Source organism: Pseudoxanthomonas sp. LjRoot206 (assembly GCF_056175725.1).
Map to the genome: position 1 here is coordinate 1 of NZ_JBGFFI010000007.1, position 56,944 is coordinate 56,944.

Genomic DNA, 56,944 nt, shown 5'->3' on the forward strand with positions numbered 1-56,944 from the left:
GAAGGCCATCTGCGCGCCACCGCACGCGCGGTGCTCGGTGAATTCGCCGGTGCGCCGGCGGAGGAGAGCACGGCCGGCGGTACGTCCGATGCGCGCTTCATCGCACCGCTGGGTGCGGAATGCATCGAGGTTGGACCGGTCAACGCCAGCATCCACAAGGTCGACGAAAATATCCGCGTGACGGATCTCGAGGCGCTGCCTGGCCTGTATCAGAAGCTGCTTGAGCGGCTGATGCTGCCGGTCCGCGCTGCTTTGTAGGAGCGCCCTCGGGCGCGATGCCTTTCACGCCCGTTCCTGAAAAGCATCGCGCCCGAGGGCGCTCCTACAGGAAAGCGGGTGGTTGCAGACGCAACTTTTACGGAGCTTGCCAAGCGCCGGTCTAAGCGGTTACGGTCGCCCCATGCCCCGCCGCATCGCCACCGACAACAACCGCAATAACCTGCGTCCGAACAACGGGACGCGGGCGATGCGGCTCTGCGACTAGGCAACGAAAGACCTGCCGGATACCAGAAACCCGCATCGCGAGATGCGGGTTTTTTCGTTCCGGGCGCCCGCCATCGAACCCCACCAGGAGTGTTTCCATGTGTTCCATCTTCGGCATCTTCGGGCTGCAGCCCGGTGACGACGTCCAGGCGCTGCGACGGCAGTCGCTGGAGCTTTCGCAGAAGCAGCGCCATCGCGGTCCCGACTGGAGCGGCGTGTACCACGACGACGGCGCCATCCTCGTGCACGAGCGCCTGGCCATCGTCGATCCGGCCGGCGGCTCGCAGCCGCTGCGGTCGGCCGACGGCGAGCTGGTGCTGGCGGTCAACGGCGAGATCTACAACCACCGCGAGCTGAAGGCGGAACTGGCGCAGGACTACGCCTTCCAGACCGGCTCGGACTGTGAGGTCATCAATGCGCTGTACCGGGAAGACACGCCGGCGTCCTTCCTCAACCGGCTCAACGGCATCTTCGCCTTCGCCCTGTGGGACAAGGCGAAAGAAACTGTGCTGATCGCGCGCGATCCCATCGGCGTCTGCCCGCTGTACTGGGGCCATGATCGCGAAGGTCGCCTGTGCGTAGCGTCGGAGATGAAGGCACTGGCCCCGATCTGTGCGGACGTCGCGCAGTTCCCGCCCGGCCACTACTACGATTCCGCCACGCGCGAACTGGTGAAGTACTACCACACCGCGTGGCGCGACTACCCAGCGGTGGAAGGCGTGGAACTGGCGAAGGGCGAATTGCGCGAGGCGTTCGAACGCGCCGTGCACCGCCAGCTGATGACCGACGTGCCTTACGGCGTGCTGCTGTCGGGTGGGCTGGATTCGTCGCTGGTAGCGGCGGTCGCGGCGCGTTACGCGCGCCACCGCATCGAGGACAACGACACGACCGAAGCCTGGTGGCCGCGCCTGCATTCGTTCGCCATCGGCCTGGAAGGCTCCCCCGACCTGGCGGCCGCCGAGGTCGCGGCGAAGGCGCTGGGGACGGTGCACCACGGCTTCACCTACACCTTCCAGGAAGGCCTGGATGCGATCCCGGAAGTAATCCGCCATATCGAGACCTACGACGTCACCACTATCCGCGCGTCCACGCCGATGTACCTGCTGGCACGCCGCATCAAGGCGATGGGCGTGAAGATGGTGCTGTCGGGCGAGGGCAGCGACGAGATCTTCGGCGGTTACCTGTATTTCCACAAGGCGCCCAACGCGCGCGAGTTCCACGAGGAGCTGGTGCGCAAGCTGGATGCGCTGCACAACTACGATTGCCTGCGCGCCAACAAGTCGATGATGGCCTGGGGCGTGGAGCCGCGCGTGCCCTTCCTCGATGTCGAGTTCCTGGACGTGGCGATGAAGATGGACGCCCTGCACAAGATGATCGACAGGGGCAGCGCCGGTGCGCAGCGGATGGAGAAGGGCGTGCTGCGCGAAGCGTTCGACGGCTACCTGCCGGAGTCGATCCTGTGGCGGCAGAAGGAGCAGTTCAGCGACGGCGTCGGCTACGGCTGGATCGACGGATTGAAGGCGCACGCGGAAGCGCAGGTCAGCGATCGCGAACTGGCGGCGGCTGACAAGCGCTTCCCGGTCAATCCGCCGCAGACCAAGGAAGCCTACTTCTACCGCACGCTGTTCGAGCAGCACTATCCGGGCCAGGCCTGCGCCGAGACGGTGCCGGGCGGCAAATCCATCGCGTGCTCGTCGCCGGCCGCCCTTGCCTGGGATGCCAGCTTCGCGAAGATGGCCGATCCCTCCGGTCGCGCCGTCGCCGGCGTGCATGCGTCTGCCTTGCAGGCGTCGTCGACATGAAACCGTCCGACGTGGTCCGCGAATGGGTCCGCCGTTTCAATGCGGCGGACATCGACGGGCTGGCGGCGCTGTATGCGGAGGACGCGACCAACCACCAGGTGGTGACCGAGCCGCTGCACGGGCGCGAAGCGATCGCGGCGATGTTCCGCACCGAATTCGGCCGCGCCACGATGGTGTGCATCGTGGACAACCTGTTCGAGGACGGCGAATGGGCCATCCTCGAATGGCGCGATCCGCTCGGCCTTCGCGGCTGCGGTTTCTTCCACGTGCGCGAGGGGCGCATCGTGTTCCAGCGCGGCTACTTCGACCAGCTCAGCTTCTTCCGGCAGCAGGGGCTGCCGGTGCCATCGCATTACCTCGCCTGAGCGTTGGTCGGTCGCAGCGTCAGCGTGTGCGTCGCGGCGCCGGGCAGGAACGGCGTCGGTCGGCCATGGACCCAGTCGTCGTGACCCGCGCCCCAGAACGGCGACATCGGGTGGCCGCTCTGGCCGCCCGGCATGTGGATGATCCCGTCGTCTTCGTGGCCCGGTGACACCACCATGCGCTCCGACGCGCCGAACGCCGGGCCCTGCACGCGCGGCATGGCGCCGTCGCCGGCGAGCGGCTCGCCCGGCATGCACAGCTTCGGCTTGAGGAAGGCGGGCAGGGCGGTGGCCAGCGGATGGCAGATCTTCGCGGTGTTGCGTTCGCCCCAGCGACGCTCGGCCAGCGGTCCCTGGCCGGCCAGGTCGTCGCGCACTTCTTTTGCGGCGTCTTCCAGCAAGGCACCCCAGCTCGTGTAGCGGCGCGACAGCAGGTGCGCCGGGCGCTGCTCCAGCAGCGGCCACACCGCGCCTTCCAGTTGCGGCAGGTCGGGCATGACGAAATCGTCGCCGAGCGCGGCCTGCGCGGGCGCGGTCAGGCCGTCGGCGATGCGCGCATGCACAGCGAGGCGCCATGCGCGTACCAGCCGGTAGCTCACCGAGTCGACGCTGGCCACGCCTTCCCAGGTCTTGCCGGCGTTGGCTAAGGCCTTGATCGATGCGTTCGCCGGCTGCCGTTTCGCTTCGTCCTGCAGCAACGTCCACCAGCGTTCGAGGAACAGGGCACGATCGTCGAGCTGGATCGCCAGCAGATCCTGCTCGGTGAAGCGCTCCTTCGCCTGCAGGCCGTCGCGGATCTGTTTCGCGCGCGCGCCCAGGGCATAGCCGCCATCACCGACGCGCGCGAGCGCGGCGCCATCCAGCACGCGCGCGTTCGCCGTCCACACGCGGTGGCTGGTCTGTGACGTCAGCACCGGCGACAGCTGGCTGGAAATGACCCAGGGCCGGCAACTTCCGGGCAGCTGGGGCGCCACGTCGTCCGCGGGCGCGGCCGGTGCGAGTTCCAGCGTATGCGGGCACGAGGCCGCGCGCGAGGGTAGCGGGCCGAGGATGCGCCAGGCGATGCGGCCGTTGTGGTCGGCGATCACCAGGTTCTGCGCCGGGGTGGCGGTACGCTGCGCCACCGACAGCGCGGCGGAAAGGTCGCCCGCTCCCGCGAAATCCGCCAGGCCGAAGTTGAGTGCGCCGGGCTGGTGCGCCACCCAGCGCAGCGCGAGGGCGGGTTGCGTGCCCTTGGCCGAGTGGACGATCGGTCCGTAGCGCGTTTCCTGCACGTCCAGCATCACCGGGTCGGCCCCCGCGACGCGGATCGTCTCGGCATGGTGTTCGACCGCATCGCAGGTGTCGGGCACGTCGCCATTGCCGCAGGGCTTCACCGGGTACCAGTCCGCCGTATCCGCGTAGCTGTTGGTGAAGCCCCAGGCCACGTGGCCGTTGCTGCCGACGATGATCGCGGGCAGGCCAGGCAGGCTGAAGCCGGAGACGTCGACCTTGCCGCCCGGCGCGCGCGGATCCGGGTAGCGCAGGCGCACGCGGAACCAGATGTTGGGCGCGCGCAGGCCCAGGTGCATGTCGTCGGCGACGATGGCACGGCCGTCGGCCGTCAGCGCACCGGCCACGGCCCAGTTGTTGCTGCCCGGCGTGCCCTTGTCGGCGAGGCGCTGGTGCGTGCCGGTCTTCGGCATCGGCAGCGTGCGCAGGTCGACCTCGTCCGCCGTCGGCAACGTGGCGTTGCCGCGCGGCTCGCCCTGCAGCGGCGCATCCCATTCGGTGCCGTCGTGCGTCAGCAGGGCGTAGAGCGCGGGCGGCAGCTGGCGACGGATCTTCCACAGTCCGAGCTCGCGCACGTTGTCCGCGTCCTGCAGGTCGAAGTACATGGCATAACCGGCCAGCGCCGAGTCGGCGACCTCCCACGCCCGCGGCGACTGCCGCAGCAACAGGTACGGCCAGGGACGCGACTTCAATGCCCCCAGGCCATCGTTGACGCCGTTGGCATAGGCCTGCAGCTGCGGCATGCGCTCGCCGCCGAATCCGTCGAGGGCCGCCGTCACGCGCGCACGGATGCGGTGCGTGCGGCGCGCCTTGTCCATGTCCACCGCGATCGGCCCGAACAGTTCGGCCAGCTCGCCGGCGGAGCTGCGCCGCATCAGGTCCATCTCGAAGTAGCGCTCCTGCGCATGCACAAAGCCGAGCGCCCGTGCCGCATCGGTCTCGCTGGCCGCCTCGATGGTCACCACGCCCAGCGCGTCGCGCTGCAGGGTGACGGGTGCGGACAACCCGGGCAGCGCCTGCTCGCCGTCCAGCCGGGGCAGGCTGCCCCGCAACGACCACCACGCCAGCAGCACTGCCACGACAACCAGGGCCAACAGCAGCAGCGCGATGCGCCGGGTCCACTTCAGCATTGCGAAGTCCTTGCGGTGAGGGCGTGGCGGAGTGGCCGGATTATTCCACGGAAGCCATGGCCGTCGTCGCCGCGCTGCAGCGCCCAACGAGACTGATTCCGATTCGGTCATCGCCCGGAGGGATGGGGCATCATGCGCGCCTCGCCCCAGGAGCCGCCCCCATGAAAGGCCATCCCGACGTCGTCGACTACCTCAAGTTCCTGCTGCGTGGCGAACTGGCCGCGCGCGACCAGTACTTCATCCATTCGCGCCGCTACGAGGACCAGGGGCTGATGGCCCTGTCCCACCGCATCGATCACGAGATGCAGGAAGAGACCGAGCATGCCGACGCCCTGCTGCGCCGCATCCTGTTCCTGGAAGGCGACCCGGACATGCGTCCGGAGACGTTCACGGCCGGCAAGACGGTCGAGGAAATGCTGCAGCGCGACCTCGAAGTGGAGTACGCGGTACGCGCTCACCTGGCCAAGGGCGTGGCGCTGTGCGAGCAGCATGGCGACTACGTCAGCCGCGAAATCCTGCTGACCCAGCTGAAGGACACCGAGGAAGACCACGCGCACTGGCTGGAACAGCAACTGGGCCTGATCAAGCGCCTCGGCATCGAGCTGTACTTGACCTCCAAGCTCGACGGCCACCCCGCCGCCGAGTGATCAGCCACGACGGAGACGGTAGACCGCCGTCTCCAGCGCGCTCAGGCCTTCCTCGCGGAAGCGCGGCTCCTGGTCGAGGATGTCGCGCCGTTCCAGCAGCGTGTGCCGCCACGGCGCAGCGAACAGGCTTTCGACTTCGGCCTGCGCCACCGAGAACGGCGGCCCGGCCTTTTCCTCCTGCGGATACTCCAGCGTGATCAGCAGCCCCTGGCAGCCCGCCGGCAGGGCGGCATAGACCGTATCGCGGTAACGCAGGCGCAGGTCCGGCGGCAGGGCGATCAGCGCGGCGCGGTCGTAGACGCCGGTGATGTCCGCCAGCAACCCTGGATCCAGGCCGAAGGCGTCGCCCAGGATGATTTCGATGGGACCGGCGCTGACGTGCTCGCCGTAAGGGCTGGTGGTCCGCTCGGGCTGCAGCCCGGCCTCTTCGAAGAACTGCCTCACCGCCAGCGGCGACAGTTCCACACCCAGCACGCGGTGGCCCTGCGCTGCCAGCCAGTGCATGTCCAGCGACTTGCCGCAGAGCGGCACCAGCACGCGCGATCCTTCCGGCAGCTGCAGCGACGGCCAGTGCTTCTGCAGTAGCGGCATCACGTCATGGCGATGGAAGCCGATCTGTCCTTCCTGCCACTTCTGCAACCAGAAATCGGCGTCCATCGTGTGGTCCTCGTGGTAGATCCGTGAAAGGGAACTTACCCGGCCGCTGTAGGAGGGGCTTCAGCCCCGACCGCTTCAAATGCGGAAAGCGTCGGGGCTGAAGCCCCTCCTACAACCGCGATGCTGTCACGCGTGCGCCGCAGCGCGCCCGTATGGCGAACTACTGGACGTCCAGTCCATCGACCTTCTGCCGCGCCACCTGGAAGGCAGGCCGTGGCGATGACGAACGCGCCGCAGCGCGCCCGGCTGATGAACTATTGGACATCCAGTCCATCGACTTTCTGCCAACCTCTGGGCAACAACCCGCCCCGCGTCGCGCGCGCACCGACATACTCGTCCAGGTCCTTGAACGACAGGCTCATCGTGCGCTGGCCGCTCTTGACCAGCAGCGTCGTGCCCGGCGACACCGCGGCGATCGCGACCACACGCTCGGTGCCCAGCTTGGCCTTCGGGATCTCGATGATCTTGTTGCCTTTGCCCTTGTCCAGTTCCGGCAGTTCGCTGACCGGGAACGCCAGCAGATGGCCGGCACTGGTGACCGCAACGATGCGGTCGGTCTCGGTGTTGGGCACCTGCGCAGGCTGCAGCACGGTCGCGCCCACGGTCAGGTTGAGCATCGCCTTGCCGGCCTTCTGGCGGCCGGTGAGGTTCTCGAAGCGGGTGACGAAGCCGTAGCCGTGCGAGGACGCCAGCACGAAGCGGTGGTCGTTGTCGCCGGTGGCCAGCGCCTGGAACGAGGCGCCCGCAGCCGGCGAGAAGCGGCCGGTCAGGGGTTCGCCGTTGCCGCGCGCCGACGGCAGCGTGTGCACGGCGGTGGAATAGCTGCGGCCTTCCGAATCGAGGAACGCGACCTGCTGTGTACTGCGCGAGCGCACGGCGCCGAGCAAGCCGTCGCCATCGCGGTAGGACAGCGTGGACGCATCCACGTCGTGGCCCTTCGCCGCACGGATCCAGCCCTTCTCCGACAGCACCACGGTCATCGGCTCGCTGGCGACCAGTTCGGTTTCGTCCAGCGCCTGTGCGGCGTCGCGCTGCACCAGCGGCGACATCCGGGCATCGCCGAACTTCTTGGCGTCGGCGGTCAGCTCGTCCTTGATCAGCTTCTTCAGCTTGGTCTTGGAGTCCAGGATGCCGGCGATCTTCTCGCGCTCGGCGAGCAGTTCGTCCTGCTCGCCGCGGATCTTCATTTCCTCCAGGCGGGCCAGCTGCTTCAGGCGGGTGTCGAGGATGTAGTCGGCCTGTTCTTCGCTCAATGCGAAGCGCGCGATCAGCGCGGCCTTCGGCTCGTCCTCGGTGCGGATGATGCGGATGACTTCATCCAGGTTGAGGAACGCGACCAGCAAGCCTTCCAACAGGTGCAGGCGACGCTCGACCTTCTCCAGCCGGTGCTTGAGGCGGCGGGTGACGGTGTCGCTGCGGAACGCCAGCCATTCCGTCAGCAGCATCTTCAGGTTCTTGACCTGCGGCCTGCCGTCCAACCCGATGATGTTGAGGTTGACCCGGTAGCTCTTCTCCAGATCGGTGGTGGCGAACAGATGGCCCATCAGCTGTTCGGCGTCGACGCGGTTGGAGCGCGGGATCAGCACCACGCGCACCGGGTTGGCGTGGTCGGACTCGTCGCGGATGTCCTCCAGCCAGGGCAGCTTCTTGGCGCGCATCTGCGCCGCGATCTGCTCGATCACCTTGGACGGCGACACCTGGTAGGGCAGGGCGTCGATGACGATGTTGGCATTGTCCTTGCGCCACACGGCACGCGCGCGGACGCTGCCGGTGCCGTTCTCGTACATCGCACGCAGGTCGGAGGCAGCGGTGATGATCTCCGCCTTCGTCGGATAGTCCGGGCCGCGCACGTGTTCGCACAGGTCGGCGACCGTCGCGTCGGGATCGTCGATCAGGCGGATGCAGGCGCTGACGATCTCGTTGAGGTTGTGCGGCGGCACGTCGGTCGCCATGCCGACCGCGATGCCGGTGGTGCCGTTGAGCAGCAGGTGCGGCAGGCGTGCCGGTAGCCAGGTCGGCTCTTCCAGCGTGCCGTCGAAGTTCGGCGTCCAGTCGACCGTGCCCTGGCCGAGTTCGCCCAGCAGCACTTCGGCGATGGGGGTGAGCTTGGACTCGGTGTAGCGCATCGCGGCGAACGACTTCGGGTCGTCCGGCGAACCGAAGTTGCCCTGGCCCTCGATCAGCGGATAGCGGTACGAGAACGGCTGCGCCATCAGCACCAGGGCTTCGTAGCAGGCGCTGTCGCCGTGCGGGTGGTACTTGCCGATGACGTCGCCGACGGTGCGGGCGGACTTCTTCGGCTTGGCGCCGGCGTTCAGGCCCAGCTCGCTCATCGAATAGACGATGCGCCGCTGCACCGGCTTCAGGCCGTCGCCGATGAAGGGCAGGGCGCGGTCCAGCACCACGTACATCGAGTAGTCGAGGTAGGCGCGCTCGGCGTACTCGCGCAGCGGGATCTGTTCGAAACCGTGGAAGGTCGGGCGGATCGTTTCGGTCATTGCGGGCGTGCGGTCTGCGGAGCGGAAATCCCGGCCATTCTACCCGTCGCGCCGTCTCACCCGCCGATACTCGGCAGCAGCGGACCGTCCAGCCACAGCCAGCGCGCCAGCCAGGCCGTGGTGAGGGCGATGGCGGCCGTCAGCGGGATGCCGACGCGCAGGAAGTCGCCGAAGGTGTAGCGGCCGGGATTGAGGATCAGCAGGTTGCCGTGGTGGCCGATGGGGGTCAGGAACGAGGCCACCGCGCCCATCGCCGTGCAGACCACGAACGGCACCGGGTTCAGCTCCAGTCCCGCGGCCAGCGCCAGCGCGATCGGCGCCAGCAGCACCGTGGTGGCGGCATCGGACAGGACCTGCGTCAGCAGCGCGGCGGTGCCGAACATCACCAGCAGCAGCACCAGCGGCGACCAGTGTGCGGCGTGGTTGAGCAGCAGGTCGGCCACCAGGGCGGCGGTCCCGGTCTTCTCCATCGCGATGCCGAGCGGGATCACGCCGCCGATCATCACGAAGATCCGCACGTCGATTTCCTGGTAGGCGCGCTCGATGTCGACGCAGCGGGTCAGCACCATCGCCACGGCACCGGCGAGGAACGCGATGTGCGGCGCCAGCGTCTCGGTGGCCGCCGCGGCGACGGCCGCGACCATGATCGCCAGTGCGACCGGCGCGCGGCGGCGCGGCTTCTTCTGGCCGCCGAACGGCACCAGCATCAGGAAACCGTGATGCGCCGCCAGCGGCTCGAAGTGCTGCTGCTGGCCCCACAGCACCAGCAGGTCGCCTTCCTGCAGCACCATCTCCGACAGTTCGCCGTGCAGCCAGCCTTCGCGGCGCCACAGGCCCACGACGACCACGCCGAGGTTCCGCAGGAAGTCGATGTCGGCCACGCTGCGGCCGATGAACTCGGAATGCGGCGCGACGACGGCCTGCACCAGCTGTTCCTCGCCCAGCGCCTCGCTCTTGCCTTCCTCGCGCTTTTCGCCGTACTTGGCCACGGCGTGCAGCGCCAGCCCGGGCTCGTCGCGGATGGAGGCGATCTCGTCCGGCGAGGCGCGCACCAGCAGCACGTCGCCCGCGGCCAGCGTGCTGTCCAGGCGCTGGTTGCGGCGGCGCATGCCGTGGCGCAGCCAGTCCACCACCTGCAGGCGGTCCTCGAAGGTCTTCGCAAAGTCGCCGCGCGGCTTGCCGATCCACGGCGAGTCCTCTTCCACCAGCAGCTCGGTGTAGTAGCGGTCCAGCTTCAGGTAGTCGCCCTGCGGCGATTCGCCCTCGCGCTTGGGTACCAGCCAGCGCCCCAGCAGCATGTACACCGTGCCCAGCACGACCAGGGCGATGCCGATCGGCGTGATGGCGAAGATGTCCAGCGCCGGCAGGCCGGCACGCTTGATCAGGTCGTTCGACAACAGGAAGGCGGGCGCACTGAAGAGCGTCAGCGTGGTGCCCAGCGAGGCGGCCAGCGACATCGGCATCAGCAGGCGCGAGGCGGCCAGCTTCTGCTCGCGGGCGATGCGCATCAGGATGGGCAGCATCATTGCCGTGACCATCACGTGGTGCGAGAACGCCGCGAGTGCCGCCGTAGCGGGCATCACCACCGCGATGGTGCGCCACTCGCTGCCGCCGGCCGCGCGGCCGATGCCCGCGCCGATGCGTTCGGTGATGCCGGTGGCCGACAGGCCGGCGGAGAGTACGAACACGGCGGCGACGATGATCGCCGGCTCGCTGGCGAAGCCGGACATCGCTTCCTTGGGGCCGAGGATGCCGGTCAGCGTCAGCGCGAGCAGCGCCAACAGGGCGACCAGGTCGACGCGCAGTTTCTCGCTCACGAACAGAACCAGGGTGATCGCCAGGATGGCGAGGAACAGGATCTGCTGGAACTCCATGCGCGCCCCCTGGCGATAGAACGTGGTACGTGTGCCGCGAGCCTAGCGTGGACCCGTGTGAGGGCGCGTGATCCGGCGGGCGTCCCGCGGTCGCCGGAAACGAAAAACCCCCGCTTTCGCGAGGGTCTTCGTTATGCGTGGTGCCCAGGAGAGGACTCGAACCTCCACGGTTTTACCCGCTAGTACCTGAAACTAGTGCGTCTACCAATTCCGCCACCTGGGCAGGTAAGCGAGGCGCGCATTTTGAGGATCGGGCGGGGGAATGTCAACGGTTCGTTCGCATGATGTTGTTCAGGCGAGGTGTACCATCCCGCCATGACCAAGAAACCAACGAAAAGCGGCGGCAAGACGTCCGCCGGGAAAGGAAGCAAGCCGGGCGGCGCAGCCGCCTCCCGTAGCACCGGCAAGCCGGCCGGGAAAGGCAAACCCACCAAAAAGAGCCTGCCGCCGTGGATGCCCGACGTGTCCGCGCGCGGACCATCCCGACCATCGGCAGGCGCGCCGCAGCCCCGGCGTCCGGCTGCTGCCCATGCACCACGCGCGGCCGGACGCTTCGTCGATCCGCACGCGCAGCGCGAAGCCGAGCGCTACGACCAGCCCATCGCCAGTCGCGAGGCGATCCTCGGCTTCCTCGAGGCCGCCGACGGCCCGCAGACGGCGGAGGAGATCGCGGGCCCGCTCGGCCTGGAAGCATCCGATCGGTTCGACGCCTTGTCCAAGCGCCTCGGTGCGATGGTCCGCGACGGGCAGCTGGTGCAGAACCGCCGCGGCGGCTTCGCGCCGGTGCAGCAGACCGACCTGATCGCCGGCACGGTGATCGCCAACCCGGACGGCTTCGGCTTCCTGCGGCCGGACACCGGCGGTGGCGACGACCTGTTCCTGCCGCCGTATGAAATGCGCAAGGTCATGCACGGCGACCGCGCGCTGGCCAACGTCACCGGCATCGATCGCCGCGGCCGCCGCGAGGGCAGCATCGCGCGCGTGCTCGAGCGCGGCGTCACCCGCCTGATCGGCCGTTTCGGGTTCGAAGTCGGCATCGCCTACGTGGCGCCCGACGACAAGCGCATCCAGCGCAACGTGCAGATCCCGCAGGACGCCACCGGCGGCGCGCGCGACGGCCAGCTCGTCGTGGTCGAACTGACCCAGGCGCCCGATGCGCGCCGTCCGCCCATCGGCAAGGTCATCGCCGTGCTCGGCGACAGCCTGACGCCGTCGCTGGTGGTCGAGGCCGCGATCCACGGACACAACCTGCCGCACGAATTTCCGCAAGAAGTGCTGGACGAAGCCACCGCAGTGCCGCTGGTGGTGGAGCCGGCGATGGTCGGCGACCGCGTCGACCTGCGGTCCACGCCGCTGGTGACCATCGACGGCGAGGACGCCAAGGATTTCGACGACGCCGTCTACTGCGAACCGACGCGCGACGGCTTCCGCCTGGTCGTCGCCATCGCCGACGTCTCGCACTACGTGCGCCCGGGCACGCCACTGGACGACGAGGCGCAGAAGCGTGCGACCTCGGTGTACTTCCCCGGCTTCGTGGTGCCGATGCTGCCGGAGACGCTGTCCAACGGCATCTGCTCGCTGAACCCGAAGGTCGACCGCATGACCTTCGTCTGCGACATGCAGGTCAACCGCGACGGTGAGGTCACCCGCTCGACGTTCTACGAGGCGGTGATGAACTCGCACGCACGCCTGACCTACACGCAGGTGTGGAAGGCGGTCGGCGAACAAGACGAGGAAACACGCGCGGAGATCGCCGCGGTGCTGCCGCACGTCGAGCGGCTGTACCAGCTGTACCACGTACTATCGAAGGCGCGCGCGACCCGGGGCGCGATCGAATTCGAAAGCTCGGAAGTCCGCTTCGTGCTGGACAACCGTGGCGAGGTCACCCAGGCCGGCATGCTGGTGCGCAACGACGCGCACAAGCTGATCGAGGAATGCATGATCGCGGCCAACGTGGAGGCGGCGAAGTACCTGCTTGCCGCGCACATCCCCGCGCCGTACCGCATCCACGACAAGCCGCCGGAAACCAAGTACGCGGACCTGCTGGAATTCCTCAAGGAGTTCAAGCTGTCGATGCCGTCGTGGGGCAAGGTGCAGCCGAAGGATTTCACCAATCTGCTGAAGAAGGTGCGCGAGCGCCCCGATGCGGCGTTGCTGGAATCGGTGCTGCTGCGCAGCCAGAGCCTGGCGGTGTACGCGCCGGAGAACGTCGGCCACTTCGGCCTGGCGCTGGCGGCATACGCCCACTTCACCTCGCCGATCCGGCGCTATCCCGACCTGCTGGTGCACCGTGCGATCAAGCACGGCCTGTCGGGGAAACGGCCGGACGCCTTCCAGTATTCGCCGCGCGACATGGCGGCGCTGGCGCTGCAGTGTTCCGAGCGCGAGCGCCGCGCCGACGAGGCAGAGCGCGAAGTCGATGAGCGTTACCGCGCCGCGTGGATGGAGAAGCATGTCGGCGGCGAGTTCGATGGCGTCATCAGCGGCGTGACCAGCTTCGGCCTGTTCGTGGAGCTGGACCAGTCCAAGGTCAACGGCCTGGTGCACGTGACCCAGCTGCCGCACGATTACTACCACTTCGACCCGGTACGGAAGACCTTGTCCGGTGAACGTCGTGGATTGTCGTTCCGCCTCGGCGACCGCGTGCGCATCATCGTGCTGAAGGCCAGCCTGGAAGAGCGCAAGATCGACTTCCGCCTGGTCGAGGACAAGACGAAGGACAGCGGCCTGCCGCCGCCTCCGCCGCGTGGCCAGCCGGCGAAGCGGACGAAGAAGAAGTATTGATGCAAACCCGTCGTCCCAGCGCACGCTGGGACCCATCTTGATCTTGCTTTTCTTTGTGCTAGACCGCGCGCAAGCGGCGGAAGATCAAGATGGAACCCGGCTTGACCCGCCGTTCGGCTGTTTAGAGCCGACGAGATGACGATCGGATTTTCTATGTTCTTCCTTGTCCGGAACCTCAATGCCTAGCCAGATCCACACCGGCGGTTGCCAATGCGGCGCGGTCCGCTTCCGCGTCGCCGGCGAGCTCAAGGACGCGTCGATCTGCCATTGCCGCATGTGCCAGAAGGCGTTCGGTGCGTACTACGCGCCGCTGGTGTCCACCCGCGGCGCCTCGCTCGAATGGACGCGCGGCGAGCCGAAGCGGTTCCAGTCGTCGAATGTGGTCCGGCGCGGCTTCTGCGCCGACTGCGGCACACCGCTGACCTACGAGGCGCCGGACGGCGTGGCGCTGGCGGCCGGCGCCTTCGACGATCCGGCCGGGCTGGCGCCGTGGGTGCAGTACGGCGTGGAAGGTAAGCTGCCATACGTGGATGGGCTGCCGGCATTGCCGCAGCGGCGCACCGAGGAGGACGAAGCGGCCGCGGCGTTCCTGGCCGGCGTGGTGTCCTTCCAGCACCCCGACCATGACACGGGTGCGTGGCCACCGCGCTGAGCGGCCGCCCGGTGCGATAATGCCGGCCTTTCCAGGGCGGCCGTAGAGCGCATGAGCAAGCAGAACCAGTGGATCGTCGGCGTCAACGCGGTGGCCTCGGCCGTCGAGAACGATGCCGACAACGTGCGCGAGATCCTGGTCGAGGGCGGCAGCAAGAATGCGCGCCTGACCGAGATCGAAGAGAACGCGCGCCGCAAGGGCATCGACGTGCGCCGCGTCACCGGCCAGGCGCTGGACGGCGTGGCCGGCTCGCTGCGCCACCAGGGCGTGGCCGCGCGCTATGCCGCCGCCAGGACCTGGGACGAGAACGAACTGCAGGGACTGGTGGAAGCCGCCGAAGGCAAGGCGTTGCTGCTGGTGCTGGACGGCGTGCAGGATCCGCACAACCTGGGCGCCTGCCTGCGCAGCGCGGCCGCCGCCGGCGTCACCGCGGTCATCATCCCCAAGGACAAGTCGGTGGGCGTCAACGCCACCGTGCGCAAGACCTCGGCCGGTGCCGCCGACCGCATCCCGGTGGTGCAGGTCACCAACCTGTCGCGCTGCCTGCGCGACCTGCAGCAGTTGGGCGTGTGGATCTACGGCCTGGCCGGTGAAGCCACGGCATCGCTCTACGCGACTGACCTGCGCGGCAACGTCGCGCTGGCGCTGGGCGGCGAAGCCGACGGCCTGCGCCGCCTGACCCGCGAGCACTGCGACGGGCTGGTGAAAATCCCCATGCCCGGCGACATCGAAAGCCTCAACGTCTCGGTCGCGGCCGGCATCACGCTGTTCGAGGCCGTCCGCCAGCGCCAGTAACCAGGAACGCCGCATGAGCCGCGAACGCCGCATGATCGTCCGTCGTCTGATCGCGCTGTCGCTGCTGGCGTGTTCGATGTCCGCCTTCGCGAAGGATGAAGTGCGCGTGCGTGCTCGCGACCTCGGCGTGGCGCCGGGCATCTTCGCCCCCGGCACGCACAACGCCATCACCGACGTCGCCGGCGTACGCGTCGGCCAGGTGACGCTGAAGGAGGGCGACATCGTGCGCACCGGCGTCACCGCGATCCTGCCGCATGCCGGCAACGTCTACCGCTCGCGCGTGCCGGCAGCCATACATGTCGGCAACGGCTTCGGCAAGTTCGTCGGCAGCACCCAGGTCAACGAACTGGGCGAACTGGAAACGCCGATCCTGCTGACCTGCACGCTGTGCGTGTGGAAGGCCGCCGATGCGATGGCGGAGTGGATGCTGGCCAAACCCGACATGGGGAAGGTGCAGTCGCTCAACGTGGTGGTCGGCGAAACCAACGACGGCGGGCTCAACGATATCCGTGCGCGCCCTATCACCGCGGATGCCGTGCGTCGTGCCCTGGAATCCGCCACCGACGGTGCCGTGCAGGAAGGCAGCGTCGGCGCCGGCACGGGCACGGTGGCGTTCGGCTGGAAGGGCGGTATCGGCACGTCGTCGCGCAAACTGCCCGCGTCGCTGGGCGGCTGGACCGTCGGCGTGCTGGTGCAGAGCAATTTCGGTGGCGTGCTGCAGGTCTCGGGCGCGCCGGTCGGGCGCGAACTGGACCGCTACGCCTTCCAGAAGGCGGTCGCCATGCAGGCCGGCGACCGCCGCGGCCTGGCCGACGATCGCGGCGACGGGTCGATCATCATCGTCATCGCCACCGATGCGCCACTGGGCGACCGCAACCTGCGTCGCGTCGCGTCGCGCGCGATGATGGGCCTGGGCCGCACGGGCAGTTCGGCGTCGAACGGCAGCGGCGACTACATCCTCGCGTTCTCCACCGCGGAGTCGGTGCGGCGTGCCTTCGATGCGCCGCAGCTGGAGACGTCGGAACTGGCCAACGAACAGATGAGCGCCGTGTTCCAGGCCAGCGTGGAAGCGGTCGAGGAAGCGATCTACAACTCGATCTTCATGGCGACCACGGTGAGCGGTAACGGCGAGACCGTCGAGGCGATCCCGCTGGATCGCGTGCGCCGGATCCTGGAACGTCACGGCATCGCAGCGCCGACGAAATGACCCTGCGGGATCAGTGCACGACGTTGCGGATGAAGCGCAGCGGCGCGTCGCCGTCGTTGCGGTAGGCGTAGTCGCGGTCACTGGGGAACACGAAGAAGTCGCCGGCCTCGACGACGTGTTCACGGTCCGGGAGTTCGATCACCAGGCGGCCTTCGATGACGAAGAACATCTCGTGCCAGCCCGTGGGATCGGCCGCCGATACGTAGCGGTCGCCCGGCATCAGCGTCCACGCCCACAACTCGACGTCGTGGGCCGCCGGCGCGGTGGCCAGCAATACGCCCTTCGAGCCGCCGACGCGCCCACTCCAGGCCAGCGCCTCGATGCGGTCGAGCCCCGGCCGGCTCGGCGCCTTCACCAGATCGGCGAACGTCACCTTCAGCGCTTCCGCGATGCGGTCCAGGGTGTTGAGGCTGACATTGGCGTCGCCGGATTCGATGCCCACCAGCATGCGACGCGACACGTCCGCGGCGACCGACAGCGCCTGCTGGCTGAGGCCTGCGTCTGTCCGCAGGCGACGGATATTCTCGGCGACGTGTTCCAACACACTCATGGGTAGGGGTTGCGCATTATATTGCGCATCCGGTAAGCTTCGGTCTGCGCAATATAGTGCGCAATCTGTCCTCCCTTCAAGCGTGGCGCGTTCGACGCCCGCAGGTACCGTCGTCATGTCGTCCCCGAATTCCCATGCCTCCGTCCACTGGCAGCCGATCGCGTTGCTGCTCGTCGCCATGCTGTCCATCCAGGCCGGCGCGTCGATGGCGAAAAGCCTGTTCCCGGCCGTGGGCGCCACCGGCGCCACCGCGCTGCGGCTGGCGCTGGCGACGCTGATCCTGGTGGCGGTGTTCCGGCCGTGGCGCGCGCGCGTCACCCGCGATCAGTGGCCGCTGCTGTTGTGCTACGGCGCCTCGCTGGGCCTGATGAACCTGCTGTTCTACAAGTCGCTGGAAACGGTGCCGCTCGGCATCGCGGTCGCGCTCGAATTCACCGGCCCGCTGGCGGTGGCGCTGCTGGGGTCGCGTCATCTGCGCGACGTGGTGTGGGTCGTGCTGGCGGTGATCGGGCTGGTGCTGCTGGTGCCGGAGCAGGGCAGCCAGCCGCTCGACCTTGCAGGCGCGGCCTACGCGCTCGGCGCAGGCGCGTGCTGGGCGCTGTACATCGTGTTCGGCCAGAAGGCCGGCAACGCGCATGGCACACAGACCGTGGCCATCGGCAGCTGCATCGCGGCGGCGGTGGCGGTACCGTTCGGCGTCGCGCACGCCGGCACCGCCTTGCTGGCACCTGCGTTGTTGCCGGTTGCGCTGGCGGTGGCGCTGCTGTCCACCGCGATTCCCTACAGCCTGGAAATGGTCGCGCTGACGAAGATGCCGACGCGCACCTTCGGCATGATGATGAGCCTGGAGCCGGCCATCGCCGCGCTGTGCGGCCTGCTGTTCCTGCACGAACGCTTGTCGTTGCTGCAGTGGCTGGCGATCGCCGCGATCATCGTCGCGTCCGCCGGTGCCGCCATGACCTCGCGCTCGCCGGTGGAGACCGCAGGCAGCGGCAGCGCCTGATCAGTCCAGCAAGGCCTGGTACTGCGCCAGGTCGCTGGCGGAGAAGCAGCAGAAGATCACGTCGGGCGGATTCGCCGACGCTGCCAGCGCAGCGCGGACCGTCTCGACCGCGACGCGCGCGGCAGCGTCCGCGGGATAGCCGAAGATGCCGGTGCTGATGCAGGGGAACGCGATGCTGCGCAGGTCGTGCTTCGCCGCGAGCGCCAGGCTGTTGCGGTAGCACGCGGCCAGCAGGTCGGCTTCTCCCTGCTCGCCGCCGCGCCACACCGGACCGACGGTATGGATCACATGGCGGGCCGGCAGGCGGTAGCCCTTCGTCATCTTCGCCTCGCCGGTCCTGCACCCGCCGAGCAGCCGGCACTCGTGCACCAGCTCCGGACCGGCCGCGCGATGGATCGCGCCATCCACGCCACCACCGCCGAGCAGCGAACTGTTCGCCGCGTTGACGATGGCATCGACCTGCATCGTGGTGATGTCGGCGCGCAGCGCGCGGACGGTCATCATTTGAACTCGCGGATGACTTCGATGGTGCCCACGATGTTGTCGTTGAACAGCTCCAGTTCCTCGGCAGGCACCCACCATTCGGTGTGGTGGGCGCCACCGACCTTCTGGATGGGGTAGCGCGACATGAAGTCCTTGCGCACCCTGAAACGGGTCACGTAGCCGACACCGCTGTCCTTGATGTTCCATCGTTCCGCGATTTCAGCGGCGTACTGCTCGTTGGTGACGGGATAGAAGATGGGTTGTTCGGGCAGGCGGGGCGGCCAGCGACGGAAATCGTGCCGTGCCAGTAGAGCGAGTTCTTCCGGGCCGGTGGGCCGGTACATGGTGACGGTGTCCTGCTCGGGCTCTGCAACCGGTGCGGACGCCGCGGGCCCGGGCCACGCGTTGACGATCTTGCAGAACAGGCGCGCGGTCTGTTCGGCGTCGTACACGGCCGAATGGGCGTCCTCGGCATTCCAGTCGAAGCCGGCAGCCTGCACGGCGCGGGCGAGCACGGTCTGGCCGTAGGCGACGCCGGCCAGCGTCACCGTGTCGAACACGCTGAAGGGATGGAACGGATTGCGCTTGTGCGCCACGCGCGCGACCGCGGCGTTGAGGAAGTTGAGGTCGAAGTGCGCGTTGTGGCCCACCAGGATCGCGCGCTGGCAGCCGTGCTTCTTCACCGCTGCGCGCACCGGCGCGAACACGTGGTCCAGCGCCTCCTTCTCGTGCTTGGCGAACCGGAACGGGTGGTCCAGGTCGATGCCGGTGACTTCCAGCGACTTCGGATCGATCTCGGTGCCGGGCGCCGGGTGCAGGTGCACGCTGGCGGTTTCGCCGCAGACCAGCAGGCCGTTCTCGTCCAGGTCCAGCGGCACCGCCGCCAGTTCCAGCAGCGCGTGCCGGTTCCAGTCGAAGCCGCCGGTCTCCACGTCCACCACCACGGGCAGGTAGCCTCGGAAGCGCTGGGCCATGGGGGTGGTGCGGACGGGTTCGGCGGTGTTTTCCATGGGGAAAGCGTAGCAGAGGGCAGGGACGCTTCCTTGGCTGGAAGCCCAACGTCGAGCTTGCTTTCTGTAGGAGCGACGTAAGTCGCGACCGCGGAACGAACGCTTGCGCTGGAAATCAGCAGATTCGTCATCTGGGCGCGCGGCGGCGCGTTCACCACAGCGAGAGGGGACTATCTGTCGAGGCGCGGTCGCGACTTACGTCGCTCCTACAGAGGTCATGTCAGGCGACAGTCCCCAGCAGCGTGCCTTCCTCGCGCATGCGCGACAGCATCGCCGCGCCCTGTTCGACGAAGGCGGGCACGTCGTCGACGCCTGCTTCCACCGCGAGCTGCCGCAATGCATCGCCACCACTGCGGCCGCCTTCGCCCAGCAGCTCGACCAGGCGGTACACCAGCGGCGAGATGGCGGCGAAGCGGACCTGGTGGCCGGCATCGCGCCGGACCAGCAGGAGGGTCGGCTCGGACGGTGGTGCGTCGGGCTGGAACGCCGGACCGATGCGGTGCACCGGCCACTGGTAGGCCAATGCCCAGGCGAAGGGCGATACCAGCGGTTCGCCCGCCAACAGGTCGCCTTCCGGGACGTGCGGCGGAACCGCATCGTCGGCGATCTGCAGGGCCAGCTCGACCCACTCGTAGTGCGCGAGTTCGCGCAGCCAGGACGGCAGTGCATCGTCGTCGCGCGATTCCAGGTAACGGATGAACTCGCGTGCGATTTCCGGGAACAGCGGCGTCTGGCTGCGGTGGTCGGCATAGAACCGGCGCACGAGCGCAGGCCATGCCTCGTCGCCCAGCGTCTTGCGGATCACCGGGAAGTTGCCGGCCAGCAGGCCTTCGATGTTGTTGAAGAACAGGTCGCGGTAGACCGCCAGCCGCCGGTCCTCGATGCCGGGCGGCGGCGGGTGCGACGAAGGATCCCGCAGGTGGCGCGACAGCGCGAACTGCTGGTCGTGCAGCGTGTCAGCCATGCGTGGCCTGGGCCGCCGTGCCGTTCGCATGGATCGCCTGCAGCTCGCGGATGCGCTGCAGCTCCGCGCACAGTTCCGCCAGCGGCGGGAAATTGAAATCGCGTTCCAGCAGGGTGGGGCGCACGCCATGGGTGGCGTAGGCCGCCGCCAGCAGCGCCCACACATCGTCCTTCACCGGTGCGCCGTGCGTGTCGACCTTGAGGTCGTCGGCTTCATCGTAATGGCCGGCGATGTGGTACGACGCGATCCGTGCCGACGGCATCCGCGCGAGGAAGATGCGCGCGTCGTAGCCATGGTTGATCGCGTTGACGAACACGTTGTTGACGTCGAGCAGCAGGTCGCAGTCGGCCTCGTCCAGCACCGCGGTGATGAAGTCGGCTTCCGCCATCGCCTGGTAGGGCGCGGCGTAGTAGGAGACGTTCTCCACGGCGATGCGGCGGCCCAGCGCATCCTGCGCCTGGCGGATGTGCGCGGTGACGTGGCGGACGGCCTCCTCGGTGAACGGGATCGGCATCAGGTCGTACAGGTGGCCGTCGTCGCTGCAATAGCTCAGGTGTTCGCTGTACAGCGACACGCCATGCTGGTCGAGGAAGCGCCGCGTGCGTGCGAGAAAGGTGTCGTCCAGCGGCGCCATGCCGCCGAGCGACAGCGACAGCCCGTGGCAGGTGATCGGATGGCGGGCGGACAGTGTCTGCAGTGCTTCGCCGTAGCGGCCACCCACGCCGATCCAGTTGTCCGGCGCGCACTCGAGAAAATCGAACGCGCCGGCCGGCGCATCCAGCAGTTCGTCCAGCAGGGCGCGGCGCAGGCCGAGGCCGGCGGTGTCGGGAGAAAGGGAGGCGCTCATGCAGGCGAGGACGCGGATCCCGGCACGGTGCCGGGACCCGCTACCGACGGCTTACTTCGTTTCGCCGGCCTTCTTCTTGTCGCCGCCGCACTTGCCCTCGCCACACTTGCCTTCACCGCACTTGCCCTCGGCGCCCTTGGCGCCCGCGTGCGCCTTGTGCTCGGCGGCGTCGATGAAACCGTCCTTGTTGGTGTCGATCTCGGCGAACTTCGCCGCCTTGTCCGGGTGCGCGGCGGTGAACTCGGCCTGCGAGACCTTGCCGTCCTTGTCGGTGTCGACCTTGGACATGCCGCACTTGCCCTCGCCGCACTTGCCTTCGCCCGCCTTGGCGGCTTCCGGCGCCGCCAGCAGGTAGCCTTGCGCCAGGGATTCCATGGCGAAGGCGGAACCGGTCAGGGCGAGGCCGCCGACCAGGGCGATGGCGACTGCGGCGGGCTTGTTCGTCTTGGACATCGTCGTGCTCTCCAATGGGGTGCGGCGGGGGCCGCACGGGAAGTGGGGATAGTGTAGACGCAAGGCGTTAGCCGACCGTATGCAGGGATCGTCAAACGCATGCGCCCCGCACAGGGCGGGGCGCATGGGTGCTGCGGTGCGGAAGAAACGCCGGCTCAGATCGCCGTGGTACTGGTCTCGTCGCGCTTGTCGCGGGGCGGCAACGGCTGCTCGCCGTGGACCAGGAACCACACGTTCTCGGCGATGTTGGTGGCGTGGTCGCCGATGCGCTCCAGGTTCTTCGCCATGAACAGCAGGTGCGTGCACGGCGTGATGTTGCGCGGGTCTTCCATCATGTAGGTCAGCAGCTCGCGGAACAGCGCGGTGTAGTGCGCGTCCAGCTCGGCGTCGCGCGCGCGGACCTGCACGGCCTGCTCGGCGTCGCCGGTCTGGTAGGCCGCCAGCGCGTCGCGCACCTGGCGCGCGGCCAGCTTGCCGAGCGCGCGCAGGCCGGTGATCTGCGGCATCGGCGGCGCCAGGTTCAGCGCGATCGAACGCTTGGCGACGTTCGCGGCGTAGTCGCCGATGCGTTCGATGTCGGCCGGGATGCGCAGGCCGGCGAGGATCACCCGCAGGTCGCGCGCCATCGGGCCGCGCAGCGCCAGCTGCATCAGGTCGTGGCTGACCTGGTGCTCGATGGCGTCAATGGCTTCGTCGTTGGCGATGATGCGCTGGGCGGCCTTGTCGTCGCGGCGTTCGACCACGTCCATCGCGGCCTCCAGCTGGGCGACGGCGGTTTCGCCCATGCGGACGATCTCGCCGACGACGCGGCGCTGTTCTTCGTCGTAGCTCTTCACGATATGGTCGTGTGGTTGGGTGCTCATGGAGGGCATGTCCTTAGCCGAACCGGCCAGTGATGTAGTCTTCGGTCTGCTGCTTGCCGGGGTTGGAGAAGATCGTCGACGTGGCGTCGTGCTCCACCAGCTCGCCCAGGTACATGAAGGCGGTGTAGTCCGACACGCGCGCCGCCTGCTGCATGTTGTGGGTGACGATGGCGATCGTGTACTGGTGCTTCAGTTCCTCGATCAGCTGTTCGATCTTGCTGGTCGAGATGGGGTCGAGTGCCGAGGTCGGTTCGTCCAGCAGGATCACGTCCGGGCGCAGCGCGACGGCGCGCGCGATGCACAGGCGCTGCTGCTGGCCACCGGACAGGCCCAGCGCGCTCTGCTTCAGCTTGTCCTTGGCTTCGTCCCACAACGCGGCCTGGCGCAGCGCCTGCTCGACGCGCACGTCCATGTCGGCCTTGTTCAGGCGTTCGTGGTGGCGGATGCCGTAGGCGACGTTCTCGAAGATCGTCATCGGGAACGGCACCGGCTTCTGGAACACCATGCCGACCTTGCTGCGCAGACGGTTCATGGGGTACTTGGCGTCGAGGATGTTCTCGCCGTCCAGCAGCACGTCGCCCTTGGCATGCAGCTTCGGGTACAGCGAATAGATGCGGTTGAACACGCGCAGCAGGGTGGACTTGCCGCAGCCGGAGGGACCGATCAGCGCGGTGACGCGCTTTTCCGGGATCTCCAGGTTGATGTTCTTCAGCGCATGGAAATCGCCGTAGTAGAAGTCCAGGCCCTTGGCCGCCAGCTTCACGCTGGCCGGCGCGGCGAGGTCGTCGTGGCGCTGCGGCGTCACCACGGCAATGCGGGCGGCGTCATTCATGGGTCACCTTGTTTCGAAGAAGGATGGTTCGCGCAATCAGGCTGAGGACCAGCACCATGCCGGTGACGAGGAAGGCGCCGGCCCAGGCCAGCGAGTTCCACGAGTCGTAGGGGCTCATCGCGTACTGGAAGATCACCATGGGCAGGTTGGCCATGGACTGGTTGAGATCCGTGCTCCAGAACTGGTTGTTGAAGGCGGTGAACAGCAGCGGCGCGGTTTCGCCGCTGATGCGCGCCAGCGCCAGCAGGATGCCGGTGACGATGCCCGGCAGCGCCGAACGCATCAGCACCTGGGTGGTGACCTTCCATTGCGGCACGCCCAGCGACAACGCCGCTTCGCGCATCTGCTGCGGCACCAGCCGCAGCATCTCGTCGGTGGTGCGCACGATCACCGGCAGCGCGATGAACGCCAGCGCCACCGCACCGGCCCACGCCGAGTAGTGCCCCATCTGCGCCACCATCACGGTGTAGATGAAGAGGCCCAGCACGATGGACGGCGCCGACAGCAGGATGTCGTTGACGAAGCGGACGGTTTCGCCAAGCCAGTGCTTGTTGGCGTATTCGGCCAGGTAGGTGCCGGCGGCGATGCCGATCGGCGTGCCCAGCAGGATCGCCAGCAGGCTGATGATCACGCTGCCGAACAGCGCGTTGGCCAGGCCGCCGGGTTCGTTCGGCGGCGGCGTCATCTGGGTGAACAGGTCCAGGTTCAGGCTGCCCATGCCCTTGGTGATCGTGGTCCAGAGGATCCAGACCAGCCACATCAGGCCGAACAGCGCGGCTGCGATGGACAGCGACAGCGCGGCGACATTCTTGACCTTGCGCCAGGTGTAGAGCGAAGCGGACATCAGTTGCCCTCCCGCTTGGCGAGCTGGCGCAGCATCAGGCGGGCGATCGCCAGCACGATGAAGGTCAGCACGAACAGGGTGAAGCCGAGCAGCAGCAGCGAGCCCTTGTGCAGCGGGTCGGTGGCTTCGGCGAATTCATTCGCGATCGTCGCGGCGATCGAGGTGCCGGGTTCCAGCAGCGCCAGGCTGATGGCGTAGGCGTTGCCGATGACGAAGGTCACCGCCATCGTTTCGCCGAGCGCGCGGCCCAGGCCGAGGAACACGCCGCCGATCACCGCCGAGCGGGTGTAGGGCAGCACGATGTCCCAGACCACTTCCCACCTGGTCGAGCCCAGCGCGTAGGCGGATTCCTTCAGGCGGCCCGGCACGGTCAGGAAGACCTCGCGCATCACCGACGAGATGAAGGGGATCACCATGATGGCCAGCACCAGGCCGGCGGTCATCATGCCGATGCCCAGCGGCGGGCCCGACAGCAGCACGCCGACCAGCGGCAGCTGGCCGAGGTTGTCGTTGATCCACGGGTAGACGTGTTCGCTCAGCTGCGGCGCCAGCACGAACAGGCCCCACATGCCGTAGATGATCGAGGGGATGCCGGCCAGCAGTTCGATCGCCATGCCGACCGGGCCGCGCATCCAGGCCGGTGCGACTTCGGTCAGGAACACCGCGATGCCGAAGCTCACCGGCACGGCGATCAGCATGGCGATGCCGGCGCTGACCAGGGTGCCGAAGATCGGCACCAGCGCACCGAACTCGCGCGTGCCGACGTTCCAGTTGGTGCTGGTGAAGAAGCCCAGGCCGAAGGTCTGCAGGGCTTCACGGCCGCCCCACAACATCGAGACGGCGGCAGCGATCAGGGAGAACAGGACGAACAGGCCGGCGCCGGTCAGGGTCAGCCGGAACAGCGTGTCGGCGCGTGCGTCTTTCGCAGTGCGCACGTCCGTCAGGGACGCGGGGAGGGCGGTGGCGTTCATGCAACCCGGGAAGTGGGGGAGGGGCGGTTGTCGCGTGAAGAGCTAGTGCACGGTGGTGCGGTTACCGCGTGATGACAGCGGGCCGCCCAGCTGGACGGCCCGCGGATGGCACATGGATCAGAGCTTGATCTCGGTGCTCCAGTACTGCTCGATCTGGCCGACCAGTTCCGGCGGCAGCGGCACGTAGTCCAGCTCGTTGGCCTGCGCCTGGCCCTGCTCGTAGGCCCACTTGAAGAACGCCAGCGTGTGCTTGGCCTTCGTGGCGTCCTTCGGCTGCTTGTAGACCAGGATGAAGTTGGTCGCGGTGATCGGCCACGCCTGCTCGCCCGGGGCGTTGGTGATGACCAGGTTGAAGTCCTTCGCGTTCGCCCAGTCGGCGCTGGCCGCGGCGGCGGCGAAGCTCTCCGGCGTCGGCTTGACGAACTGGCCGGCCGCGTTCTGCAACGAGGCGTACGACATGTTGTTCTGCTCGGCGTAGGCCAGTTCGACGTAGCCGATCGAGCCCTTCAGCTGGCGCACGTAAGCGGCGACGCCTTCGTTGCCCTTGCCGCCGACGCCGCCCGGCCAGTTGACCGAGGTGCCTTCGCCGACCTTGGACTTCCACTCCGTGCTGACCTTGGACAGGTAGTTGACGAAGTTGAAGGTGGTGCCCGACCCGTCGGAACGGTGCACGGTGTTGATCTTGCCGGTCGGCAGGGTGACGCCCGGGTTCAGCGCGACGATCGCCGGGTCGTTCCAGGTGGTGATCTTGTGCAGGAAGATGTCCGCCAGCACGGTGCCGTTGAGCTTCAGCTGGCCCGGCTGCAGGCCTTCGACGTTGATGACCGGCACCACGCCGCCGATGACCGACGGGAACTGCGCCAGGCCGGCCTGGGCCAGTTCCTCGGACGACAGCGGCTTGTCGGACGAGCCGAAATCGACGGTCGCGGCCTTGATCTGCGCGATGCCGCCGCCGGAACCGATCGACTGGTAGTTGATCTTGGCGCCGGTGGTCTTGTTGTAGTCCGTGGACCAGCGGGCCATCAGGGGATAGATGAATGATGCGCCCGCGCCGGTCAGCTCGGCGGAGATCTGCTGCGCGCCGGCGGCGGCCGGGGCGGCGGCGTCGGCGCCGGTAGTCGCGGCCGGGGCGTCGGTCTTGCCGCCGCACGCGGCGGCGAAGAAGGCGGTCGCCAGGGCCAGCGTGGCCAGGCGTGCATTACGGACGGGCATGGGGTCTCCAGACGGGTCGTGTGTGATCCACGCTATGAAATGATGTTTTTGTTACAGCGTGATGACATCGCCATCTCGCGCTGTCATGCGACGACAAGCGGAGCAATACCCAACAAAAAGGCGGGCCCGAAGGCCCGCCCGGTGATGCCGGCGTGGGAGGGACGCCGCATCGGGCCGGCACGGGGAGAGACCGTGCCGGCGGGGTGCATCAGTACTTCAGGTTGGCCTTCCAGTAGGTCTCGATCTGCTGGACCAGGGCCGGCGGCAGCGGCACGTAGTCGAGCGACTTGGCCTGCGCGTCGCCGTTGGCGTAGACCCAGCGGAAGAAGTCGCGGGCATCCTTGTTGCCCTTCTTCGGCGCCTTGTACATCAGGATGAAGTTGGTGGCGGTGATCGGCCAGGAGTTCGCGCCCGGGGCGTTGGTCATGACTAGGTAAAAGTCCTTCGACTTGCCCCACTCGGCGCTGGCGGCCGCGGCGGCGAAGGTTTCATCGCTCGGCTGCACGTAGGCACCTGCGGCGTTCTTCAGGCTGGCATAGGACATCTTGTTCTGCAGCGCGTAGGACAGCTCGACGTATCCGATGCCGCCCTTGATCTGCTTCACGTATGCGGCGACGCCTTCGTTGCCCTTGCCGCCCACGCCGGTCGGCCACTGCACGGTGGTGCCTTCACCGACCTTGCTCTTCCACTCCGGGCTGACCTTGGACAGGTAGTTGACGAAGTTGAAGGTGGTGCCCGAACCGTCCGAACGACGGACCACGGTGATGCGCTGCGACGGCAGGGTCACGCCCGGGTTCAGCGCGGCGATGGCCGGGTCGTTCCAGGTCTTGATCGTGCCCAGGAAGATGTTGGCCAGGGTGGGGCCGTCCAGCTTCAGCTGGCCCGGCTTCAGGCCGGCCACGTTCAGCACCGGCACCACGCCGCCGATCACCGACGGGAACTGCGCCAGGCCGTACTTGGCCAGCTCTTCCGGCTTCAGCGGGGCGTCGGACGAACCGAAGTCCACCGTGCCGGCCTTGATCTGCGCGATACCGCCGCCCGAACCGATCGACTGGTAGTTGACGCGGTTGTTGGTGGCCTTGGCGTAGTCGGCGGACCACTTGGTCATCACCGGATACACGAACGACGCACCGGCGCCGGTCACGTCGGCGGCGAACGCCTGCGCCGAGAAGGCCGAGGCGAGCGCGAGCAGCGCGACGCGGGATTTGATCGAGTTGAGCACGGAAATCTCCTGGGAGAAGGCAGGGTGGAAGGACGGGGCATGCCCGTTGGGTGGCCATTCCACGACGTTTGTGTGACAGCGCCGTGTCGGCATTGCGACAGTCCGGTGACGTCGGATGTGCGCCGGCCGGAGGCTGGCGCGTGTTTGCCACGGGTGAGGTCGGGTGCGGGCGGGCTGAGCGGATGGATGCCAACAGTCCGGTCGTGTGCCGGATACTTATATAGAAGTGGCGGTGTGGGAGCGCGCGGAGGCAGACGGGTCTGCTTGCGCCTTGTCACATCACGGTCACGAAACTCACATGTGACTGCAAGATTTCACTCCCATCCTTTAGCGCATCTTTGACGGGCGCTTAATGATTTCCGAAGGTGATCTCGGAAGCGAAGCAGGGCGCCCACGAAGCCTGCGCTCTTACTTCACCTTCCACTCGGAGAGTCACCATGCGTTATTCCCTCCTGGCCGCCGCGCTTGCCGTCGCCATGGGCAGCACCAGCTTCTCGGCCGCCGCCGCCGACACCCGTGACCAGCAGATCGCCGAACTGAAGGCGCAGCTGGAAGCCATGCAGACCAAACTGCTGGAACTGGAAGAGCGCACCGACGCGCAGTCCGACGTGAACCTGGACACCGCCGCGCAGCTGGACAAGCTCAACACCGGCTCGCCGAAGATCGACACCAAGGGTGGCGTCAAGGTGACCTCGGCCGACGGCAAGTTCGAAGCCAGCATCGGCGGCCGCATCCACTTCGACACCTACGCCTTCGACCGCGACCTGGCCAGCACCACCGGCACCACCGAATTCCGCCGCGCGCGCCTGACCCTGTCGGGCAAGGCCTACGGCTGGGAATACAAGATGGAGAACGATTTCGGCGCCGGCGGCGGCCTCGACGGCTTCCGCGACGTCTACATCGCCAAGTCCGCGCTGGGCGGCAAGTTCACCATCGGTCACTTCAAGCCGTACCGCGCGATGGAGGAACTGACCAGCTCCAACGAACTGCTGACCATGGAGCGTCCGTTCGCGTCCGCGACCGGCCTGTTCAACGGCCGCCAGTTCCAGCAGGGCGTGGGCTACCTGCGCGCCGGCGAGAACTACACCGCCGGCCTGAGCGTGTTCAACCTGCGCAGCGCCTCCGGCACGCGCAACGAGGGCATGGGCGCCGCCGGCCGCGTGACGTTCGCGCCGATCAACACCGACAACAGCACGCTGCATTTCGGCGGCTGGTACAGCTTCGAAGACAACAACCTGGGTTCGGCCGACCTGGTAGCCACCTCGAACTACGCCGGCCGCCGCGGTCCGTCGCAGGTCATCGCCACCACCACCGGCGCCAGCCGCAACACCGTCGACGTCATGGCGGTGGAAGCCGCCGGTTCGTTCGGCCCGGCCTTCTTCCAGGCCGAATACGCCGACGCCACCTACGGCCAGCCACTCGGCCGCGACCAGGACGTCAAGACGTACTACGTGCAGGGCAGCTTCATGCTCAACGGCGGCCACAAGCCGTACAAGGCCGCCACCGGCGTGTTCGGTTCGCCGAAGGTCGCCGACAAGGGCCTGTGGGAGCTGACCGGCCGCTACGATTATGTCGAGAACGAAACGCTGAACCGCGAGGTCACCAGCTGGATCCTCGGCATGAACTACTACGTCAACCCGAACCTGCGCTTCATGTTCAACTACACGCAGGGCGACAACGAAGTCACCGGCGACGAAACCGCCCAGTACGCGCTGCGCACGCAGTTCAGCTGGTAAGCGACGCGCGGCACCCCGCCGCACGCACCGCGAACGCAGGGCCCGGGATCGTTTCCCGGGCCCTGTCGTTTCCGGCATCCGGATCCCGGCGACCATGACCATTGGCAGGGGTCGGTCGCGCGCTGCGTGGAGACACTGGGGGACAGCATCCGGGGCAGCCCGATGCCAGGGGATGGGGATCCTTCCAGAAACCAGGGGGCGTGGTGAAGCGATTGGCGTGTGTGGCCGGTGTGGCGTTGTGGGTGGGGATGTCGACGGTGGGGCCTGCGCAGGCCGCCGAACCCGTCGACCTCGACATGGTGGCGAAGATCCGCAGCGAGGCGTTCCACCGCTCGCAGGCGGCCGCCAATCTCAAGGAGCTGACCGAAACCATCGGTCCGCGGCTGACCAATTCGCCCAACTACACGCAGGCCAGCGCCTGGGCGCGCGGCAAGCTGTCCGGCTGGGGCCTGTCCAACGTCCATGACGAGGTCTACGACCCGGCGTTCGGTCGCGGCTGGGCGTTCCGTGCATCGCGCGTGGAAATGCTGTCGCCGCGCCAGCTGCCGGTGCATGCGCTGCCGAAGGCATGGACGCGCGGCACCGGCGGCCCGGTCGAAGGCGAGGTGGTGCTGGCCTCGTTCAAGACGCTGGAAGACATCGAGAAGCAGCGCGGCAAGCTGCGTGGCCGCATCGTGCTGGTGGACGAGGCGCGCGCGTACAAGCCCTCCGACAAGAACGACTTCCGCCGCTACACCACCGCCGAGCTGGGCGAACTGCAGACGTTCCCGATGCCGGAAGACGCCGCGCCCGACGCGCAGCAGAAGCGCCTGGACGAGTACCGCAAGCGCATCGCCCTGAGCAGGGCGCTGAATACCTTCCTCGCCGAGGAGGGCGTGCTGGCCACGCTGTCGATCAGTTCGTGGGACAACGGCATCATCCGCGCGACCGGCGGCGGCGCGCGCAAGGCCGGCGAACCCGTCGGCGTGACCGAGCTGGTCCTGCCCGCCGAGCACTACAACCCGCTGGTGCGCGCCGTGCAGGGCAAGCAGCCGGTGCGCCTGCGCATCGACGTGGATTCCGCGTTCACCAGCGAGCAGGACCTGGCCGCCACCAACACGTTTGCCGAGATCCCGGGCAGCGGCAAGGCGGACGACGTGGTCATCATCGGTGCGCACCTGGATTCGTGGCATACCGGCACCGGCGCGAGCGACAACGGCGCCGGCGTGGTCGTGATGATGGAAGCCATGCGCATCCTCAAGGCGATCGGTGCGAAGCCTCGGCGCACGATCCGCCTCGCCCTGTGGGGCGGCGAGGAACAGGGCCTGCATGGATCGGCGGGCTACGTCGCGAAGCACCTGGCCGACTATCCGGAACCTACCGATCCCGAGCAGAAGGCGTTGCCGCGCGCGTACCAGCGCGGGACCGGCCCGCTGCAGCGCCAGCGCGGCTACGACCGCTTCTCGACCTATTTCAACTTCGACAACGGCACCGGCCGCATCCGCGGCATCTATGCGCAGGAGAACCACGCCGCCGTGCCGATCTTCAAGGCGTGGCTGGAGCCGTTCAGCGACATCGGCGCCAGCATCGTCACCACGCGCAACACCGGCAGCACCGACCACATCTCGTTCGACCGCGTCGGCCTGCCCGGCTTCCAGTTCGTGCAGGACCCGGCGGACTACTTCACCCATGTCCACCACACCCACCTGGACACCTACGACCACGTGGTGCCGGAAGACCTGAAGCAGGCCGCGGCGATCATCGCCTCGTTCGCGTACCACGCCGCGATGCGCGAGGAGCGGCTGCCGCGCAAACCGTTCGTGGAGCGCGACGCACAGTAGCGTGCGCCGCGCGCACGACCCCAGAATTCCGCCCAGGCGAAGTCGTGCGCATGGCGCACGCTACGTCAGGCGGCTGTCTTTTCCTTGAACCTGCAGATATCGCGGATCACGCATTGCGGGCAATCCGGTTTACGGGCCTTGCAGACGTAACGCCCGTGCAGGATCAACCAGTGATGCGCGTCCTGCATGAACTCCGCCGGCACCACCTTCAGCAGCCGGTCCTCCACCGCGCGCACATCGTTGCCCGGCGCCAGGCCGGTGCGGTTGGCGACGCGGAAGATATGCGTATCCACGGCGATCGTGGGTTCGCCGAACGCGGTGTTCAGCACCACGTTCGCCGTCTTGCGGCCCACGCCCGGCAGGGCTTCGAGCGCGTCGCGCGAACGCGGCACCTCGCCGCCGTGTTCCTCGATCAGGATCCGGCAGGTGGCGATGACGTTCTTCGCCTTCGCGTTGAACAGGCCGATGGTCGCGATGTACTTCTTCAGCCCGTCCTCGCCCAGCGCCAGGATCGCGGCCGGTGTATTCGCCACAGGGAACAACCGCCGCGTCGCCTTGTTGACGCCGACGTCGGTCGCCTGCGCCGACAGCGTCACCGCGACCAGCAGTTCGAACGGCGTGCTGTATTCCAGCTCGGTGGTCGGCTTCGGGTTGAGCTCGCGCAGGCGCGAGAACAGCTCGACGACCTCGGCGCGCGTCAGCGTGGCGCTGCGCCTGGGTGCTGCCGTCATCGCCTCATCCTCTCGGCCGCCTTGGCCTTCGCGCGCGCGAGGATCGCGGCGGCGCCGGTCGGCAGGGCGGGGCGTGCGGGCTGCGCGCTTTCCGCAACCTCGGTGATCTTCAGTCGGCGCGCTTCCCGCTCCGCCGCACGGCGCGCCAGCCGGGCCTCGCGCTGCCGGTAGCGTTCGCGCGCGTCCCATGCCGTGCGCAGGCGTTGCTGGGCCTGCATCACCACGATGATGCTGTCGTCCGCGCAACCACAGACCTGGAAACTCATCAGCCCCGCTTCGATCGCAGCATCGACGTCGCCGGCCACGAGCTGCGCGTGTAACGCGCGTGCCTGGTCGCAAGCGGGGCAGGGAGTAGACACGTGTGCTGTCGCGGCTCAGCGGCCCGTGAAGGCAGGCTTGCGGCGTTCGACGAACGCGCGCGTGCCTTCGCGCATGTCGTCGGTCGCGAACATCAGGCCGAACTGCGCGCTCTCATACTGCAGCCCTTCCTCGATGCCGCATTCGCCGCCGACGTTGATGACGTCGAGCGTTGCCCGCATCGCCAGCGGCGCCGAGGCGGCCAGTTGCGTGGCGATCTTCAGCGTCTCGGCTTCCAGGTCCGCCGCCGGCACTACGCGGGTGACGATGCCCAGCTGGAGCGCACGCTCGGCCGTGACCGGCGCGCCGAGCAGGCACAGTTCCAGCGTGGCCGAACGCCCGGCCAGGCGCAGCAGGCGCTGGCTGCCACCGAAGCCAGGGATCAGGCCCAGGTTGATTTCCGGCTGGCCGACCTTGGCACTGTCCGCGGCGATGCGCAGGTGGCAGCCCATGGCCAGCTCCAGCCCGCCACCGAGCGCGAAGCCGTTGACCATGGCGATCACCGGCTTGGGCAGCGTCTCGATGGTACGCATCAGCTTCTGACCGCGGAGCGAGAAGTCACGGCCTTCGGTGGCGCGCAGGTGGGCCATCTCGGCGATGTCGGCGCCCGCCACGAAGGCCTTCGGGCCGGCTCCGGTGAGGACCACGACGCGGACGGAGGCATCGGCGGCGGCCTCGTCGAACGCCACCTGCAAGGCGTCGAGCGTGGCCGCATTGAGGGCATTCAGTTTGTCGGGACGATTGACGGTAAGGCGGCGGATGCCGGCGTCGTCGGCGACGAGGACCAGGGATTCGGACATGGGTTTTTCGCGGGTTTTTGTAAATTCTGGGTGAAATCGGAACTCTGCCGGCATGAGCCGGTCAGAGCAGCCTGTCGTCAGTGGCGGTTAAGCGCCCCGGCGGCTATCCTAGCGCGTCCATTCCAGACGGTATGCCGCCGTCGCCCTATCTTCGGAGAGTGTGTTGATGAAGTTGCGTTCGATTGCGGTCGCTGTTGCGGCATTCGCCATGGCCGGTAGCGCCTTGGCCCAGGACGTCTCGTCCGAGAAAGGCAAGCTGAGCTACTACTTCGGTTACGACTACGGCAACAACCTTGCCGAACTGACCGGGCGTGGCGAGCAGCTGGACATCAATTCCGTGGTGAAGGGCCTGCAGGACGCCTACGCCAAGAAGCAGCCGGCGCTGACCGCCGACCAGTTGAAGCCGGCGCTGGAAGCCTTCCAGAAGCGCGAGCAGGCCCGTGCCCAGCAGGCCAAGGCCGAGTACGACAAGGTTGCCGGCGAAAACAAGACCAAGAGCGACCAGTTCATCGCCCAGTACAAGGGCCAGGCAGGCGTGAAGACGCTGGCCAGCGGCGTGCCGTACAAGGTGGTGGAGAACGGCACCGGTGCCAAGCCGACGCAGGCGAGCACGGTCGAACTGTTGGTGTCGGGTCCGTACCCGTTCGGCCAGCGCCCGGCGGAAGCCCGTCCGCCGCAGGCGATGAAGGACCTGAAGATCAGCGCCGTCGAGATGCCGGCGATGCGTGAGGCGCTGCTGCAGATGCCGGCCGGTGCCAAGTGGGAAGTCGCGCTGCCGCCGGACAAGGCCTACGGCGCCGACCCGCGCACCGGCTTCCCGCCGAACGTGGCCGTCGTGTTCGAGATCAAGCTGGTCAGCGTCAAGTGATGCAATGACGCGTCCGCGCATCGCGCGGACGCCTTGGTCATTGCGTCATCCCCGCGAAAGCGGGGATCGGCGGACCAATCAATCGCTCCATCCTCTGCGCCGGCCTAGTGCCGGCGCAGTGCTTTTCGGCGTAGGGCGACGTTCCGCGCTACCCTCCGCAGGTGCCTGAAGACATGAATACCGCATTCCGCGCCGTGCTCAGCCCGTGCATCGGCGTCTGCGCGCTGGATGACGACGGGCTGTGCGAAGGCTGCCTCCGCACCACCTCCGAGATCGCACGCTGGTCGCAGATGAACGATGACGAACGCCTGCGTCTGATGGAGCATGTGCTGCCCGCACGCGAACGCGCGCGGGCGCCTGCGCCCCTTGAGCCGCGCCTGCGCGAAGGCGGTGCGCTGCGCCGTGCCCTGCACCCGTTGGGGACTGTGCCGGGCGCGGCGGGCTGGAACCACGACGACCTGGTCGACCTGCTGCCGCCCGGTCCGCTGGCCGAAGCCGCGGTGCTGGCGGGCTTCGTGCCGCGCGAGGAAGGCACGCAGGTGCTGCTGACGCGACGCACCGACGGCCTGCGCCATCACGGCGGACAGGTGAGTTTTCCCGGCGGCCGCATCGAGCCTTCCGATGCCGATGCGGTCGCGGCGGCGCTGCGCGAGAGCCGTGAGGAAATCGCGCTGCCGGCATCGCAGGTGACGCCGCTGGGCTTCCTCGACCCCTTCACCACGATCAGCGGATTCCGCGTGGTGCCGGTCGTCGCGCTGATCGATCCGGCGTTCGTGCCCGTGCCCGAGCCGAACGAAGTGGCCGACGTCTTCGAGGTGCCGCTCGATTACCTGCTGTCGCCGGACAACCTGCGCCGGGTCGAAGTCGACTACCGCGGGCGCCCGCGCGTGGTGCTCGAGTACGCATGGCCGGGCCAGCGCATCTGGGGCGCGACGGCGGCCATCCTGTTCAACCTGCGGCAACGGCTGGAGCAACTGGCATGAACTGGACGACCCTCGTCGATACCGCCGCACTGTCCGCTGCGCTCGGCGATCCCGGATTGCGGCTGGTCGATGCGCGGTTCGTGATGCTCAATGCCGCGCCGGATGCCGGTCGCGAAGCCTACGCGGCATCGCACCTGCCCGGCGCTGTCTACGCGGACCTCAATCTCGACCTGTCCGACCTGTCGAAGGTCGGCGAAGGCCGGCATCCACTGCCGGACAGCGATGTGTTCGCGCGCGAGCTGGGCGAGTGGGGCATCGGGCCGTCGCACCAGGTGGTGGTCTACGACGCCGGCGACGGCAGCATGGCGGCCGCGCGCCTGTGGTGGCTGTTGAAGCTGATGGGGCATGCCCGCGTGGCCGTGCTCGACGGTGGCCTGGCCGCGTGGCGTGAGGAGAATGGGCAGGAAACCGCCGAGGATTCCACACCAGCACCGGTCGCGGCATATCCGTCGCAGTTCGATGCCGGCCAGTTCGTCGATGCGCCAGGCATCCTCGCACGGCTGGACGCGGACAGCGGCTGGCTTGTCGATGCGCGCGCCGCCGAGCGTTTCCGCGGCGACGTCGAGCCCATCGACCCGGTCGCCGGGCACGTTCCCGGCGCACTCAATCGCCCGTTCGGGCAGAACCTGCGCGATGGTCGCTTCAAGCCGGCCGACGAGCTGCGCGCCGAGTTGTCGGCGCTGCTGCGGAACCGCTCGCCGACGGACACCGTGCTGATGTGCGGTTCCGGCGTGACGGCGTGCCATCTGCTGCTCGCCTTCGAACATGCGGGCCTGCACGGCGCACGCATCTATCCCGGCTCCTGGAGCGGCTGGATCGCCGATCCGTCGCACCCGGTCGCGCGCGGCGACTGACGAAGCGCCACCTACTTCTTCAGTTTGTCCACCAGCGCCCGCAACGCCACCTGCGTATCGGGCGCGTGCCAGGCATCGACGAAGCGCTCCAGCTGGATCAGCGTCGGGTCCAGCGCTTCGACCAGGTCGCGACGGGCGAGGGCGCGCGTCTGCAGCATGGGATGGTGCGGCAGGCGCAGCAGTTGTTGCAGCCAGGCGACGGAGCGCGCGGTGACGTTCTCCTGGTCGACGAGCTCGTCGACCAGACCGATCTCGAGGGCCCGCTCGGCCGGCACCATTTCGCCGGCGACCAGTAGGCGTTCTGCGCGATAGGGGCCGACGACGCGCCGCATCAGGCGCTGGATGCCTTCCGGCACCACCAAGCCCACCTGGGTCTCGTTGAGACCGAGCGCGAACGGGCGGGCCGGATCCGCACTGCGCGCCATCACCCGGTAGTCGCAGCACAGCGCCAGCACGCAGCCGCCTGCGGGTGCGTGGCCGGTGAGTGCGGCCACCACCGGCACGCGCGATTCGGCCAGCGTGCGTGCCGCGCCGAAGAAGGCCTGCCAGGCATCGAGCAGGGCGTGGCGGTTGTCGCCGAGCGACAGCAGGTAGGGTACGTCCATGCCGGCGGAGAAGATCTTCGGATTGCCCGCGAGCACGATGCCGCGCGAGCCGTGGTCCAGCGCGGCGTTGAGCGCATCGATCAGGGCGCGGCACAGCTCGGTATTGAGGGCGTTGACCGGCGCGCGCGCCAGGCGGATCTCGCGGATGTCGCCGTGGTCGGTAGTTTCGATGAGCCCGGTCATTCATCCTCTCCCTGAAGTCAGGCCGGTATCATAGGCGCATGAACCGTCGCATCGAAACGTTCTGCCTGTCCGTCCTGCTGCTGTCGTCTGCGGGCGTTGTCCATGCCGCCGAATGCCTGCCCGTCGTCGGGGCTGCGTGGGTGCGCCTTCCCCCAGTCGCCATGCCGATGATGGCCGGATTTGCCCGTATCGAGAATCCGTGCAAAGCCACGGTGAGTGTTGTCGGTGCTGAAAGTCTCGCCTTCGAGGAGGTGTCGTTGCACGAGACGCGCGAGGAGAATGGCGTCAGCCGCATGCGCGAAGTGGCGAACCTGCCCATCGCGTCCGGCAAGGCCGTCGAACTGAAGCCGGGTGGCTTGCACCTGATGCTGCATGGGCCCTACCAGCCGCTGGTCGTGGGCGAAAAGCCCGTGATCACGCTGAAGCTGGCCGACGGCCGTTCGTTGCCGGTGATGTTCGAGGTGCGCAAGTCGGGTCCCTGAGCCGGCAGCTTCTGTGTAGCAGCGATGTCAGTCGCGACCGTCAAGCCTCACCGGTTCGGACGCGCCGCTAGCGCGGATGAATGGCCTGCCCAGCGGAAGTCATCTTGGTCATCCCAGTCGGTTTTCGGAATGGCCGCAGGCTTGGCATTCTCCCGGTCGCGACTGACGTCGCTCCTACAGAGGAGCGGAGTGCGCTGTTACTCCGACACCGCCCGTATCGCCGCCGGCAACGGCGCGCTGTGGCCGGTCTGGGTGTCCATCCAGACCACCACGACATTGCCGTCGGAGTACAGCACGCCGTCGTCCTTGGCCGACACGATGCGGTGGCCGATGGTGACGCTGCTGGTGCCCAGCCGGTCGACGTAGAGCTCCACCACGACGTCGTTAGGCCAAGTCAGCGGCCGCTTGTAGTTGATGTTGTTGGCGGCCACGACCGGAGCGATGCGGTCGGTCATCGACACGTCCGGCACGGTCAGCATCCAGCGCACGCGCGCTTCCTCCAGGTACGAGATGTACTTGGCGTTGTTGACGTGGCCCATGCTGTCCATGTCGCGCCAGCGCACGCTGATCGGGATCTTCGCCAGCAGCTTGCGGCCGGTGTCGTGGGCGTCGCTCATCGTGCGGCCTTCTTCGTCGTGGTCTTGGTGGTCTTGCTGGCTTTCGTGGCGGACTTGCGCGGCGGCAGCACGTCGGGCTTGGCGACGGCCGCCGGCTTGGTCGGCTTCGGCGCCTTGGCGGTGGGCAGCAGCTTGGCGAGGAAGCGGCCGGTGTGCGAGTCCGGATGCGCCGCGATGTCTTCAGGGGTACCGGTCGCGAGGATCTGTCCGCCGCGATGGCCGCCTTCAGGGCCTAGGTCGACGACCCAGTCCGCCGTCTTGATGACGTCCAGGTTGTGCTCGATCACCACGATGGTATTGCCGTCGTCGCGCAGCTTGTGCAGTACGGCCAGCAAGTGCTCGATGTCGTGGAAGTGCAGGCCGGTGGTGGGTTCGTCCAGGATGTACAGCGTGCGGCCGGTGTCGCGGCGCGACAGTTCCTTCGACAGCTTGACGCGCTGCGCCTCGCCCCCCGACAACGTGGTCGCGCTCTGGCCCAGTTTGACGTAGCTCAGGCCTACGTCCACCAGCGTTTCCAGCTTGCGTGCGATCGACGGCACCGGCTCGAACAGGGCCAGCGCATCCTCGACCGTCATCTCCAGTACGTCGTTGATGTTGTAGCCCTTGTAGAGGATCTCGAGCGTCTCGCGGTTGTAGCGCTTGCCGTGGCAGACGTCGCAGGGCACATACACGTCCGGCAGGAAGTGCATCTCCACCTTGATCAGACCGTCGCCCTGGCAGGCCTCGCAACGGCCGCCGCGCACGTTGAAGCTGAAACGGCCCGGCGAATAGCCGCGCGCACGCGCTTCCGGTACCTGCGCGTACAGCTCGCGCAGGGGCGTGAAGAGGCCGGTATAGGTCGCGGGATTCGAACGCGGCGTGCGACCGATCGGCGACTGGTCGATATCGACGACCTTGTCGAACAGATCCAGGCCGGTCACTTCGCGATACGGCGCGGGCTTGTGCGAGGCGCCGTTGATCTCGTTGGCGGCCAGCGAATACAGCGTGTCGTTGATCAGCGTCGACTTGCCCGAGCCCGACACGCCGGTGATGCAGGTGAACAGTCCGGACGGAATGTCCAGGTCCACGTCCTTCAGATTGTTGCCGGTGGCGCCGCGCAGATGCAGCGTCATCTTCGGGTTGGCCTTGTGGCGTGCCTTCGGCACTTCGATCTGGCGCTTGCCGGACAGGTACTGGCCGGTCAGCGAACGCGGTGCGTCCAGCAAGTCCTGCAGCGTGCCCTGGCCGACGATCTCGCCGCCGTGCACGCCGGCGCCGGGGCCGATGTCGAGCACGTAATCCGCCAGGCGGATCGCGTCCTCGTCGTGCTCGACGACGATCACCGTGTTGCCGAGATCGCGCAGGCGCGTCAGGGTGCCGAGCAGGCGCTCGTTGTCGCGCTGGTGCAGGCCGATGCTCGGTTCGTCGAGCACGTACATCACGCCGACCAGGCCCGCACCGATCTGCGAGGCCAGGCGGATGCGCTGCGCTTCGCCGCCGGACAGGGTGTCGGCCTTGCGCTCCAGCGTCAGGTAGTCCAGGCCGACATCGACGAGGAAACCCAGACGCTCCGCGATCTCCTTGACGATCTTCGCCGCGATCTCACCACGCCAGCCCGGCAGGTCCAGGCCACGGAAGAACGCCAGCGCTTCGTCGACCGGCAGCACGACCAGCGACGGCAGCGGCCGGTCGGCGACGAACACGTTGCGCGCCGACTTGTTGAGACGCGCGCCCAGGCAGTCAGGACAGGGGCGATCACTGATGTACTTCGCCAGTTCCTCGCGCACCGCCGGCGATTCGGTCTCGCGGTAGCGGCGCTCCAGGTTGGGCACGATGCCCTCGAAGCGATGCTTGCGCTGCGTGCGGCCACCCGACTCGGTGAGGTAGGTGAACGTGATGACGTCCTCGCCACTGCCGTACAGCACGGCCTGCTGCACCTTCTCCGGCAGCGATTGCCACGGCGCATCGGTGTCGAACTGGTAGTGCTTCGCGAGCGAGGCGATCAGCTGGAAGTAGTACGCGTTGCGGCGATCCCAGCCGCGCACGGCGCCGGCGGCCAGCGACAGTTCCGGATGCACCACCACGCGTGACGGATCGAAGAACTGCGCCACGCCAAGGCCATCGCAGGTCGGGCAGGCGCCGACCGGCGAGTTGAACGAGAACAGGCGCGGTTCCAGTTCCGGCAGCGAGTAATCGCAGACGGGGCACGAATACTTCGACGAGAACAGCAGCGGCGCGGATTCGGGCTGATCCAGCGACATCACCTGGGCCATGCCGTCGCCCAGCTTCAAGGCGGTCTCGAAGCTTTCGGCGAGGCGCTGCTTGAGATCCTCGCGCGGACGGAAGCGGTCGATCACCGCCTCGATGGTGTGCTTCTGGCGCAGCGCCAGCGGCGGCACCGCGTCGATCTCGTACAGCTCGCCATCGACGCGCACGCGGACGAAGCCCTGCGCGCGCAACTGGTCGAAGACCTGCGCATGCACGCCCTTGCGCTCGCGGATCACCGGCGCCAGCAGCATGTAGCGCTGTTCGCCATCGAGCGCCAGCACCTGGTCGACCATCTGGCTGACGGTCTGCGCTTCCAGCGGGTAACCGTGGTCCGGACAGCGCGGCAGGCCGACGCGGGCGTAAAGCAGGCGCAGGTAGTCGTAGATCTCGGTGATCGTGCCGACGGTCGAACGCGGGTTGTGGCTGGTCGACTTCTGTTCGATCGAGATGGCCGGCGACAGGCCTTCGATGTGGTCCACATCGGGCTTTTCCATCACCGACAGGAACTGCCGCGCGTACGCCGACAGCGATTCCACGTAGCGGCGCTGGCCTTCGGCGTAGATGGTGTCGAACGCCAGCGACGACTTGCCGGAGCCGGACAGGCCGGTGATCACGATCAGCTTGTCGCGCGGCAGGTCGAGATCGATGTTCTTGAGATTGTGGGTACGGGCTCCGCGGATGCGGATGAAGTCCATGGCCATCGGGTGGGGGATCCGGAAAGCGAACAAGGAAGCGTAGCGGTCTGCCTAGGTGGGGGCAAATACCGCCATTCCCAGTGAGGCAGCGGGGTCGGGTGGGGCAGCGGTCAGCCCAGCAGAGAGGCGTTTTCTCTGTCCGGGCGATTGATAAGGTATTGATTTGCAAGGCTTGGGAGGCTCGGTTCGCGGAACATCCCATCGCCACCGACGCCAGTCTGCCTTGCCTTGCGGACAGGAAATGTCCGCAAAGGTCACTTCCCTGGCGCGGGATAGTGACGCCTGGTCAGGTGCGGGTTGACCGTAACTCCATGAATCCACTAAAATTCCGCTTCTGTCCGCCCTCGATGGCAGGCAGGCTCCAGAAAATAACTACAGAAACCAAGGAATCCACATGTACGCAGTCGTAGTCACGGGCGGTAAGCAATACCGCGTGATGAAGGGCGAGACGCTCCGCGTCGAGAAGCTCGAAGCCGAAGCCGGCAACGAGATCACCTTCGACAACATCCTGATGCTGGGCGATGGCGAGACCATCAGCCTGGGCGACGCCCTGAAGAGCGCCAGCGTCACCGCGAAGGTCGTCGGCCATGGCCGCGCCGACAAGGTGCGCATCATCAAGTTCCGCCGCCGCAAGCACCACATGAAGCGCCAGGGTCACCGGCAGCACTACACCGAAATCGAAATCACCGGCATCACCAAGTAAGGAGAAGCAGTCATGGCACACAAAAAAGGCGTAGGTTCCTCGCGCAACGGCCGCGACTCCAATCCGAAGATGCTGGGCGTCAAGGTCTTTGGTGGTCAGGCGATCGATGCGGGCAACATCATCATCCGCCAGCGCGGCACCCAGTTCCATCCGGGTCCGGGCGTCGGCCTGGGCCGCGACCACACGCTGTTCGCGCTGGTCGACGGCAAGGTCGAGTTCTCGGTCAAGGGCGCCAAGAAGCGTCGTACCGTGAGCGTGGTCGCGGAAGCCTGAGGCTTCCCCACACGCCGAGCGAAGGGCCCCGCCGCGTGCGGGGCTTTTCGTTTGCGGGGCCTGTTTCGCTATCCCGCGTCCGTTCCATCCTTCCTCATCACCCCAGTCCAATCCCATGAAACTCGTAGACGAAGCAGAAATCCAGGTCGGCGCCGGCAATGGCGGCAACGGTTGCGTGGGGTTCCGCCGCGAGAAGTTCATTCCGCTGGGCGGGCCGGATGGTGGTGACGGCGGCAACGGCGGCAGTGTCTGGCTGCAGGCCGACGAGAACCTCAACACGCTGGTCGACTTCCGCCACCAGACCCAGTTCCGTGCCCAGCGCGGCGAGAACGGCATGGGCCGCCAGATGTACGGCAAAGCGGGCGAAGACCTGACCATCACGGTGCCGGTCGGCACGGTGGTGACCAACGTCAGTACCGACGAAGTGATCGGCGACCTCACGCAGCATGGCGACCGCCTGCTGGTAGCCAAGGGCGGCAAGGGCGGCCTGGGCAACATGCACTTCAAGAGCTCGATCACCCGTGCGCCGCGCAAGGCGACGCCGGGTGAAGAGGGCGAAGAGCGCCTGCTGAAGCTGGAACTGAAGCTGTTGGCCGACGTCGGCCTGCTCGGCTTCCCGAACGCGGGCAAGAGCACCTTCATCCGTGCGGTGTCGGCAGCGACGCCGAAGGTGGCCGACTACCCGTTCACCACGCTGTATCCGAATCTCGGCGTGGTCAGCGTGGAGGCGCACCGCAGCTTCGTCATCGCCGACATTCCGGGTCTTATCGAGGGTGCCGCCGATGGCGCCGGCCTCGGCGCGACCTTCCTGCGCCACCTGCAGCGCACGCGCATCCTGCTGCACCTGGTGGACATGGCGCCGATGGAGGGCGGTGTGGACGGCATCGACCCGGTCGAGCAGGTGCGTGCCATCGAACGCGAACTGGAGAAGCACGATCCGGAGCTGCTGCAGAAGCCGCGCTGGCTGGTGCTCAACAAGGCCGACCTGATGTTCGAGGACGAAGCGAAAGAGCGTGCCGAGCAGATCATCGCCAGCCTGGGCTGGACCCAGCCGTGGTTCCAGGTGTCCGCCATCTCGCGCGAAGGCACCTGGCCGATCATGAAGGACGTCATGGCGTTCTTCGATCGGCAGAAGGAAGACGCCGAAGAGGCGGCCCGGGAAGGCTGAGACGAGAAACCCGCCGAAAGGCGGGTTTTTTCTGCAGCGAACGACAGTGGGCTTCCCGCCCGCTTTCCACGAGGCAAAAAGAAACCCGCCTTTCGGCGGGTTCCAGTGTCTTCGCGTTGCGTGCCGCCGTGAATCAGGCCGCTTGCAGGGCCTTGATACGGGCGTTCAGGCGGCTCTTGTGGCGGGCTGCCTTGTTCTTGTGGATCAGGCCGCGCGAGCTCAGGCGGTCGAGGATCGGCTGGGCCGACACGAACGCGGCCTGGGCGCCGGCGGCGTCATTGGCGTCGAGCGCCTTCAGGACTTTCTTGACAGCGGTGCGCAGCATCGAACGCTGACCGGCATTGCGCGCATTGCGCACGACGGTCTGCTTGGCGCGCTTCTTGGCGGACTTGATATTGGCCACGGTGGGATTCCTGGTGAATACCTGAGAGAATTCAGGCGGTGAACGGAAGACGGGTAATTGAGCCGGAAATTATGGGGCATTCAATAAGTTGCGTCAACCTGGGTCCGGCCCGGGCAAAGGGGTGGCGATGAGCGGCAGGCTGCTGCGGTCCGCCGCGGTATTCAGCTCCATGACCTTCCTGTCCCGGCTCTCCGGGCTGGTCCGGGACCAAGTCTACGCCCACGTCTTTGGCGCCGGCGGCATGATGGACGCCTTCTTCGTGGCGTTCCGCATCCCCAACTTCATGCGGCGGCTGTCGGCCGAGGGCTCCTTCTCGATGGCCTTCGTCCCGGTCCTGGCCGAATACAAGGCCACCCGCAGCGCCGGGGAGGTCAAGGCGCTGATCGACCGGGTCGCCGGTACCCTGGCCGCCGTGCTGACGCTGCTGACGGCGATCGTCATCCTGCTGGCGCCGCAGATCGCCCGCCTGATCGCGCCGAACTTCGATGACGCGCAGATGGCCATGCTGACCGATCTGCTGCGGGTCACCTTCCCCTACGCGTTGTTCATTTCGCTGGCGTCGCTGGTCGGTGCCGTCCTCAACAGCTACCAGCGCTTCGCGATCCCGGCGCTGTCGCCGGTGCTGATGAACGTGGCCATGATCTCGGCCGCGCTGGCGGCCAAGGAATGGTTCGGCAGTTCGGTGATGGTGCTCGGCTGGGGCGTGTTCATCGCCGGCGTGCTGCAACTGGGGTTCCAGCTGCCGTCGCTGTTCCGGCTGGGCCTGCTGCCCCGGCCCAAGCTGGATGCCGCCCACGCCGGCGTGCGCAAGATCCTCACCCTGATGGTGCCGACGCTGTTCGGCTCCTCGGTGGCGCAGTTCAACCTGTTGTTGAACACCTGGGTGGCCGCGCTGCTGATCAGTGGCAGCGTCAGCTGGCTGTACTACAGCGACCGGCTGCTGGAGTTCCCGCTCGGCATGTTCGGTGTCGCCATCGGCACGGTGATCCTGCCGCACCTGTCCAGCCGTCATGCCGAAACCGATCCCGAAGGCTATTCGAAGGGCCTGGACTGGGGTTTCCGGCTCTGCCTGCTGATCGGCCTGCCGGCCTGCGCAGGGCTGATTCTGTGCGCCCAGCCGCTGCTGTCGACGCTGTTCCAGTACGGCCGTTTCGATGCGAACGACGTGCGGATGGCCAGTTGGAGCTTGATGGCGCAATCGATCGCGGTGCCCGCCTTCCTGCTGGTGAAGGTGCTCGCGCCGGCCTTCTATTCGCGCCAGGACACCCGCACGCCGGTCAAGGCGGCGGTGGTGGCGGTGCTGACCAATGCGCTGTGCACGCTGCTGTTCTTCGCCGCGATGCTCTACGGCACCGAGCCCGGCCGGCAGGCCCTGCAGGCCACCGGCGGCGACCTGAAGGCCGCGCTCGGCCAGGTCCAAGGCGCCCATGCGCTGCTCGCCCTGGCGATCGCCATCGCGGGATGGGTCAATGCCGTGCAACTGGCCTGGCTGCTGCGCAAGGCCGGCGTCTACCGTCGCCAGCCGGGCTGGGCCCGGTTCCTGCGCCAGATCGTCCTCGCCACCGTGGCGATGACGCTGGTGGTGGTGGCCTTCCGCTTCGTCTGGGTCGACTGGACCCCATGGGCGTGGTGGGAGCGTGGCTGGCGGCTGGGGGTGATGGTCGGTGCCGGCGGCGGGCTGTATGCGGGGCTGCTGTACCTGCAGGGCATCCGCCCACGTGACCTGCGTGGGCATTGAGGACGTGCGGGGCCGGCTATACTTCAAGGTCTTGCACCATTCCGGATCCGCCGCCTGGCGCATCCGTCCTGACAGGAATCCATGAGCAGGCTGTTCCGTGACGTCGATGGCGGGCCTCTGTGCCCGCACGGTAGCGTGGTCTGCATCGGCGCCTTCGATGGCCTGCACCTGGGCCACCGTGCGCTGGTGCGGCATGCCGTCACCCGTGCCCGCGCGCTGGGCGTGCCGGCCGTGGTGGTGACGTTCGAGCCGCTGCCGCGCGAGTTCTTTGCCAAGGACAACCCGCCGCCGCGCCTGACCCTGGCGCGGGCCAAGGTGGAAGGCCTGCTCGACCTGGGCGCCGACCATGTCGGCCTGCTGCGCTTCGACGCCAAGCTCTCCGCCATGACGGCGGAGGATTTTGCCCGCATCCTGCTGGCGCGCCGCCTGGGGGCGAAGGAAGTCTGGATCGGTCCCGAGTTCCGCTTCGGCCATCGCCGGGATGGCGATCTCGCGCTGCTGCAGGCACTGGGCGGCCAGCTCGGCTTCATCGCCGGCGAGATCGAACCCGTGCACGCGCATGGCAACCGCGTCTCCAGCACCCGTATCCGCGAAGCGCTGAAAGGCGGCGACTTCGACACCGCCGCGCGCCTGCTCGGCCGGCCGTACGCCATCGGCGGCCGTGTCGTGCGCGGCAAGCAGCTCGGCCGCACGCTCGGGTTTCCCACCGCCAACCTGCGCTTCCCCAAGACGCCCGCGCTGTCCGGCATCTACGCCACCTGGGTACACGGCGTGGGCGACCAGCCGTGGCCGTCGGTGTCCAGCTTCGGTACGCGGCCGACGGTGGAGGGTGTGGAGCCGTTGCTGGAAGCGCACCTGTTCGATTTCGCCGGCGACCTCTACGGGCGCCACCTCGATGTCGAATTCGTCGCCAAGCTGCGCGACGAACTGAAATTCCCCGATCTGCCCAGCCTCACCGTGCAGATGCACCGCGACGCCGACGACGCGCGCGCGATCCTTTCCGAACATCAACGACGAGCGACGGCGTGAGCCAGGACTACAAAGCGACCCTCCATCTGCCCGCCACGGATTTCCCGATGCGCGGCGACCTGCCCAAGCGCGAGCCGGACACGCTGGCCCGCTGGGAAAGCCAGGGCCTGTACGCGCAGCTGCGCGACAACGCCAAGGGCCGCCCGCTGTTCGTGCTGCACGACGGCCCGCCGTACGCCAACGGCGCGATCCACCTCGGCCATGCGGTCAACAAGATCCTCAAGGACATCATCGTCAAGTCGCGCTACCTGGCCGGCTTCGATGCGCCGTACGTCCCGGGCTGGGACTGCCATGGCCTGCCGATCGAGATCGCCATCGAGAAGAAGTTCGGCAAGGTCGGCGTGAAGCTGGACGCGGTCGAGTTCCGGCAGAAGTGCCGCGAATACGCCGAGTCGCAGATCGACATCCAGCGCAAGGACTTCAAGCGCCTGGGCGTGATCGGCGACTGGGACAACCCGTACAAGACGCTCGATTTCCGCTTCGAAGCCAACGAGATGCGTGCACTGGCGAAGATCGTCGCCAACGGCCACCTGACGCGCGGCGTGAAGCCGGTGCACTGGTGCTTCGATTGCGGCTCGGCGCTGGCCGAAGCGGAAATCGAGTACGCCGACAAGGTCTCGCCGGCCGTCGATGTCGCCTATGCGGCGCGCGATGCACAGGCGCTGGCGAAGGCGTTCGGCGTCGACGTGCCTGCCGATGTCGAGGTCGCGCTGCCGATCTGGACCACCACGCCCTGGACGCTGCCCGCCTCACTGGCCATCTCGGTCGGCGGCGAGCTCGAGTACGCCCTGGTCGAAGGTCCCGCGCACGACGGCAAGCGCCGCTGGCTGGTGCTGGCCGATGCGCTGGCCGCGCGCGCGCTGCAGAGGTACGGCGTCACCGACCTGGTCGTGCATGCGCGCGCCAAAGGCGCCGTGCTGGAGGGTGCGCTGTTCGCGCATCCGTTCTACGACACGCGCGACATCCCCGTGCTGCTCGGCGACCACGTGTCGGCCGAAGACGGTACCGGCGCCGTGCATACCGCGCCCGGCCATGGCCAGGAAGACTATGTCGTCAGCAAGCAGTACGGTCTGCTCGACATGTACACCGCGGCGCAGCTCAATCCGGTCGACGGCCGCGGCGTGTACCTGCCGTCCACGCCGGCCGCGCATGGCGTGGAACTGGCCGGCCTGCACATCTGGAAGGCGAACGACACCCTCATCGAGGTGCTGAAGCAGAGCGGCGCGCTGCTCGCTTTCAGCAAGCTGGAGCACAGCTACCCGCACTGCTGGCGCCACAAGACGCCCATCGCGTTCCGCGCCACGCCGCAGTGGTTCATCTCGATGGAGCAGGCCAACCTGCGCGCCGACGCGCTCGAGGCGATCAAGCACGTCGGCTGGTTCCCGCAATGGGGCGAAGCGCGCATCGCCGGCATGGTCGACGGCCGTCCGGACTGGACGATCTCGCGCCAGCGCACCTGGGGCGTGCCGATCGCGCTGTTCGTGCACCGCGAAACCGGCGAGCCGCACCCGCGCAGCGTCGAGTTGATGCGCGCGGTCGCCGACAAGGTGGAGCAGGGGGGCGTCGACGTCTGGTACACGCTGGACGCGGCCGACCTGCTGGGCGACGAGTCGAAGGACTACGACAAGATCACCGACATCCTCGATGTCTGGTTCGATTCCGGCGTCACCCACGAAGGCGTGCTGCTGGAGCGTGGCCTGGGCAAGCCGGCCGATCTCTATCTGGAAGGCTCGGACCAGCATCGTGGCTGGTTCCAGTCCTCGCTGCTGACCGGCGTGGCCATCGACAAGGTCGCGCCGTACAAGCAGTGCCTCACCCACGGCTTCACCGTGGACGAGCACGGTCGGAAGATGTCCAAGTCGCTGGGCAACGGCATCGAGCCGCAGGACATCATGAAGACGCTCGGTGCGGACATCCTGCGCCTGTGGATCGCCAGCGCCGACTACAGCAACGAGATGTCGCTGTCTCAGGAAATCCTGAAGCGCAATGCAGACGCCTACCGCCGGCTGCGCAACACCGCGCGCTTCCTGCTGAGCAACCTCAACGGTTTCGATCCGGCGCGCGATTTGCTGGCGCCGGCCGACATGGTCGCGCTGGACCGCTGGATCGTGCATCGCGCCTACGAGGTACAGGAGAAGATCAAGGCCGCCTACGACCGTTACGACTTCGCCGAGATCGTGCAGGCGCTGCTGAACTTCTGCAGCGTCGACCTCGGTTCGCTGTACCTCGACGTCACCAAGGACCGCCTGTACACGATGCGCGAGGATTCGCGCGGCCGTCGCAGCGCGCAGAGCGCGATGTTCCATATCGCCGAAGCCTTCGTGCGCTGGATCGCGCCGGTGCTCAGCTTCACCGCTGATGAGATGTGGGGCTACTTGCCGGGCGAGCGCACGGGCAACGTGCTGTTCGCCACCTGGTACGACGGCCTGGCGCCGTTGCCGGAAGGCGCCGCGCTGAACGCCGCCGATTTCGACCAGCTGCTGGCCCTGCGCGAGCAGGTCGCCAAGGTACTGGAGCCGATGCGCGCCAATGGCCTGATCGGTGCCGCGCTGGAAGCGGAGATCGCGGTGTCGGTGAATGCCGTCACCGCCGCCAAGTGGCAGCCGCTGGCCGAGGAGCTGCGCTTCTTCTTCATCAGCGGCGACGTCACCGTCAGCGAAGTCAGCGCCGACGAGATCTTCGTGCTGGCCACGCCGACCACCAAGAGCAAGTGCGTGCGCTGCTGGCACCATCGCGCCGATGTCGGCCAGCACGCCGCGCATCCTGAGTTGTGCGGCCGCTGCGTGACCAACATCGATGGCGCCGGCGAAGACCGGGTGTGGTTCTGATGGTCGCCAAGCCGAAACCCAACGCCCTGGTCTGGCTGCTGCTGTCCGCGGTCGTGATCGGCCTGGACCAGTGGAGCAAGGCCTGGGTGCTGGCCTCGCTGCCGGAATACACGGCCATCCCGGTGATCGACGGCTTCTGGAACTGGTTCCGCACCTACAACACCGGCGCCGCCTTCAGCTTCCTGGCCGACGCGGGTGGCTGGCAGCTGTGGTTCTTCACCGTGCTGGCCGTGGGCATCAGTGGCCTGCTGGGCTTCTGGCTGTCGCGCACCGCGCGCGCCGACTGGCGCCAGGCGCTGCCGTATGCGCTGGTCATCGGCGGTGCGCTGGGTAACGTCATCGACCGCCAGATCCACGGGCACGTGATCGACTTCATCCAGTGGCATTGGCGCGATTACTACTGGCCGGCGTTCAACATCGCGGACTGCGCGGTGGTGGGCGGCGCCATCGGGATTGCGCTGTTCGGGTTGTTCGACGGCAAGAAGAAAGCCGGCTGAGGTCGGGCAGGGTTGACCGGCTGTTCGTGACGCATCAACACGGCGGGCCTGGGCCCGCCCTACGGGGCATCGCCGCGGTTTGCCCTCACCCCGTTCCCCTCTCCCGCGGACGGGAGAGGGGCGTTCGTGCCAAGCGGGACCGGCGCCGGCAACACGTTTAGCTTTTCATTTCCTCGTCTTCGGTAATATCGGTTTTATGGACGTCCTGCTCGCCAATCCCCGTGGTTTCTGTGCCGGTGTCGACCGTGCCATCGAGATCGTCAAGCGCGCCATCGAAACGCTGGGCGCGCCGATCTACGTGCGCCACGAGGTGGTGCACAACCGCTTCGTGGTCGACGACCTGAAACAGCGCGGCGCGGTGTTCGTGGAGGAACTGGACGAGGTGCCGGATGGCGCCACCGTCATCTTCAGCGCGCATGGCGTGTCCAAGGCGGTGCGCAACGAAGCCGACCGCCGTGGCCTGAAGGTGTTCGATGCGACATGCCCGCTGGTCACCAAGGTGCATTTCGAAGTGGCGCGCCACTGCCGCGCCGGTCGCGACGTGGTCCTGATCGGCCATGCCGGCCATCCGGAAGTGGAAGGCACGATGGGCCAGTGGAACCGCGAAGGCGGGGCAGGGCACATCTACCTGGTGGAGGACATCGACGGTGTGGATACGCTGGAGGTGAGCCAGCCGGAGAACCTGTTCTACACCACCCAGACCACGCTGTCGGTCGACGATACGGTGGGCATCATCCAGGCCCTGCAGGTGCGCTTCCCCGCCATCCAGGGGCCGAAGAACGACGACATCTGCTACGCCACGCAGAACCGCCAGGACGCCGTGCGCGACCTCGCCAGGCAGTGCGACCTGGTGCTGGTGGTCGGCTCGCCGAACAGCTCCAACTCCAACCGCCTGCGCGAGCTGGCCGAGCGCGACGGCGTGGAGTCGTACCTGATCGATGGCGCGCGCGAGATCGACCCGCGCTGGATCGACGGCAAGCAGCGCGTCGGCGTCACCGCCGGCGCCTCCGCACCGGACGTGCTGATCGAAGGCGTCATCCAACGCCTGCGCGACCTCGGCGCCGGCGGCGTCAGCGAACTCGACGGCGAGCCCGAGAGCATGGTCTTCGCGTTGCCCAAGGAACTGCGGCTGCAGCTGGTCAGCTGAGCGGGCGCGTCGGCGTACAGCGCGGGCGCACCCGTCATGGCGACTGGTATGGCATTGGCAGACTTGCCTGCGTACGCGTTGCGCGCCTAGTGTCGTCGCCTGGTTTTCCAGGGCGACTCATCGATGACACTCCTGTTCCGCGTCCGGCATCTCGCTGCAGGCCTTTCGCTCGTTGCTGCGATCGCGGGCTGCACTCCCGCACCTTCTGCCGACACGGCGACGGATGCCGTCGATGACTCCGTTCCGCCGGTATCCACGCCTGCGTCGGTCGCGACCGCATCGACGGCCTCTGCAGAAGCCACCGCCTCGCTGGGGACTTACACGGTCGGCGATACCCGGGTGACGCTGGTCGATGCCCTCGTGATTCCGGCAGGCACAGGCGAATTGAAGATCCTCTACACGCCGACGGTGCTGTCGGACAAGGAGCGCGAAGGCGTCCTCGCCAAGCCGGAGTGGCCCGGCATGGCGCTGATGCAGAAGACCGGCGGAGCATTCCCCGACCGTTATCCGTATGTCGTCGCCACGTTCCGCCACGAGGGCACGCCCGAGTTGAAGAACATGCGCAGCTTCCACCTGCTCGCCTATGGCATCCACGAGGCGAACTACACCGACAACGTCAATGGTCCGGTCAATGACTTCGGCTATCGGCTTGAACGCCTGAAGGTGGAGGGCGACCGCGTCTCGCTGACCTTCAACGGCAAGACGACGTTCGGCGACATCGAACGTACGTGGTCTCTCGACACGCCGTACTGATCCTGTTGCGTCCCCCGCGAGGCACACGCGCCCAGGGCGGTTCGTTGGGGCAGCCCGGCCATGCGCCCGCCATGCCATGCAGTACCGGCAGTGCACCGTGTTCCCGGGCGGCTTGCCTTGTCCGGCGTTCCTCCCTGATGGCGGTGCATGAGGCACTCAACGTGTCCGCAGCGCCTGCCCGGTGAGTCCATGTCCTGATTCGGCCATCAATGCCGATTGATGCTCAGTCGGGATGTGACACATCCGCGGCGCCTGCCCGCGCGTGGTCGGATCGATCCTCGCGCGGCAGGGGTCCTTGAACTCACCGGATGCAGGGGAAACCATGAATGCCATTGCACGGCGCCTGTGCGCCACCGCGATCATTGTCGGCCTGTCGCTGCTGGCGACGACGCCTGCCTGGTCGCAGACCTGCCCGACCGGCAGCATCAATCCGTTGGCGGCATATGACGGCCAGTCCCCCAGCCAGTCGAGCATCAATCCCAACAATGTCTACGTCGGCAACTCACGCCTGCAGGTGACGCATTCCACCACCGGCAGCGCCAGCATCAGCACCAATACGATCGACGACAACCATATCACCGGTGATGTCGGTGTTCGCATCGGGCATTCCGGAAGCGCCGATTCGTCCAGCGACACCATCCGCTCCGTGTACGACTTCCGCAATCCCTCCAATCTCGCCGTGTTTCTGCCTGTCTCCGGATTGACGTTCCGTATCCACGACATCGACGCGGGCGACAACGTCATCGTCAATGCCTACGATCAGTCCGGTGCGCTGATCCCGCTCACCACATCCATCTACACACTGGATACGAGCGATGGCGCCAGCGGCGTCAGCGTGGCCGCCCCGAACCGTTTTTTCCGCACTGGTACCGACATCGATGATCGGCGGGGGTCGGTGAACTTCAACTTCGGCGGCCTGCGGGTCCGGCAGCTCGAACTTGTCTACTACGATGGTAGTAGCTCCGGCACTTATACGCTCGCGGGCCTGCTGGCCTGCAATCCCACACTGACGCTCTACAAGACCACGCAGCTGATCGGAGGCGGTCCGTTCGGCTTCGCACTCACCGGTACCACGCGCACCTCGGCGACCGTCAGCACCAGCGCCGCCAACGTGCCGGAACAGGTGGATGGCAACGCAGCCACGGCGGGCACCCAGGTGTTCGGCATCACGCCGAACCTGCAGGTCACGATCAACGAGAGCAGCCTGCCGACGAACTGGTCGATCGTCGCCGCATCCACCACCTGCACCAATGCCGGCGGCACGACGATCGGCAGCCTTTCCGGTACCACTTACACCATCCCGGCGGCGAACACGTTCGCCGGTGCCGCCATTACCTGCACCTTCACCAACCTGCCGCCGCGGTCCGACGTGCAGGCCACCAAGACGGCGACGCCGAATCCGGTGAACACCGGGCAGGTGGTCAGCTATTCCATCGTGGTCCGCAACAACGGCCCGAATGCGGTCAGCAACGTCCTGCTGACCGACAACGTCGGGGTGGGCCAGAACTGCAGCGTGCCCAGCACCACCGCCACCTGTACCGCCACCACCGGCGCCACCTGTCCGGCGTCCATCCCGGTCGCCACCCTGCTGGGCGGCGGCATCACCGTGCCGACGTTGGCCGTGAACTCCCAGGTCACGGTGACGGTGCAGTGCACCGTGACGGCCAGCGGACTGCCCTGACGTACCGCCGCGCCGACCTGCCGCTCCGTTGAGCGCGGGGCCGCCCCTCGGCCGCCACGCACACCACATCGGCCGATGTCCTGCCTCACCTTCGTAAGGTGATATGAAGCCGAGCCCTGTCACATTCGACCGGGCACGGAGGGAGCCGGAGCTCCCGGAGGCAGGAACCGATGAAACGAAAGGCACGTTACCGCCCCGACGCGCCACACTGCGTCGCCGGTCGTCACATTGGCGTCGCGGCAAGGCCCGGACAGGCGGGTAGCACCGCTTTTCCGATCCGCACCCGTCCATGTCGGGGAGTGGGCGTATGAGCAGCAAGGTCGGTCGTTTCCACCGCTGGGCGCTGTGCGCGGTCTGGCTGCTGCTCGCGGTAGCGCGGCCGGCGGCGGCAGAAGGCTGCCTGGCCGGCGAGTTCAATCCGTTCACGCCGTACACCGGCACTGCCGCGCTCACCACGGTGGCCAACAATCCCATCTTCATCGGCAATGCGCGCCTGCAACTGAGCAGTGGCGGCACGGCGGGTGGCACCATGACGATCGGCAGCCACTTCGCCACCGACATCGGCGTGCGCACGGCGCAGGCAGGGGCGGTGTCGCCCACGCTGTACCACGACTCGACCTACGACTTCCGCGATCCGGCGAACCTGGCGCAGTACCTGCCGGTAAGCGACCTGACCTTCGTGCTCTACGACATCGACGCCGGCGACAACGTCACCGTCAATGCCTACGACCAGAACGGCACGCTGATCGCGCTGGCGGCCTCCAACTACAACTTCGTGACCTCGAGCGGCACGCCGGTCGTCTCCTATGCCGGCGCCAACCGCTTCACGTCCTCCCTGTCCGACGTCGGCGACCAGCGCGGTACCGTGCTGCTCAACTTCACCGGCCTGCAGGTGAGGCGCGTGGTGCTGCGCTACTGGGACGTGAGTGCCGCCGGTACCTACACGGCGGCGAGCTGGGGCGGCTGCAACGCCTCGCTGGTGCTCAACAAGGTCACCCAGACCTTCGCCGGCGGGCCGTTCGGTTTCACCCTGACCAACACTTCGCGCAACACCGGCGCCACGGTGTCCACCAGCGCCGCGAACGTACCGGTGCAGGTGGACGGCAACGTGGCGACCGCGGGCGTGCAGGCGTTCGGCATCACCACCGCCGGCACGGCGGTGACGATCCAGGAAAGCAGTGTGCCCACGGGGTGGACGCTCAGCGGCGTGGTCTGCACGAACGTGTCAGGCACGTCCGTCGGGTCGCTCAGCGGCACGACGTACACGCTGCCCGCCGCTGCAACCACCGCAGGTGCCCTGCTGACATGCACGTTCACCAACGCACCACCGCAGGCGGACGTGCAGGTGAACAAGAGTCCGTCGGTGCCCACGGTAGCCACGGGGCAGGTCGTGAGCTACACGCTGATCGCACGCAACAACGGACCGGCGGCCGCCAACGGCTCGGTGCTGACGGATCTGGCAGGCCCGGGCCAGACCTGCAGCACGCCGAGCACCACGGCAACCTGTACCGCCACCGGCGGCGCGGTGTGTCCGGGCGCCACCGTGCCCGTCGCCACCTTGCTCGGCGGTGGCGTGACGTTGGCGACGTTCCCGGCCAACTCGCAGGTGAGCTTCGTCATCCAGTGCACGGTAACGGCGAGCGGATTCACGCCATAGAAGTCTTCGGTGACCGTAGGGCGGCGCCACCTCGCCTCGCGCCAGCGACCGCCTTCGCCGTATCGTCGCCATCACATGACACGCACACGATGACATTCCGACCTCCATCGATGGTGCTCCGGGCGCGCCTGATCGCCGTGCGAGCGCCATCGATGGCACGCGGCGCTCCATCCGTCCCGCTCGGATTGCCACGCGCAAGGCAGTGGAACCCCATCCATGACGTTCAGAAAGCGATCGATGGCTTCGCGAATCCCATCGATGGCACTTTTCGCTCCACCGCGCTCGCATCGGAAGCCATCGATGGCGTTGCGAGCTCCAGCGATGGAGCAAAAAGATCCCGTGCCATCGCTTTTCGAGCCCCATCGATCGGGCTCCGAGCCTCGCACCTCACATGCCGAGTCCCATCGATGGCATTCCGAGCCCGGCGAATGACATTCCGAGCGCCATCTGGCGCGCGCGGTCGCCGATGAGTCACATCTGTCCTGAACTGTGACGATGTGCCGAATTTCTGCCGTGTGCATGCGCGCTGGGCGCCTGCCGCGGACAGGGGTTTGCGTTAGATGAGAAACACAAGGAACGGCGCCGTCGCGCATGCACGGCGCCTGGCAAGGATGGCTATCGCGATCCTGTGCACGAGTCTCGCATTGCCGGCCAGCGCCCAGTTCAAGATCTCCGATTCGTTCCAGGGCACCACCCAGGCTGGCTGGACCATCGCCGGCACCAACAATGCCGGTACCAACGACAGCGGCATCCTCACCGCCGGCCGCGGCGCGCTGCCGGTCAACGTCAACGACACCGCCGGCAATGGCTGGCTGCGCCTGACCACCAACCTCGGCAACCAGGACGGCGGCGCGCTGTACACCTCGTCCTCGTTCTCGCCGGCCAACGGCGTGGTGGTGGAATTCGAGTACGTCGCGTGGGGCGGCACCGGTGCCGACGGCATTTCCTTCTTCCTGTACGACGCCAACGACACCATGGCCGGCGCCCTGAACGGCGCGTCGCTGCGCTACTGCTGGGGCGCGGGCGGCTATCTCGGTGTGGGGCTTGATGCGTTCGGCAACTTTTCCAGCAATGGCGCGCTGGGACGCTGCCCGAACAACGACGGTCCAGGCAACCGGCCCGACAGCGTGGTGGTGCGTGGCCCCCGGTCGTCCAACAATCCTTATGTCGGCGGCGCGACGATCGCCGCGGGCATCGACGTGCCCAGCGTCACCGCGCGGCCCACGCCGAACCGCGTGCGTTACTTCCTGGTGCCGAACGGCAGTGGCGGCTATCGCGTCAGCGTCGCGCACGGGGTCAACGGCGCCGCGCCGGCCACCGTGCTGAACAATCTCAACTTCCCGTACACCGCCCCGGCGCTGCTGCGCTTCGGCATCGCCGCGACCACCGGTGGCTCCAACAACATCCATGAAGTGCGCAACGTGGTGGCGTCGTCGCCGGCCGATATCGGCGTGACCAAGACGGTGTCCGCCACGCGCTTCTATCCGGGGCAGACGGTCGGCTACACCGTCGTGGTGACCAACAAGGACATCAACCCGTCCGATCCCGGCAACCAGGCGCCGCCGATCAGCGCGATCAACGCACCCGATCTCACCGACACGCTGCCCGCGCAACTCACCGGCGCGACCTGGACGTGCACGGCCTCGGCGGGGTCCACCTGTCCGGCGGCCAGTGGCAGCGGCAACCTCGCGGCGGCGGGTGGCTACACGATGGCGGCCGGCGGCACGCTGACCTTCACCTTCAGCGCGACGCTGGCGACGACGGCCACCTGCGGCGCCACCATCACCAACACCGCCACGGCCCTGTTCTCCGGCACCGACGGCTACTCCGACACCACGCCTTCGGACAACAGCGCGAGCGCCAGCTTCACGGTGAACTGCGACGACGTGGCGGTGAGCAAGACCAACGGACAGGCCGAATACCGTCAGGGTCAAGCGATCTCGTACACCGTCGTCGCCAGCAATCCCGGCCCCAACGCGGTGGCGAGCGCGGTGTTCACCGATCCGGCGGTCGCCAACTTCACCGCCGCGTCGGTGACCTGCGGCAGCGCCACCGGCGGCGCCACCTGTCCGACGGTAGCGAACACGACCGTCGCGCTGATGCAGGGCAGTGGCATCGTCATTCCGGGTCTTCCTGCCGCCGGCAGCGTGACGTTCACCATCACCGGCACCACGGCAGCGGCAGCGACCGGCAATCTGGTCAACACCGCCTCACTTGCGCTGCCGGCCAACCGCACCGAAAGCAATCCGGCCAACAACACCGCCACCGATACCGACACGCTGGCGACGGCGGCGGTTTCGGTGACCAAGACGCGAGCGGCCAGTGGTGCCGTGCGCCCGGGCAATGCAGTGACTTTCAGTCTGCTGGTCGCCAATACCGGTCCCAGCGCAGCCGATGGCACGACGATCTCCGATCCTGCGGTCGCCGGTCTGAACTGCACCGCGATCTCGTCGTGCTCTGCCACCGGCGGCGCGGTATGCCCGGCCACGAATGCAGCGGCCTTGACCGCATTGAAGACGCCGGCCGGTCTGGCGATTCCCACGCTGCCGAACGGCGGCACGGTGACGCTGGGCCTGACCTGCGCGGTGACGGCGACAGGCTTCTGACCTTCGCCCTGGCGACGCGGTGCGTCGCCCTTCCCGTCGTGCGATCACACAGCCCCACTGAGCAAC

General features: G+C 67.5%; 50 protein-coding genes, 1 tRNA gene and 1 pseudogene. 27 read left to right on the top strand and 25 right to left on the bottom strand.

The genetic code is table 11. The features are described 5' to 3' along the window. From AC04MD_RS19215 to AC04MD_RS19225, 3 genes are all read left to right on the top strand, one after another. The coding region (locus AC04MD_RS19215) for a M20/M25/M40 family metallo-hydrolase (RefSeq protein WP_475498816.1) at positions 1-258 on the top strand (258 nt) is incomplete at its 5' end. Between the two features lie 323 nt (positions 259-581). Then, positions 582-2,285: an asparagine synthase B gene (asnB, locus tag AC04MD_RS19220; RefSeq protein ID WP_475498817.1), complete on the top strand. Its 1,704-nt coding sequence runs from the start codon at positions 582-584 to the stop codon at positions 2,283-2,285. Further along, complete coding sequence (locus AC04MD_RS19225) at positions 2,282-2,650, top strand: nuclear transport factor 2 family protein (protein WP_475498818.1); 369 nt, start codon at positions 2,282-2,284, stop codon at positions 2,648-2,650. The genes asnB and AC04MD_RS19225 overlap by 4 nt, the downstream gene beginning before the upstream one ends. Here the strand turns inward: AC04MD_RS19225 and AC04MD_RS19230 are convergent. After that, the gene (locus AC04MD_RS19230) at positions 2,638-5,049 is read right to left on the bottom strand and encodes a penicillin acylase family protein (RefSeq protein WP_475498819.1); all 2,412 of its coding nucleotides are present in this window, start codon (positions 5,047-5,049) and stop codon (positions 2,638-2,640) included. The genes AC04MD_RS19225 and AC04MD_RS19230 overlap by 13 nt on opposite strands. A 161-nt stretch (positions 5,050-5,210) precedes the next feature. On the opposite strand from AC04MD_RS19230, the gene bfr reads away from it, so the two are divergent. After that, on the top strand, positions 5,211-5,696 hold the full coding sequence (bfr, locus tag AC04MD_RS19235; protein ID WP_475498820.1) for a bacterioferritin: 486 nt from the start codon (positions 5,211-5,213) through the stop codon (positions 5,694-5,696). Here bfr and AC04MD_RS19240 read toward each other — a convergent pair whose 3' ends face one another. The 4 genes from AC04MD_RS19240 to AC04MD_RS19255 form a co-directional block, all read right to left on the bottom strand. After that, complete coding sequence (locus AC04MD_RS19240) at positions 5,697-6,353, bottom strand: thiopurine S-methyltransferase (protein WP_475498821.1); 657 nt, start codon at positions 6,351-6,353, stop codon at positions 5,697-5,699. A gap of 254 nt (positions 6,354-6,607) precedes the next feature. Beyond that, positions 6,608-8,851: a DNA topoisomerase IV subunit A gene (gene parC / locus AC04MD_RS19245; protein ID WP_475498822.1), complete on the bottom strand. Its 2,244-nt coding sequence runs from the start codon at positions 8,849-8,851 to the stop codon at positions 6,608-6,610. A 56-nt stretch (positions 8,852-8,907) separates the two neighbouring features. Next, positions 8,908-10,725 carry an SLC13 family permease gene (locus AC04MD_RS19250; protein ID WP_475498823.1) on the bottom strand — a complete coding sequence of 606 codons (1,818 nt, stop codon included), beginning with the start codon at positions 10,723-10,725 and terminating at the stop codon, positions 8,908-8,910. A gap of 138 nt (positions 10,726-10,863) precedes the next feature. Beyond that, a tRNA-Leu gene (locus AC04MD_RS19255) sits at positions 10,864-10,948 on the bottom strand. Between the two features lie 92 nt (positions 10,949-11,040). On the opposite strand from AC04MD_RS19255, the gene rnr reads away from it, so the two are divergent. From rnr to AC04MD_RS19275, 4 genes are all read left to right on the top strand, one after another. Beyond that, positions 11,041-13,509 carry a ribonuclease R gene (gene rnr, locus AC04MD_RS19260; protein WP_475498824.1) on the top strand — a complete coding sequence of 823 codons (2,469 nt, stop codon included), beginning with the start codon at positions 11,041-11,043 and terminating at the stop codon, positions 13,507-13,509. Between the two features lie 178 nt (positions 13,510-13,687). After that, complete coding sequence (locus AC04MD_RS19265) at positions 13,688-14,161, top strand: GFA family protein (RefSeq protein WP_475498825.1); 474 nt, start codon at positions 13,688-13,690, stop codon at positions 14,159-14,161. 51 nt (positions 14,162-14,212) lie between these two features. Continuing rightward, entirely contained in the window at positions 14,213-14,956 is a 744-nt protein-coding gene (rlmB, locus tag AC04MD_RS19270; protein WP_475498826.1) for a 23S rRNA (guanosine(2251)-2'-O)-methyltransferase RlmB, read from the top strand. Between the two features lie 13 nt (positions 14,957-14,969). Continuing rightward, complete coding sequence (locus AC04MD_RS19275; protein WP_475498827.1) at positions 14,970-16,163, top strand: DmpA family aminopeptidase; 1,194 nt, start codon at positions 14,970-14,972, stop codon at positions 16,161-16,163. Between the two features lie 10 nt (positions 16,164-16,173). On the opposite strand, the gene AC04MD_RS19280 is transcribed toward AC04MD_RS19275, so the two are convergent. Further along, a complete protein-coding gene (locus AC04MD_RS19280) occupies positions 16,174-16,713 on the bottom strand; it encodes a helix-turn-helix domain-containing protein (protein ID WP_475498828.1) in 540 nt (179 codons plus the stop codon). A 115-nt stretch (positions 16,714-16,828) separates the two neighbouring features. Here AC04MD_RS19280 and rhtA point away from each other — a divergent pair, with 115 nt between their 5' ends. Further along, a complete protein-coding gene (rhtA, locus tag AC04MD_RS19285; protein ID WP_475498829.1) occupies positions 16,829-17,716 on the top strand; it encodes a threonine/homoserine exporter RhtA in 888 nt (295 codons plus the stop codon). Here the strand turns inward: rhtA and AC04MD_RS19290 are convergent, their stop codons facing one another. The 12 genes and pseudogenes from AC04MD_RS19290 to pstS (AC04MD_RS19345) all read right to left on the bottom strand — a co-directional run bounded on the left by AC04MD_RS19290 (position 17,717) and on the right by pstS (AC04MD_RS19345) (position 27,405). Beyond that, positions 17,717-18,217 (bottom strand): O-acetyl-ADP-ribose deacetylase, encoded by a 501-nt coding sequence (locus AC04MD_RS19290; protein WP_475498862.1) that lies wholly within the window; start codon positions 18,215-18,217, stop codon positions 17,717-17,719. Next, the gene (locus AC04MD_RS19295; protein ID WP_475498863.1) at positions 18,217-18,543 is read right to left on the bottom strand and encodes an ADP-ribosylation/crystallin J1; all 327 of its coding nucleotides are present in this window, start codon (positions 18,541-18,543) and stop codon (positions 18,217-18,219) included. The genes AC04MD_RS19290 and AC04MD_RS19295 overlap by 1 nt, the downstream gene beginning before the upstream one ends. Positions 18,544-18,579: 36 nt before the next feature. Next, a pseudogene (rnt, locus tag AC04MD_RS19300) lies at positions 18,580-19,209 on the bottom strand (ribonuclease T); the annotation flags it as partial. Positions 19,210-19,429: 220 nt separating this feature from the next. After that, entirely contained in the window at positions 19,430-20,173 is a 744-nt protein-coding gene (locus AC04MD_RS19305) for an HvfC family RiPP maturation protein (RefSeq protein WP_475498830.1), read from the bottom strand. Then, positions 20,166-21,020, bottom strand: coding sequence for an HvfB family MNIO-type RiPP peptide maturase (locus tag AC04MD_RS19310; RefSeq protein WP_475498831.1), 855 nt, complete (start codon positions 21,018-21,020; stop codon positions 20,166-20,168). The genes AC04MD_RS19305 and AC04MD_RS19310 overlap by 8 nt, the downstream gene beginning before the upstream one ends. 51 nt (positions 21,021-21,071) lie before the next feature. Further along, positions 21,072-21,473: an HvfA family oxazolone/thioamide-modified RiPP metallophore gene (locus tag AC04MD_RS19315; protein ID WP_475498832.1), complete on the bottom strand. Its 402-nt coding sequence runs from the start codon at positions 21,471-21,473 to the stop codon at positions 21,072-21,074. 155 nt (positions 21,474-21,628) lie between these two features. Beyond that, positions 21,629-22,336, bottom strand: coding sequence for a phosphate signaling complex protein PhoU (gene phoU / locus AC04MD_RS19320; protein WP_475498833.1), 708 nt, complete (start codon positions 22,334-22,336; stop codon positions 21,629-21,631). A 13-nt stretch (positions 22,337-22,349) separates the two neighbouring features. Further along, the gene (pstB, locus tag AC04MD_RS19325; RefSeq protein ID WP_213605259.1) at positions 22,350-23,168 is read right to left on the bottom strand and encodes a phosphate ABC transporter ATP-binding protein PstB; all 819 of its coding nucleotides are present in this window, start codon (positions 23,166-23,168) and stop codon (positions 22,350-22,352) included. Then, positions 23,161-24,012 (bottom strand): phosphate ABC transporter permease PstA, encoded by an 852-nt coding sequence (gene pstA, locus AC04MD_RS19330; RefSeq protein WP_475498834.1) that lies wholly within the window; start codon positions 24,010-24,012, stop codon positions 23,161-23,163. Before pstA ends, pstB begins: the two co-directional genes overlap by 8 nt. Beyond that, positions 24,012-24,983: a phosphate ABC transporter permease subunit PstC gene (gene pstC, locus AC04MD_RS19335; protein WP_162337643.1), complete on the bottom strand. Its 972-nt coding sequence runs from the start codon at positions 24,981-24,983 to the stop codon at positions 24,012-24,014. The genes pstA and pstC overlap by 1 nt, the downstream gene beginning before the upstream one ends. A 117-nt stretch (positions 24,984-25,100) precedes the next feature. Further along, entirely contained in the window at positions 25,101-26,195 is a 1,095-nt protein-coding gene (gene pstS, locus AC04MD_RS19340; protein ID WP_475498835.1) for a phosphate ABC transporter substrate-binding protein PstS, read from the bottom strand. A 208-nt stretch (positions 26,196-26,403) separates the two neighbouring features. After that, a complete protein-coding gene (gene pstS / locus AC04MD_RS19345; protein WP_475498864.1) occupies positions 26,404-27,405 on the bottom strand; it encodes a phosphate ABC transporter substrate-binding protein PstS in 1,002 nt (333 codons plus the stop codon). 449 nt (positions 27,406-27,854) lie between these two features. Between pstS (AC04MD_RS19345) and AC04MD_RS19350 the strand changes: the two genes are divergently transcribed. Together AC04MD_RS19350 and AC04MD_RS19355 are read left to right on the top strand one after the other, a co-directional pair. Further along, entirely contained in the window at positions 27,855-29,153 is a 1,299-nt protein-coding gene (locus AC04MD_RS19350; RefSeq protein ID WP_475498836.1) for an OprO/OprP family phosphate-selective porin, read from the top strand. Between the two features lie 248 nt (positions 29,154-29,401). Beyond that, a complete protein-coding gene (locus tag AC04MD_RS19355) occupies positions 29,402-30,973 on the top strand; it encodes a M28 family metallopeptidase (protein WP_475498865.1) in 1,572 nt (523 codons plus the stop codon). Positions 30,974-31,038: 65 nt separating this feature from the next. Here AC04MD_RS19355 and nth read toward each other — a convergent pair whose 3' ends face one another. From nth to AC04MD_RS19370, 3 genes are read right to left on the bottom strand one after another with little or no spacing between them, the layout of a single operon-like run. After that, positions 31,039-31,704, bottom strand: a complete 666-nt coding sequence (nth, locus tag AC04MD_RS19360; protein ID WP_475498837.1) for an endonuclease III — start codon at positions 31,702-31,704, stop codon at positions 31,039-31,041. Continuing rightward, on the bottom strand, positions 31,701-32,063 hold the full coding sequence (locus tag AC04MD_RS19365; RefSeq protein WP_475498838.1) for a hypothetical protein: 363 nt from the start codon (positions 32,061-32,063) through the stop codon (positions 31,701-31,703). The genes nth and AC04MD_RS19365 overlap by 4 nt, the downstream gene beginning before the upstream one ends. A 15-nt stretch (positions 32,064-32,078) precedes the next feature. Continuing rightward, on the bottom strand, positions 32,079-32,861 hold the full coding sequence (locus tag AC04MD_RS19370) for an enoyl-CoA hydratase/isomerase family protein (protein ID WP_475498839.1): 783 nt from the start codon (positions 32,859-32,861) through the stop codon (positions 32,079-32,081). Between the two features lie 166 nt (positions 32,862-33,027). Between AC04MD_RS19370 and AC04MD_RS19375 the strand changes: the two genes are divergently transcribed. The 3 genes from AC04MD_RS19375 to AC04MD_RS19385 all read left to right on the top strand — a co-directional run bounded on the left by AC04MD_RS19375 (position 33,028) and on the right by AC04MD_RS19385 (position 35,566). Continuing rightward, positions 33,028-33,729, top strand: coding sequence for an FKBP-type peptidyl-prolyl cis-trans isomerase N-terminal domain-containing protein (locus AC04MD_RS19375; protein ID WP_475498840.1), 702 nt, complete (start codon positions 33,028-33,030; stop codon positions 33,727-33,729). A gap of 173 nt (positions 33,730-33,902) precedes the next feature. Next, positions 33,903-34,712, top strand: a complete 810-nt coding sequence (locus AC04MD_RS19380; protein WP_475498841.1) for a CoA pyrophosphatase — start codon at positions 33,903-33,905, stop codon at positions 34,710-34,712. Continuing rightward, on the top strand, positions 34,709-35,566 hold the full coding sequence (locus tag AC04MD_RS19385; protein WP_475498842.1) for a sulfurtransferase: 858 nt from the start codon (positions 34,709-34,711) through the stop codon (positions 35,564-35,566). The genes AC04MD_RS19380 and AC04MD_RS19385 overlap by 4 nt, the downstream gene beginning before the upstream one ends. 11 nt (positions 35,567-35,577) lie before the next feature. Here AC04MD_RS19385 and AC04MD_RS19390 read toward each other — a convergent pair whose 3' ends face one another. Next, the gene (locus AC04MD_RS19390) at positions 35,578-36,354 is read right to left on the bottom strand and encodes an enoyl-CoA hydratase/isomerase family protein (protein ID WP_475498843.1); all 777 of its coding nucleotides are present in this window, start codon (positions 36,352-36,354) and stop codon (positions 35,578-35,580) included. Positions 36,355-36,392: 38 nt separating this feature from the next. Between AC04MD_RS19390 and AC04MD_RS19395 the strand changes: the two genes are divergently transcribed. Beyond that, a complete protein-coding gene (locus tag AC04MD_RS19395; RefSeq protein WP_475498844.1) occupies positions 36,393-36,836 on the top strand; it encodes a copper chaperone PCu(A)C in 444 nt (147 codons plus the stop codon). Between the two features lie 197 nt (positions 36,837-37,033). Here AC04MD_RS19395 and AC04MD_RS19400 read toward each other — a convergent pair whose 3' ends face one another. Both AC04MD_RS19400 and uvrA read right to left on the bottom strand, forming a co-directional pair. Next, positions 37,034-37,453: an acyl-CoA thioesterase gene (locus AC04MD_RS19400; RefSeq protein WP_475498845.1), complete on the bottom strand. Its 420-nt coding sequence runs from the start codon at positions 37,451-37,453 to the stop codon at positions 37,034-37,036. Further along, the gene (gene uvrA / locus AC04MD_RS19405; protein WP_475498846.1) at positions 37,450-40,401 is read right to left on the bottom strand and encodes an excinuclease ABC subunit UvrA; all 2,952 of its coding nucleotides are present in this window, start codon (positions 40,399-40,401) and stop codon (positions 37,450-37,452) included. Before uvrA ends, AC04MD_RS19400 begins: the two co-directional genes overlap by 4 nt. A gap of 388 nt (positions 40,402-40,789) precedes the next feature. Here uvrA and rplU point away from each other — a divergent pair, with 388 nt between their 5' ends. The 3 genes from rplU to cgtA all read left to right on the top strand — a co-directional run bounded on the left by rplU (position 40,790) and on the right by cgtA (position 42,539). Beyond that, positions 40,790-41,098 (top strand): 50S ribosomal protein L21, encoded by a 309-nt coding sequence (rplU, locus tag AC04MD_RS19410; protein ID WP_475498847.1) that lies wholly within the window; start codon positions 40,790-40,792, stop codon positions 41,096-41,098. Positions 41,099-41,110: 12 nt separating this feature from the next. Continuing rightward, positions 41,111-41,371 (top strand): 50S ribosomal protein L27, encoded by a 261-nt coding sequence (gene rpmA / locus AC04MD_RS19415; protein ID WP_062355042.1) that lies wholly within the window; start codon positions 41,111-41,113, stop codon positions 41,369-41,371. Positions 41,372-41,486: 115 nt separating this feature from the next. After that, a complete protein-coding gene (cgtA, locus tag AC04MD_RS19420; RefSeq protein ID WP_475498848.1) occupies positions 41,487-42,539 on the top strand; it encodes an Obg family GTPase CgtA in 1,053 nt (350 codons plus the stop codon). A gap of 133 nt (positions 42,540-42,672) precedes the next feature. Here cgtA and rpsT read toward each other — a convergent pair whose 3' ends face one another. Next, positions 42,673-42,942 carry a 30S ribosomal protein S20 gene (rpsT, locus tag AC04MD_RS19425; protein ID WP_062355047.1) on the bottom strand — a complete coding sequence of 90 codons (270 nt, stop codon included), beginning with the start codon at positions 42,940-42,942 and terminating at the stop codon, positions 42,673-42,675. Between the two features lie 127 nt (positions 42,943-43,069). On the opposite strand from rpsT, the gene murJ reads away from it, so the two are divergent. The 9 genes from murJ to AC04MD_RS19470 all read left to right on the top strand — a co-directional run bounded on the left by murJ (position 43,070) and on the right by AC04MD_RS19470 (position 56,878). Beyond that, the gene (murJ, locus tag AC04MD_RS19430; RefSeq protein WP_475498849.1) at positions 43,070-44,680 is read left to right on the top strand and encodes a murein biosynthesis integral membrane protein MurJ; all 1,611 of its coding nucleotides are present in this window, start codon (positions 43,070-43,072) and stop codon (positions 44,678-44,680) included. 81 nt (positions 44,681-44,761) lie between these two features. Beyond that, entirely contained in the window at positions 44,762-45,709 is a 948-nt protein-coding gene (locus tag AC04MD_RS19435) for a bifunctional riboflavin kinase/FAD synthetase (RefSeq protein ID WP_475498850.1), read from the top strand. Continuing rightward, on the top strand, positions 45,706-48,537 hold the full coding sequence (ileS, locus tag AC04MD_RS19440; RefSeq protein ID WP_475498851.1) for an isoleucine--tRNA ligase: 2,832 nt from the start codon (positions 45,706-45,708) through the stop codon (positions 48,535-48,537). The genes AC04MD_RS19435 and ileS overlap by 4 nt, the downstream gene beginning before the upstream one ends. Next, positions 48,537-49,034 (top strand): signal peptidase II, encoded by a 498-nt coding sequence (gene lspA / locus AC04MD_RS19445; RefSeq protein ID WP_475498852.1) that lies wholly within the window; start codon positions 48,537-48,539, stop codon positions 49,032-49,034. Before ileS ends, lspA begins: the two co-directional genes overlap by 1 nt. A 196-nt stretch (positions 49,035-49,230) precedes the next feature. Further along, entirely contained in the window at positions 49,231-50,181 is a 951-nt protein-coding gene (gene ispH, locus AC04MD_RS19450; protein ID WP_475498853.1) for a 4-hydroxy-3-methylbut-2-enyl diphosphate reductase, read from the top strand. A 123-nt stretch (positions 50,182-50,304) separates the two neighbouring features. After that, positions 50,305-50,934, top strand: coding sequence for a hypothetical protein (locus AC04MD_RS19455; RefSeq protein WP_475498854.1), 630 nt, complete (start codon positions 50,305-50,307; stop codon positions 50,932-50,934). 322 nt (positions 50,935-51,256) lie between these two features. After that, positions 51,257-52,615 (top strand): prealbumin-like fold domain-containing protein, encoded by a 1,359-nt coding sequence (locus tag AC04MD_RS19460; protein ID WP_475498855.1) that lies wholly within the window; start codon positions 51,257-51,259, stop codon positions 52,613-52,615. Positions 52,616-52,922: 307 nt separating this feature from the next. Then, positions 52,923-54,272, top strand: a complete 1,350-nt coding sequence (locus tag AC04MD_RS19465; RefSeq protein WP_475498856.1) for a prealbumin-like fold domain-containing protein — start codon at positions 52,923-52,925, stop codon at positions 54,270-54,272. A gap of 611 nt (positions 54,273-54,883) precedes the next feature. Next, the gene (locus tag AC04MD_RS19470) at positions 54,884-56,878 is read left to right on the top strand and encodes a hypothetical protein (protein ID WP_475498857.1); all 1,995 of its coding nucleotides are present in this window, start codon (positions 54,884-54,886) and stop codon (positions 56,876-56,878) included. Positions 56,879-56,944: the final 66 nt, after the last annotated feature.

Coding starts and splice junctions, on each gene's coding strand:
- rplU (WP_475498847.1), top strand. CDS start 40,790: ATGTACGCAGTCGTAGTCACGGGCGGTAAGCAATACCGCGTGATGAAG.
- AC04MD_RS19250 (WP_475498823.1), bottom strand. CDS start 10,725: ATGGAGTTCCAGCAGATCCTGTTCCTCGCCATCCTGGCGATCACCCTG.
- AC04MD_RS19295 (WP_475498863.1), bottom strand. CDS start 18,543: ATGTACCGGCCCACCGGCCCGGAAGAACTCGCTCTACTGGCACGGCAC.
- AC04MD_RS19355 (WP_475498865.1), top strand. CDS start 29,402: ATGTCGACGGTGGGGCCTGCGCAGGCCGCCGAACCCGTCGACCTCGAC.
- lspA (WP_475498852.1), top strand. CDS start 48,537: ATGGTCGCCAAGCCGAAACCCAACGCCCTGGTCTGGCTGCTGCTGTCC.
- AC04MD_RS19305 (WP_475498830.1), bottom strand. CDS start 20,173: ATGGCTGACACGCTGCACGACCAGCAGTTCGCGCTGTCGCGCCACCTG.
- AC04MD_RS19275 (WP_475498827.1), top strand. CDS start 14,970: ATGAGCCGCGAACGCCGCATGATCGTCCGTCGTCTGATCGCGCTGTCG.
- AC04MD_RS19280 (WP_475498828.1), bottom strand. CDS start 16,713: ATGAGTGTGTTGGAACACGTCGCCGAGAATATCCGTCGCCTGCGGACA.
- AC04MD_RS19470 (WP_475498857.1), top strand. CDS start 54,884: ATGGCTATCGCGATCCTGTGCACGAGTCTCGCATTGCCGGCCAGCGCC.
- AC04MD_RS19385 (WP_475498842.1), top strand. CDS start 34,709: ATGAACTGGACGACCCTCGTCGATACCGCCGCACTGTCCGCTGCGCTC.
- AC04MD_RS19225 (WP_475498818.1), top strand. CDS start 2,282: ATGAAACCGTCCGACGTGGTCCGCGAATGGGTCCGCCGTTTCAATGCG.
- AC04MD_RS19375 (WP_475498840.1), top strand. CDS start 33,028: ATGAAGTTGCGTTCGATTGCGGTCGCTGTTGCGGCATTCGCCATGGCC.
- AC04MD_RS19230 (WP_475498819.1), bottom strand. CDS start 5,049: ATGCTGAAGTGGACCCGGCGCATCGCGCTGCTGCTGTTGGCCCTGGTT.
- AC04MD_RS19465 (WP_475498856.1), top strand. CDS start 52,923: ATGAGCAGCAAGGTCGGTCGTTTCCACCGCTGGGCGCTGTGCGCGGTC.
- nth (WP_475498837.1), bottom strand. CDS start 31,704: ATGACGGCAGCACCCAGGCGCAGCGCCACGCTGACGCGCGCCGAGGTC.
- asnB (WP_475498817.1), top strand. CDS start 582: ATGTGTTCCATCTTCGGCATCTTCGGGCTGCAGCCCGGTGACGACGTC.
- AC04MD_RS19435 (WP_475498850.1), top strand. CDS start 44,762: ATGAGCAGGCTGTTCCGTGACGTCGATGGCGGGCCTCTGTGCCCGCAC.
- rpmA (WP_062355042.1), top strand. CDS start 41,111: ATGGCACACAAAAAAGGCGTAGGTTCCTCGCGCAACGGCCGCGACTCC.
- AC04MD_RS19395 (WP_475498844.1), top strand. CDS start 36,393: ATGAACCGTCGCATCGAAACGTTCTGCCTGTCCGTCCTGCTGCTGTCG.
- AC04MD_RS19315 (WP_475498832.1), bottom strand. CDS start 21,473: ATGTCCAAGACGAACAAGCCCGCCGCAGTCGCCATCGCCCTGGTCGGC.
- pstA (WP_475498834.1), bottom strand. CDS start 24,012: ATGTCCGCTTCGCTCTACACCTGGCGCAAGGTCAAGAATGTCGCCGCG.
- pstC (WP_162337643.1), bottom strand. CDS start 24,983: ATGAACGCCACCGCCCTCCCCGCGTCCCTGACGGACGTGCGCACTGCG.
- rhtA (WP_475498829.1), top strand. CDS start 16,829: ATGTCGTCCCCGAATTCCCATGCCTCCGTCCACTGGCAGCCGATCGCG.
- AC04MD_RS19350 (WP_475498836.1), top strand. CDS start 27,855: ATGCGTTATTCCCTCCTGGCCGCCGCGCTTGCCGTCGCCATGGGCAGC.
- bfr (WP_475498820.1), top strand. CDS start 5,211: ATGAAAGGCCATCCCGACGTCGTCGACTACCTCAAGTTCCTGCTGCGT.
- AC04MD_RS19455 (WP_475498854.1), top strand. CDS start 50,305: ATGACACTCCTGTTCCGCGTCCGGCATCTCGCTGCAGGCCTTTCGCTC.
- ispH (WP_475498853.1), top strand. CDS start 49,231: ATGGACGTCCTGCTCGCCAATCCCCGTGGTTTCTGTGCCGGTGTCGAC.
- murJ (WP_475498849.1), top strand. CDS start 43,070: ATGAGCGGCAGGCTGCTGCGGTCCGCCGCGGTATTCAGCTCCATGACC.
- AC04MD_RS19380 (WP_475498841.1), top strand. CDS start 33,903: ATGAATACCGCATTCCGCGCCGTGCTCAGCCCGTGCATCGGCGTCTGC.
- pstS (WP_475498835.1), bottom strand. CDS start 26,195: ATGCCCGTCCGTAATGCACGCCTGGCCACGCTGGCCCTGGCGACCGCC.
- AC04MD_RS19370 (WP_475498839.1), bottom strand. CDS start 32,861: ATGTCCGAATCCCTGGTCCTCGTCGCCGACGACGCCGGCATCCGCCGC.
- AC04MD_RS19400 (WP_475498845.1), bottom strand. CDS start 37,453: ATGAGCGACGCCCACGACACCGGCCGCAAGCTGCTGGCGAAGATCCCG.
- AC04MD_RS19310 (WP_475498831.1), bottom strand. CDS start 21,020: ATGAGCGCCTCCCTTTCTCCCGACACCGCCGGCCTCGGCCTGCGCCGC.
- AC04MD_RS19390 (WP_475498843.1), bottom strand. CDS start 36,354: ATGACCGGGCTCATCGAAACTACCGACCACGGCGACATCCGCGAGATC.
- rnr (WP_475498824.1), top strand. CDS start 11,041: ATGACCAAGAAACCAACGAAAAGCGGCGGCAAGACGTCCGCCGGGAAA.
- AC04MD_RS19460 (WP_475498855.1), top strand. CDS start 51,257: ATGAATGCCATTGCACGGCGCCTGTGCGCCACCGCGATCATTGTCGGC.
- cgtA (WP_475498848.1), top strand. CDS start 41,487: ATGAAACTCGTAGACGAAGCAGAAATCCAGGTCGGCGCCGGCAATGGC.
- rlmB (WP_475498826.1), top strand. CDS start 14,213: ATGAGCAAGCAGAACCAGTGGATCGTCGGCGTCAACGCGGTGGCCTCG.
- AC04MD_RS19265 (WP_475498825.1), top strand. CDS start 13,688: ATGCCTAGCCAGATCCACACCGGCGGTTGCCAATGCGGCGCGGTCCGC.
- parC (WP_475498822.1), bottom strand. CDS start 8,851: ATGACCGAAACGATCCGCCCGACCTTCCACGGTTTCGAACAGATCCCG.
- phoU (WP_475498833.1), bottom strand. CDS start 22,336: ATGAGCACCCAACCACACGACCATATCGTGAAGAGCTACGACGAAGAA.
- pstB (WP_213605259.1), bottom strand. CDS start 23,168: ATGAATGACGCCGCCCGCATTGCCGTGGTGACGCCGCAGCGCCACGAC.
- uvrA (WP_475498846.1), bottom strand. CDS start 40,401: ATGGCCATGGACTTCATCCGCATCCGCGGAGCCCGTACCCACAATCTC.
- AC04MD_RS19290 (WP_475498862.1), bottom strand. CDS start 18,217: ATGACCGTCCGCGCGCTGCGCGCCGACATCACCACGATGCAGGTCGAT.
- AC04MD_RS19240 (WP_475498821.1), bottom strand. CDS start 6,353: ATGGACGCCGATTTCTGGTTGCAGAAGTGGCAGGAAGGACAGATCGGC.